Source organism: Mycobacterium sp. NPDC050551, assembly GCF_040674075.1.
Lineage (GTDB): Bacteria > Actinomycetota > Actinomycetes > Mycobacteriales > Mycobacteriaceae > Mycobacterium.
The window spans coordinates 113,741-169,666 of sequence record NZ_JBFARC010000007.1 but is presented as its reverse complement, the minus strand read 5'-3'; the positions used below and the strand labels follow the sequence as shown (position 1 = coordinate 169,666).

Genomic DNA, 55,926 nt, shown 5'->3' with positions numbered 1-55,926 from the left:
CGGTGACGGCCGCCGGCACAGCGTGATCGCGGTGGCCAACGACCTGGCCGACCCCGACGACATCGTCGTCGGCCAGGAGTTGTCGATTCCCTACGTCACGTACCGCTACCAGGTCCGCGCCGGTGACAGGAAGGCCGATCTCGCGCGGCGCTTCTACCACGACGTCGCGATGACCGGCGTGTACGAGATCGCCAGCGGCGCCGCGCAGCGTCCGCTGGAGGTCGGCGAGTGGCTGGTGGTGCCCGACCTCGCCGACGTAGGCCATCACACGATGGTCGAGGGCGAAACCCTGGAGACCCTCGCGGACGGCTGGTACGGCGTGCCGTCCTTCTGGACGATCATCGCCATCGCGAACCGGCTGGACGGACCCGTCCACCCGCCGGGCACCCTGCTCACCCGGCCACGGATGAACCGGCGCCGCACCGTGGTCCGCGGTGACACGCTCTGGCGGCTGGCCACCGACGAGTACGGCGACTACAGCGAGGACCGCACGCTGACCGCCGTGAAACTGACCGCCGCGGCGAATCTCATCACCGATCCCGACCACATCGAGGTCGGCCAGGTGGTGCACTTCCCGTCGATGTGGCCCTGACTCAGGCGAACGCCTCCACCGGAGGGCACGAGCACACCAGGTTGCGGTCACCGTATGCGCCGTCGATGCGGCGCACCGGCGGCCACACCTTCGGCCGGTGGCCCTTGCCGAGCGGGTAGGCCGCCTCCTCGCGGGTGTACGGATGGTCCCAGTCGGCCACCAGCAGGCACTCCGCGGTGTGCGGCGCGCCGCGCAGCGGGTTGTCCTCGACGGACCACTCCCCCGACCCGACGCGGTCGATCTCGGCGCGGATGGCGATCATCGCCGCGATGAAGGCGTCCACCTCGGCCAGACTCTCGCTCTCGGTGGGCTCCACCATCAGGGTGCCCGCCACCGGGAAGCTCATCGTCGGAGCGTGGAAGCCGTAGTCCGCCAACCGTTTCGCGACGTCGTCGACGGTGACGCCGGTCTGCTTGGTGATGGGCCGCAGATCCAGGATGCACTCGTGGGCGACCATGCCGTTCTCGCCGGTGTAGAGCACCGGGTAGTACTCGTCGAGCCGGCGGGCGATGTAATTGGCCGAGGCGATGGCCGTCAGCGACGCCGCTCGCAGGCCCGCCGCTCCCATCATCCGGATGTAGGCCCACGTGATCGGCAGGATCGACGCCGACCCGTAAGGCGCGGCCGACACGGTGTAGTCGTCGCCGAGTTCGTCGGCGAGCGGGTGGCCGGGCAGGTAGGGCGCCAGATGCGAGCGCACCGCCACCGGACCGACGCCGGGGCCGCCGCCGCCGTGCGGGATGCAGAACGTCTTGTGCAGGTTCAGGTGGCTGACGTCGCCACCGAACCGGCCCGGACGCGCCAGGCCCACCAGCGCGTTGAGGTTGGCGCCGTCGACGTACACCTGGCCGCCCGCGTCGTGCACGGCCGCACAGATGTCGGCGACGTCGTGCTCGTACACGCCGTGGGTGGACGGATAGGTGATCATCAGCGCCGCAAGGCGTTCGGCGTGCTCGGCCACCTTGGCCCGCAGGTCGTCGAGGTCGACGTCACCGTTGGGGCGGCAGGCCACCACGGCGACCTTCATCCCCGCCAGCGCCGCCGACGCGGCGTTCGTGCCGTGCGCACTCGACGGGATCAGGCAGATGTTGCGTTCGGCCTCGCCGCGGCTCAGGTGGTAGGCCTGGATCGCGAGCAGTCCGGCGTACTCGCCCTGCGAGCCGGCATTGGGCTGCAGCGAGATCTCGTCGTATCCGGTGATACCGGTGAGCCACTCCTGCAGGTCGGCGATCAGCCTGCGCAGGCCGGGGGTGTCCGAGGCGGGGCCGAACGGATGCTGACGGGAGAACTCCGCCCAGGTGATGGGTTCCATCTCCGCGGCCGCGTTGAGCTTCATGGTGCACGAACCGAGCGGGATCATGCTGCGGTCCAGGGCGATGTCCTTGTCGGCGAGCGACCGCAGATACCGCATCATCTCCGTTTCGGTGCGGTACCGCGAGAATGCCGGGTGGGTCATGAACTCCGATGTGCGCGTGGCGATCTCGGGTCCGGTGAACGGCGCGCCGCCACGGTCGGCACCGAAGGCCGCCAGCACCGTCGCGACGTGGTCGGCGGTGGTGGCCTCGTCGCAGGAGATCGAGACGTGGTCGGCGTCGACCTGCCAGATGTTGACACCGCGCGCCTTGGCCTCGTCGCGGACCTGCGCACCACGACCCGGCACGCGGGCCAGCACGGTGTCGAAGAACGCGTCGTGCACCACGTCCACCCCGGCGTCGGCCAGTCCGGTGGCGACGGCGCGGGCGTGTCCGTGCACCCGTCGCGCGATGGAGGTCAGCCCCTCCGCGCCGTGGTAGCTCGCATACATCGCGGCCATCACCGCCAGCAGCACCTGCGCGGTGCAGATGTTGCTGGTGGCCTTGTCGCGACGGATGTGCTGTTCGCGGGTCTGCAGCGCCAGCCGGTAGGCCGGCGACCCGTCCGCGTCCACCGACACCCCGACCAGCCGGCCGGGAAGCTGCCTGGCGTGCTTGGTGTGCACCGCGAGGTAACCGGCGTGCGGCCCGCCGAAGCCCATCGGCACCCCGAACCGCTGGGTGGTGCCGAACGCCACGTCGGCGCCGAACTCGCCGGGCGGCGTGATCAGCGTCAGCGCGAGCAGGTCCGCGCCGAACGCCACCAGTGCCCCGCGGTCGTGCGCCTCGGTGACCAGCGCCGACCAGTCCACCACCGCGCCGCTCGCACCGGGCAGTTGCGCGACGACGCCGAAGAAGTCGCCGTCGGGCAGGCCCGAGCGCAGATCGGCGGTGACGATCTCGATTCCCAGCGGGGCGGCCCTGGTGGCGAGCACCGCCGCGGTCTGCGGATAGACGTCGACGTCGACGGCCAGCCGGTGCGACTTGCTCCGGCCCGCCCGCTGCATCAGCGTCATCGCCTCGGCGGCGGCCGTGCCCTCGTCGAGCATCGACGCGTTGGACACTTCGAGGCCGGTCAGGTCGCAGACCATGGTCTGGAAGTTGAGCAGGGCCTCCAGCCGGCCCTGGCTGATCTCCGGCTGGTAGGGGGTGTACGCCGTGTACCACGCCGGGTTCTCGAGGACGTTGCGGCGCAGCACCGGCGGTGTCAGCGTGTCGAAATAGCCCTGCCCGATCATCGACACGGCGACGGTGTTGGAGTCGGCTAGTGCGCGTAGTTCAGCGAGGGCATCGTGCTCGGAGGCGGGCGGCGGCAGCTGCTCCAGCCCGGGCGCGACACCGTCGGCGGACAGCGCGTCCAGGATGCGCACGGGCAGCGCCTTCTCGGCGAGCTCCTCGAGGGACGCCACACCGATGGTGTCGAGCATCGTGGCGATGGCATCGGCATCCGGGCCGATGTGCCGGTCGGCGAAACGGGTTGGGTGGGTGTCGACCACTGGTCAGTGCTCCTGACGCGTGAGGGCGGAATCCGCTGCGTACCGCTCGGGTTCCTCTCCCTCTGTCGTCGGTGCCTGAGAGATTCGGCGCGGACGCCTTTCCCCATGGGCGGGTGGACTGCCGCCACGTTCGACGGCTCCACCTCTTTCCAGAGGCATCGGGGTCACTCGCGGTCCTGGGTGCCTGAGAGGTTGACGGAGAGGTGTTGCTCCTTCGGCGCCCGTGGCGTTGCGGCCACGGAACTCTCCCGCGTGTGGGCGATGCGTCGACCAGTCTAGCGCGAGGCGCGTCAGCCGATCTTGCGGTCGCGATGCTTGCGCCGCGACGCGAGCTCGTCCTCGGGAGCGGCGATCGACTCGCCGCCGTCGGCCCGTTCGCCGGGGAAGTCGGCGATCGCCCCGGTCAGTTCCCGCATCGCGCCGGACACCGCGATGCCGAACACGCCCTGGCCGCCCTGCAGCAGGTCGACGACCTCCTCGGCGGAGGTGCACTCGTAGACGGTGGTGCCGTCGGAGAACAGGGTGATGTTGGCCAGGTCGCTGACCCCGCGCTGACGCAGATGCTCGACGGCGACCCGGATGTTGTGCAGCGAGATGCCGGTGTCCAGCAGGCGTTTGACGATCTTGAGGACCAGGATGTCCTTGAACGAGTACAGCCGCTGACTGCCGGATCCGGCGGCGCCGCGGATGGAGGGCACCACCAGAGACGTGCGGGCCCAGTAGTCCAGCTGCCGGTAGGTGATGCCGGCGATCTGGCAGGCGCTCGGCCCGCGGTAGCCGACGAGTTCGTCGGGCACCGAGTCGTCGGGGAAGAGGCCCCCCTGGACGGGCTCGCCCACCGGTGCGGCGGCCGGATCGGCCGCCTTCTCGCCGGAGGACAGATCCAGCTGCTCCTGACGTGGCGTCTCGCCCACTATGGAATCCTCTCGCCGATCGATCCCGCCAGCGGTGAAACTGCGTTGACCTGCACTGCAGTCCACCTGCCACGAGTTCGAATGTGTCCGAGCATACGCTTTCCGACGGCATGTGACTGCTCGTCGCCCCCAAAGTATGGCGGCCTGCCACGCCGCAACCGGGCAGCTGCGCCGCGTGTCGACGCCGGAGTCGCCAGTTGAGACGCATCCGTGACCATCCGCAGTGCGACGGCAGAAATCAGGTGGCCTTGAAGTCGTCGGGCGACACGCTGTCCAGGAATTCCTTGAACTTCTCCACCTCGTCCTCACGGACGGTGCCGGCGGCCTCCTCGTCGTTCTCGTCGGGGATCAGCAGGCCGGCCTCGGCCAGCACCGCCTCCTCGACGTAGATCGGCACGCCGACGCGCAACGCGATCGCCACCGAATCCGACGGCCGGGCCGACACCTTGATGTCGCGGTCGAAGATCAGGTCGGCGTAGAAGGTGCCCTCCTGCAGATCGACGATGCGGACCTCGCGCAGCGAATGGCCCAGCGCGGCGATCAGGTCGCGGATCAGATCGTGGGTGAGCGGCCGGGCCGGTTCGACCCCCTGCTGCTCGAGTGCGATCGCGGCGGCCTCCGACTGGCCGATCCAGATCGGCAGGTACCGGTCACCGTTGGACTCGCGCAGCAGCAACACCGGCTGGTTCTGAGGCTGCTCCACGCGAATGCCGACCACCCGTACCTCAGCCATCAGTGTCTGCCCTCCGCACCCGGTGTGCCGCTATACGTCCGGGGCCCCGCGGGCCCCGGACGCGACGAACAAGCCGTCACGACGAGTCTAATCCTCACCGATCCAGAACGTCGCGTACGGCCGACTTGATCAACGACGTGTGCAAGGTGATCGCCAGGGCCGCCACCTCGCGGGCGAGATCGTCGGCCCGGTCACGGGCGCCGGCCTGACTTCCCTTGCCGACCGGACCCGCGATCTGCGCGATCAGGTCGGACTGGCGGTCCGCCGCCGACCGGAACGCGCGCAGGTGCCGCGGCTCGACGCCGTAGTCGGCGAGCGCCCGGGCACACTGCGCGATCACCACGGAATGCTCGTCGAAGAATCCGCCGGGCCCGGTGGTGATGACGCCGCTCTTGACCAGCGCGGTCAACAGCTCCTCGGGCACACCGGACCGGGTGAGCAGATCCTCGCGGCTGAGCCGCACCTGTGGACTCGCCACACCCGACGCCGCCGCACCGTCGACGTCACCGTCCGCCGGCACCAGCCGCGGCACACCGTAGGGCGACTTGGCTTGTGGGAGCTCGCCGTCCGGCTGCGCGTCCAGCTGAGCCTTGATCACCTTCAGCGGCAGGTACTGGTCCCGCTGGGCGGTCAGCACGAACCGCAGCCGTGCGCAGTCGTATGCCGTGAACCGCCGGTAGCCCGACGCGGTGCGCTCCGGAGTGACCAGACCTTCGGCCTCGAGGAACCGGATCTTGGAGATGGTCACGTCCGGGAAGTCCGGTCGCAGCAGATCGAGGACCGCTCCGATCGACATCCCGGAGAACGCGGGGGTGTCGGGGGCGGTCACGGTCAGCTGCCCGGGCCGCTGTCGTCGTCGGTCTTGGGGCCGGTCAGGAAGACCAGGCGGAATTTGCCGATCTGCACCTCGTCGCCGTTGGCCAGCACCGCGGAGTCGACGGGCTCACGGTTGACGTAGGTGCCGTTGAGGCTGCCGACGTCGACGACCTGGAACTCGCCGGACTCCAGCCGGAACTCGGCGTGGCGGCGGCTGACCGTGACGTCGTCGAGGAAGATGTCGCTGTCGGGGTGACGGCCGGCCGACGTGGTCGGCTGGTCGAGCAGGAAGCGCGATCCGGCGTTGGGGCCGCGCTTGACGACCAGCAACGCCGAGCCGACGGGCAGCCCCTCGACCCCGGAGACGGATCCTTCGGCACTCGCGCTGGCGGGTGCATCGAGTTCGTTGAGGAAGTCGGCGCGGAACACCGAAGTCGTCTCGACAGTGACTTCGTCAGACGTCTGATCTGCTCCGGAACTGCTGTCCTTCTCCGTCACCCGCTGCTCCTTACTGGCTGCTGTGGCGTCACCCGGCCGGTGCTCCGGCCGTCGTCCGTGCTTGGTCGACCGTACCGCGCAGTGCGCCTCGTTGTACCCACCACCGCCGGATCGGCCAGTCGTGGGCCGTCACCGCGTCAGGTCGGTCGAACTTGTCCGCACGACCCTAACAACTGCTACTCGGTCACGGCGGCGCGGTAGCCGTCCGCGTCGAGCAGGCCGTCCAGGCCGCCGTCGTCGGGTCCGGCCTGCACCTGCAGGTCGACCAGCCAGCCCTCGCCGTACGGGTCGGAGTTGACCAGCTGCGGCGTGCCCTCCAGATCACCGTTGACGGCAACCACTTTCGCCGTGACCGGGGCGTACAGGTCGGAGACGGACTTGGTGGACTCCACCTCGCCGAAGGACTCCCCCGCGGCCACCTCCGTGCCGACGTCGGGCAGCTGCACGAACACCACGTCGCCGAGCGCGGCCTGCGCGTAGTCGGTGATGCCCACCCGCACGGTGTCGTCACCGGTGCGCTGAACCCACTCGTGTTCCTCGGTGTACAGCAGGTCGGACGGGATCTCGCTCACGGTGCTCCTCGAGGGCTCGTGCTCGGCTGGCTCACTTGACCGGCTGAGCGTATTGGCGGGGTTTCGGTTGCCGCAAGGCGGTGACGTCGACCCGCTCGGCCTGTTGTACCACCATCGTGCCGCCGACCCGTTCGACGCTGTCCATCGCTCCGCCCGGAATGTTCATCGCCGCGGCGAGAGTCGGTGGATCGCCAATGGCCAGAACAGAATACGGCGGATTGAGGGTGGCGCCGTCGACGTCGATGGCGCCGGGTGTGCCCACCATCCAGGTGTCGACTCCCACCCGCACCGGGACCGGTTGGCCGTCGCGGGTGCCCCGGATCTCCATGGCTTCCGCGCCGGCGTTGCGCAGCTCGTTGATGACGTCGAGCAGTGTCTCGGCGGGCACGCCCGGTGTGGTGTCGGTGATGGTGAGCACCACGCCCGGGCCCGTCGCGGCCACCGTGCCGATCAGAATCGACAGCGCGGCGAGACGCGCCTGGGCGTTCTCGATGGCGGCCGCATCGCTGCTGCCCGATGCCTGGAGTTGCTCCAGCGTCCGCCGCAGATCGTTCACCTCGGTGTTGAGGGCCGCCTCGCGCTGCTGCAGCGAGTCCAGCAGTACCAACAGGTCGGCGGGCCGCGCAGTCTCCAGCGAGTCGCCGGACTCGTTCTGCCGGACCTGGGTCACGATCGCCGCACCGAGCACCACGCACAGCAGGATCGCGAGAGCGCCGAACACGATCTGGCTGCGCCCGCGCCGCAGCACGCCTATCGGGCCGCCGGGCTGCAGATCGCCGATCGGCTGGGGCGCCGCTCCGCGGGGCAGCTCGTGGCGGCCGTGGTGCTCCGCCGGTTCCTCGTGGCGACCGGGCGTGTCGTCCGTGGACTCGGTGCTCATGTTCAGGCGCCGAACAGCCTGCGCCGCAAGGCGGCGGCGTTGCCGAAGATGCGGATGCCGAGCACCACGATGATGGCCGTCGACAGCTGGGTGCCGACGCCCAGCTGGTCGCCGACGTAGACGATGAGCGCGGCGACGAGCACGTTGAACACGAACGACACCACGAACACCTTCGCGTCGAAGATCCGCTCGAGGTAGGCCCGCAGCCCGCCGAACACCGCGTCGAGCGCGGCCACCACGGCGATCGGCAGGTACGGCTCGACGAACTCCGGCACGTCCGGCCGGAACACCAGGCCCAGCACGATGCCGATGACGAGTGCGGCGATCCCGATCATGTGTGTCCGATCATCGGAGTGTGCTCACTGCTGGCCGATCTGCTTGGCGAAGCGGACATCTCGCACCGCGCCGGCAGGCAGCGACAGGTCCTCGCCCGTGCCGACCCCGACGCCGACGCCGTAGGCGGCCTCGAGCAGCCGCAGCCGCTGCAGCCCCGGGGTGCGGTCGAAGATCTCCGCCATGCTCGGCGGCCCGACCGCCAGGATCGCGTACGGGCCGGCGATCGGCTGGTTGTCCACCAGGATGCCACCGCCGGCCTGACGCACCGTGACGTTGGGCCCGATGCGCACCCCACCCACCGAGACCGCCTCGGCGCCGCTCACCCACAGCGAGTTGACGACCAGTTGCAGGTCGCGGTCGAGGATCACCTGCCTGCTGCCCGCCACGCGTTGCTTCGACACGTCGCTGAGGTCCTCGCCGGCGCCGGGATCGGTGATGGTCACCGTCAGTCCCGGACCGGTGACGGCGGTGGCGGCGGCGGCGAAGGTGGCCTCGTCCAGATTGCCCAGCAGCCGCCGGCCCAGTTCGTCGCCCTCGAGGCGGCTGCGCCGGTCGGCGTCCACCTGCTCGGCGAGAGCGTCGCGTTCGGCCGCCAGGCCGTCGTCGGTGGCCTGGGCCGACCGGACGCTGCCCGCCAGCACCTGCTGGGTCTCCCGGGCGGCCGGCGCCGCTGTCTGGGCCTGCGCCGCGGCGATGGCGAACACCGTGGCGACGGCGGTGGCCGCGAGGACCTGCCACGTCCACTCCGGCAGTCGGCCGCGCGGCCCCGCGTCGGCCCGGCGCGCGGCGGCCGCGGCATAACCGGGGTCGAGGTGGTCCGACAGCAGGGACCGCAGCAGCGAAGGCACCGGGATCAGGGTCGGCCGCGCGGTGTCCGGGCCGGCCTCGTGCACGTTGCGGCCGGCCTCGGGGTCGTACCCGCCCAGGGCGCGGCTGCGGTCGGCAGGCTGGTCAGTCACCGGAGTGCACCTTCGGCATCTGGCGCAGCACCATCGTGAATTGGATCAGGTAGAGCACGGCCGACCACAGGTACAGGGCGAGACCCCAGATCAGGAAGGCCCAGCCGATCGCCAGGATCACCCTGCTCCACAACTCATCCCACTGCCCGAGCAGCACGAGTGGGAAGCCCGACATCAACGCGAATGTCGCCGCCTTGCCGAGGTAGGTCACCGGCAGCGCCGTGAGCCCGCGTGGGCGCAGCAGCGGCAGCGTCGCCGCGAGCACGACGTCGCGTCCGATCAGGGTCAGCACCACCCACCACGGCACACAGCCGTCCACCGCCAGTGCGATCGGCACGATGATCATGTAGATGCGGTCGACCAGCGGATCGAGCAGTTCGCCAAGCCGCGACGACTGGTTCGCGACCAGTCGGGCGATCTTGCCGTCCGCCCAGTCGGAGAAACCGCTGAACATCAGCACGCCGACCGCCCACGCGTAGGCATGCACCACCAGCAGCAGCCACAGGAACACCGGAACGAGCAGCAACCGCAACGCCGACAGTGCGTTGGGGATCGTCAGCACCCGGTCACGCGGCGCCGGCTTCGCTGCGCCTCTGCCCGCGTCACCCCCCGATGCCTGGGACATGGGCTAAACCTAGCGGAAAACCCCCGGCAGACTCAGCGCTGCCATCGTGTCGTCGTTCAGCGGGTTGTCATGCACCATGTACGTCCACGTCGACGTCGGCCGCGCCAGCTTGGACAGGTCCACCCCCGGCTCGTCCTCGATGGACTGGGCGGTCTCGAAGGTCTGCTGAGCGGCCTCGATCGCGTCGGCGGCCAGTGAGGCGAAGGCGTCCACCGCCATCCGGTGGAACTCGTCGAGCGGATTCTGCCTGCCGAGCGCGCGCAGGTGGATGCTCTCCCGGATGTCGGCCAGGTAGGCCAGGTGCTCACACCAGCCGCGGTCCAGGTGGTACAGCATGATGAGCCGGCAGATCTCCTCGAGGCGCTCCTCAGAGAGTTGCTCGAGCAGATCCTCATAGCGTTTCGGCGCCAGCTCGGCGAGCTCTTCGCGGGCGGCGGCGGTGCGCAGCAACGTGTCCCGGCGGTCGACGATGATCGCCCGCTGCTGCGCGATCAGCTGGTTGTAGCGCCACGTGTTGGCGTGCACGTCGAGCAGCCTGCCCTCGGCGACGCGCTGGGCGTGGTCGAGCAGACCGGCGGCCCTTGGCGACACGATGCGGCCGTCGTCGTCGGTCTCGGTCGGCAGCTTGCTCTTTTCCAGGTGCGAGAGCACCAGGTCGTCCTCCCAGGAGGAGAAGAACACCGACGTGCCGGGATCGCCCTGGCGGCCTGCGCGGCCGCGGAGCTGATTGTCCAGCCGCTCGGTGTGGTGGCGACCGGTGCCGACGACATGCAGGCCACCGAGTTCGGCCACCTCATCGTGTCCGGCTTCGTCTGAGCCGCCCAGCCGGATGTCGGTGCCGCGACCGGCCATCTGCGTGGACACCGTCACCGCACGCAGCCGGCCCGCCTCGGCGATGACGCGGGCCTCCTCCTCGTCGTTCTTGGCGTTCAGCACCACCGCGGGCACACCGTGCTTGACGAGCTTCTCGTGCAACTCCTCGGACTCGGCGACGTCGTGGGTGCCGACGAGCACCGGCTGCCCCGTGGCGTGCACCTCGGCGATGTGCTCGACGATCGCGTCGGTCTTGGCCGCCGCGGTGATGTACACCCGGTCGGTCTCGTCCTCGCGCACGTTCGGGGTGTTCGGCGGGATCGGCGAGACGCCCAGCTTGTAGAACTGGCGCAACTGCTCACCGGCGGCCAGCGCCGTGCCGGTCATCCCGCACACCGTGGGATAGCGGTTGACCAGCGCCTGCACCGTGATGGTGTCGAGCACCTCACCGGTCTCGGTGGTCTCGATGCCCTCCTTGGCCTCCACTGCGGCCTGCAGGCCGTCGGGCCAGCGCTGCAGCGAGGCGATGCGGCCGCGCGACGCGTTGATCAGGTGCACCGCGTCGTCGCGGACGATGTAGTGCACGTCGCGCTGCAGCAGCACGTGCGCGTGCAGCGCCACGTTCACCTCGGTGAGTGTGGTGCCGACGTGCTCCTCGGAGTACAGGTCGATGCCGCCGAGGCGGGCCTCCAGCCTGCGGGCGCCCTCGTCGGTGAGGTGCACGTTGCGGCTGTCGTCGTCGGTGGAGAAGTACCGCTCGGCGTTGCGGTCGGAGATCAGCTCGCCGACCAGGCGGATGACCTCGACGCGGGGTGTCTCGCGGTGGCTGGTGCCTGCGAGCACCAGCGGCACCAGCGCCTCGTCGACGAGCACCGAGTCGGCCTCGTCGATCAGCGCGACGTCGGGGCGCGGCGAGACGAGGTCGTCGACGGTGGTCACCAGCTGGTCGCGCAGCACGTCGAAGCCGACCTCGTTGATCGAGGCGTAGGTGACGTCGCACTCGTAGGCCGCGCGCCGTTCGGCGGCGGTGGAATCGGCGGTGATCCAGCCGACGGTCAGGCCGAGCGCCTCCAGCAGCGGGCCCATCCACTCGGCGTCACGGCGGGCCAGGTAGTCGTTGATGGTGATGACGTGCACGTTGCGACCGCCGATGGCGTAGCCGGCCGCGGCGATCGCACCCGAGAGCGTCTTGCCCTCACCGGTGGCCATCTCGACGACGTCGCCCGCCAGCATCCGCAGCGCACCGAGGAGCTGGACGTCGAAGGGCCGCAGCCCGGTCGCGCGTTCGGCCGCCTCACGGGCGACGGCGAGGAACTGCGGGATGTCGGCGGACTCGGACAGGTTCTCGAGTTCGAGCAGTTGTGCGGCCTTGCGCAGCTGGTCGTCGTCGAGGTCTGCGGCCTTCTCGTCGAAGTCCGCCGACGTCTTGACCTGGGTCAGGGACCGGCTCTGGTCCTTCTCGGTGGTGGCGCCGAGCAGCTTCCAGAACCTGCCGCTCAGGCGGCCTTGACTGCGGGTGGTCGTCTTGGGCACGTCTTCACGGTACGCGTTCGCTTCCCCCGCGAGTGTGCGTGTCCGCACGTCGACACGCCGCCCGCAGTGGCACTTCACGCACGCTCGCGGCAGGGACTCAGCCCAGGTTGGAGCGGCGGGGATAGGCGACGGCCGGATCGGTGAGCGCATTGACCACCGCGGGCAGGCCGGCCGAGAACGCCCGCTCCAATGCCGGGCGCAGTTGTTCGGGCGCGCTCACCAGTTCCCCGTGCCCACCGAGTACCCGCACCACCTCGTCGTAGCGGGTGCCCGGCCGCAGTTCGGCGACCACCGAGTAGCCGTAGAGCGCCTCCATCGGATGCTTCTCGAGCGCCCACACGCCGTTGTTGCCGATCACCGACACCACGTTCACCCCGTGGCGCACCAGGGTGTCCCATTCCATCCCGGAGAAGCCGAACGCACCGTCGCCCTGCAGCAGCACCACCTGCCGGTCGGGCCGGGCCAGCTTGGCGGCGAGCGCATACCCGGGCCCGGAGCCCAGGCAGCCGAACGGTCCGCTGTCCAGCCACGCCCCCGGCACGTAGCTCTCGATCATCCGGCCCGCGTAGGAGCCGAAGTCGCCCGCGTCGATCACCACGATCGCGTCGCGGTCGAGCAGCGGCGCCAGCTCGGCGTACACCCGCATGGGGTGCAGCGGCGTGCGCATGTCGTCGAGGTCGGCCCGCTCCTGCGCCCGCACCGAGGTCTCGACCTCGCGCAGATCCGCCACCCACGCCTCGTGCTCGCCGCCGCCCGCGCCGGCCAGAGCGGTCAACGTGGCGGTGAGGTCGCCGTAGAGCGCCGCGGCCACGGCACGCGGGTGCGGGCGCGCCGGTTCAGCGCGATCGGCCACGATCACCGCGGTGTCCTCACCGAACACCGCTCCGAAGCCGAGCCGGAAGTCCATCGGCACCCCGATCACCAGCGCGACGTCGGCCTCCCGCAACGCCTTCGACCGCGCCCTGGAGAAGGCGAGCGGATGATCGGCGGGCACCACCCCGCGTGCCATCCCGTTCATCAGCACCGGGATCCGCAGCGCCTCGGCGAGATGCAGCAGTGCCTCTTCGCCGTGTCCCCACCACACGTTGGTGCCCGCCATGACGACCGGCCGCGCCGCACCGGCGAGCACCGCCACCGCCGTGTCGAGCGCGGCACCGTCGGGCGGGACCGGCGCCGGGGCCTGCGTCAGCGCGCCGGCCGCAGCGGTGTCCTCGGCCGTGCCGAAGACATGGTCCATCGGGAAGTCGACGAACGACACCCCCGACGGGGCGCCGACCGCCGCCCGCAGCGCATCGTCGACCAGACCGGCTGCCGCGCCCGCCGACTGCGCGGTCGCCGCGAAACGGCACAGCGGTGCGACGAACGGGACATGGTCGATCTCCTGCAGCGAGCCCTGACCCCATCGCATCGCAGGCGCCCGCCCGCCGAGGATCACCAACGGCGACTGGTTCTGCTGCGCGGCGGCCATCGCGCTCATGCCGTTGGTGATCCCGGGCCCCGCCGTCAGCGCCGCGACGCCCGGCACCCGGGTCACCTTCGACCAGCCCTCGGCCGCGAACGCCGCGGTCTGCTCGTGCCGGGTGTCGATCAGCCGGATTCCTTCGGCGCGGCAGCCGTCGTAGATCGGGAACAGGTGTCCGCCCGACAGCGTGAACATCGTGTCGATGCCGCTGGCGCGCAACCGCCGTGCGATGAGATGCCCGGCGTTCACGCCCTGTTCGGTCGGAGCTTCATTGCCCATGGCCGCAGCATATCGGCGGCATAGTCTCTGTCTGTGCACACAGTGAAAGACACCGAGGTACTGATCGCAGGCGCCGGACCGGTGGGGCTCACCGCGGCCATCGAACTCGCCCGCCGCGGCGTGGCCTGCCGCGTCGTCGACCCGCTTACCGAGCCACCGCAGTACGCGAAAGCCGTTGGCGTGCAACCTCGAACACTCGAGATCTTCGAGACCATGGGGATCCTGCGCGAAGTCCTGAACGCGGGCACCGAGATGCGCGGCCAGATCGTCCACGTCAACGGCGAGAAGGTGACGCAGCTCGATCTGACGCTTCCGGGCGACATCCCGTTCGCCTTCCTGTGCATCCCGCAGTACGCCACCGAGCGCATCCTGGCCGAGGAGGCGCGCAGGCGCGGCGTCGAGGTGCATCGTGGCGTGCGCCTGAGCGCCTTCACCCAGGACGCCGACGGCGTGAGCGCCACGCTCGCGGGGCCGGACGGCGAGATCACGCTCCGCGCCGCTTATCTCGTCGGCGCCGACGGCGCGCACAGCGTGGTGCGCAAAGCACTGGGGCTGACGTTCGAGGGCGCCGCGTTCGACGAGCAGTACATGCTCGGCGACGTCGAGGTCGACTGGTCGCAGCCGCCCGGTTACGCGATCCGGGCGATGCACCAGACCGACGGCACGACCGACGACCTGCTGGTGTGCATTCCGCTGCCGGGCCGCAACCGCTACCGCATCTCGATGCTGGTGCCCGACGAGCTGGCCGCAGCGCCCGCCGACGGAGTGGCACACGGCTTCGAAGGTGGCCGCAGGCCTGAGCTCGGGCACCTGCAGGCAGTCCTCGACCGGTTGGCGCCCGAGCCGACCACGGCCCGCAATCTGCGGTGGTCGTCGGTGTTCCGGATCAGTCACCGCATCGTCGACGCCTACGGCCGCGGGCGGGTGTTCGTCGCGGGCGATGCCGCCCACATCCATCCGCCGACCGGCGCCCAGGGAATGAACACCGGCATCCAGGACGCCCACAATCTGGCGTGGAAGCTGGCGCTGGCCGTCGGCGGGCACGCCGCCGCCGGACTGCTGGACAGTTACGACGCCGAACGCAGGCCCGTCGGCGAGGAGGTCGTCGGCCGCACGGTGCGCAGCGCCCGCGAGGGCATCGGCGCCGACGCGCACGACCCGAACCACGTGGTGCTGCGCGAGGCCCAGTTGCTCATCGACTACGCCGACAGCCCGATCGTCGCCGCCGCGGGCGGGGTGACGTCCTCGGCCGTCGGCGCGGGCCGCCGGGGCCCGGACGCGGCCCGACTGCGCCGCGCGGTGGTGGCGGGCCCGGTGCGGCTGTTCAGCCTCTTCGGCGCCGATCACACCCTGCTCTGCTACGCCGACGGCGACGCGGGCGGCGCCGAAGTGGCCGCATTCGAGGCGGCCGCCGACGCCGCGGTGCGAGCCGCGCACGGCCGGCTGGATGTGTACCTCGTGGCGGCGCCGACCGCCGACGTCGAGACCACCGTGCTGCCGCTGCTGTGGGACGACGACGGCGATTTCGCGCGCAGCTACTCCACGGCGGGCACCTCGATGTTCGTGGTGCGGCCGGACGGCTACCTGGGCTACGCGTGCCACGGCATCGACGCCGCGGCACTCCTGTCACACCTGGGCAACACCTTCGCCTGACGGTGCGTCACCTCCCCGGTACCGGTGCCGGTCTGCGGTAGCTTCGCGCTGACCGGCCTGCGGCCGAGGGAGGTACCGCCGGATGGACACCGCGACGTTCAGCCCGTCGATCGACTGGAGCGTCGAACCCGTCCATTCGGCCCTGTGGGTGCTGGCGGTGTTCGTCATCACCGCGGCGGTGCTGGTCGTGGTGGCCGCGGTGATCGGACGCGCCACCGTGTGGGGCCGCCAGTTCGTCCGCATCACCGGTGACTACTTCACCGGCAGGAAGAGCGTCCCGGCGTGGGCGATGCTGGCCGTGCTGCTCCTGCTGACCATCGTCTCCGTCCGCATCAGCATCCTGCTCACCTACTACGCCAGGGACCTGTTCACCGCACTGCAGGTGGCCTTCCAGACCGGTTCGGCCGCGGGTGCGGGCGCCGCGGGCGTGCAGGGTTTCTGGTCGACCATGGTGGTGTTCGCGGTGCTCGCGGTCTGTTTCGTCATCCGATTGCTCGCGGACCTCTACGTGACGCAGCGGTTCATCATGCGGTGGCGAATCTGGTTGAGCCGTCGGTTCATTCATCGCTGGCTCGACGGATTCGCCTATTTCCGCATGCAGTTCGGGCGCCAGCCGATCGACAATCCGGACCAGCGCATCCAGGCCGACATCGACATCTTCACCACCGGCACCGGCGCCGAACCGAACAATCCCGCCTACACGTCGAGTTACGTGCTGGTGTTCGGCGCGGTGGAGGCGGTGCTGTCGGCGGTGTTCTTCGGCATCATCCTGTGGGAGCTGTCCGGACCGCTGAGCTGGCTGGGCGTCACCGTGCCGAGGGCGCTGTTCTGGATCGTGCTGGCCTACGTGCTGGCGGCGACGGTGATCGCGTTCGTCATCGGCAGGCCGATGATCCGGTACAGCTACGTCAACGAGTTGCGCAACGCCAGCTTCCGGTACGCGCTGGTGCGGTTGCGCGACGCCGGCGCGGCCGTCGGGATGTACCGCGGGGAGCAGGTGGAGCGGCGACTGCTCGACGGCCGGCTGTCGGCGGTGATGGACAACTACCGGCACTGGCTCAACCGGATGATGCTGTTCATCGGGTGGAACACCTCGGCGAGCCAGGCGATCAACCCGCTGCCCTACATCGTGCAGGCGCAGCGGCTGTTCGCCCAGCAGATCACCTTCGGTGAGGTGATCCAGTCGGCGCAGGCGTTCGGCGCCATCCACGACTCGCTGTCGTTCTTCCGCAACGCCTATGACAACTTCGCCAGTTACCGCGCGGCCACCATTCGGCTCGACGGACTGGCCCGGGAGAACCGCAACGCCGCGGCGGGCGGGCGGGTGGAGGTGTGCGACGCCCGCGACGGCTCGTTGGCCGTCGACGACGTCGAGGTGCGCACCCCGGAGGGTGGGGCGCTGATCCGCGACCTGTCGCTGCAGTTGGAACCGGGTGACTCGCTGGTGGTCAGCGGCCCGTCGGGCATCGGCAAGACGGTGCTGCTGCAGAGCCTGGCCGGGATGTGGCCGTTCGCGTCAGGGACCGTCGACCTGCCGGGCGGCAGGGACGGGGCGATGTTCCTGCCCCAGCTGCCCTACCTGCCCCTCGGCGACCTGCGGGCGGTCGCGTCCTACCCGAACGACGCCGACGACCGCGACATCCAATCCGTGCTTGCGCGAGTTGCGCTGTCCCACCTCGTCATTCGGCTCAACGAGGTACGCGACTGGTCGAAAGTGCTCTCTCCGGGAGAACAGCAGCGCGTCGCTTTCGCCCGGGTGCTGCTGACCCGGCCCGGCGTCGTGTTCCTCGACGAGTCGACCGCGGCGATGGACGAGGGTCTGGAACTGATGCTCTACGAGTTGTTGCGCACCGAACTCCCCGACGCGATCCTGGTCAGCGTCAGTCACCGCAGCACGGTGGCGCGGCTGCACCGCCGGAGGCTGGAACTGGTCGGCGACGGCCGCTGGCGCCTCAGCGCCGCCACGCCCGGTTGACGCGTCTAGGACCACTCCCCACAGCCGCTCGCGGTACCTTGCCCGGATGGACGGAATGTTCGTGCCCAGCCTCGACTGGGGCAACGAGTTGTGGGCGTCGCTGGAGTGGGTCGCCAAGGGGTGGCTGTACGCCGCGCTGAGCACCATGGTGATCCTGGTGCTGATCGCCAGACTCACCACGTGGGGCAGGCAGTTCTGGCGCGTCACCAGCGGCTATTTCACCGGTCCGGACAGCGTGGTCGTATGGGCCTGGCTGGCGGGACTGTTGCTCCTGGTCATCGCGAGCGTGCGGCTGTCGGTGCTGTTCTCGTTCCAGGGCAACGACATGATGACGAGCTTCCAGGTGATCGCGGCGGGCGTCGGTGCGGGTGACGACGCGGTCAAGGAGTCCGGTGCGGACGGCTTCTGGATGTCGCTGACCATCTTCGCGATCCTCGCCGTGCTGAACATCGCGTTCATCGTGCTCGACCTGTTCGCCGCGCAGCGGTTCATGCTGCGCTGGCGCACCTGGCTGACCGACCAGCTCACCGGCGACTGGCTGGAGGGCAAGGCGTACTACCGCTCCCGGTTCATCGACGACACCATCGACAACCCGGATCAGCGCATCCAGGCCGACATCGACATCTTCACCACGGGGGTGAACTCCCAGCCGAACACGCCGGGCAACACCTCGACCTCCACCCTGCTGTTCGGCGCCATCTCCGCGATCGCGTCGATGTTCGCGTTCACCAAGATCCTGTGGGATCTCTCCGGGCCCATCACCCTGCCGGTGGTCCAGTACGAGCTGCCGCGGGCGATCTTCTGGATCGGCATCGTCTACATCGTGGTCGCCACCGTCGTCGCCTTCGCGATCGGCAGGCCGATCATCCGGCTTTCGTTCAACAACGAGAAGTTCAACGCCATTTTCCGTTATGCGCTGGTGCGCCTGCGTGATGCGTCGGAGGCGGTGGCGTTCTACCGCGGTGAGCTCGCGGAGCGCAGCGGACTGCGGCGGCGGTTCACGCCGATCGTGGAGAACTACAAGAAGTACGTGAACCGGATGGCCGGCTTCCTCGGCTTCAACTTCGCGATCACCCAGAGCCAGGAGGTCATCCCCTACCTGGTCCAGTTCTCCCGGTTCTACGACGGTGAGCTCACCCTGGGCCAGCTCACCCAGACGGCGGGCGCGTTCCGCGAACTGCTGACCGGGTTGTCCTTCTTCCGCAACGCCTACGACAACTTCGCCGGCTACCGCGCCGCCATCATCCGTCTGCACGGACTGGTGGTCGCGAACGAAGAAGGTCGGGCGCTGCCCGAACTCGACCGGGCGGACAGCGGCGACGGCACCGTGCAACTCGACGACGTGGAGGTCCGCACTCCGGACGGCCGGCAGCTCGTCAACCCGCTGGATCTGCATCTGGAACCCGGCGACACGCTGGTGGTCACCGGCGAGTCCGGCAGCGGTAAGACCACACTGCTGCGCAGCCTCGCCCAGCTGTGGCCGTTCGCGTCGGGATCGATCTCGTGCCCCGACGAGGCGAACGAGACGATGTTCCTCTCGCAGCTGCCCTACGTGCCGCTCGGTGACCTGCGGACCGTCGTCTCCTACCCCGGCGAGGCGGGATCGCTCGACGACGCGCGCCTGGAAGAGGTGCTGGCGCAGGTCGCGCTGCCGCACCTGGCCGAGCGCCTCGACGAGGTGCAGGACTGGGCCAAGGTGCTCTCGCCGGGTGAGCAGCAGCGCATCGCGTTCGCCCGGATCCTGCTGACAGCGCCGAAGGCGGTGTTCCTCGACGAGTCGACGTCAGCACTCGACGAGGGGCTCGAACTGATGCTCTACCAGTTGGTGCGCCGTGAGCTGCCGGACACGATCGTGGTGAGCGTCAGTCATCGCAGCACGGTCGAACAGCACCATGCGAAGCAACTGCAGCTGCTCGGCGAGGGTGAGTGGCGTCTCGGCGACACCGAGAAGGATCCCGCGCCGGTCTAGCGGCGGGCGGCGTGCTCCCCGGCACGACGGCCGAAGAACGAGCCCTCGCCCAGCTGCGTGCCGCTGGAGTAGCCCTTGCCGTCCTGGGCGATGTTCGACGCGCACGCCCCTGCGGCGTAGAGGCCCGCGACCGGCGAGCCGTCCTCGCGCAGCACTTCGCCGTCGAGGGACACCGCGAGCCCGCCCATGGTGAACCCGGAGTACATCGCCCGGCCCAGCGACAGGTCGAACGCCGCCCACGGTCCACTGGTCTGCGGCGCGACATAGTCCGGGTGCTTGTGGAAGTCGGGATCCTCACCGCGCGCAGCGTTCTCGTTGTAGCGCTGCAGCGTCGCGGCGAGGTGGCCGGCCGGGATCTCGAGCGCCTGCTCCATCTCCTCGATGGTCTCCCAGCCGTCGATGAACTTGATAAGCGGCATCGCGGGCATCTCCATGTGGGCCTCGTCGACGACGAGGTAGGCGATCTGCTCGGGCTGCTCGAGGACGTACGCCGACGTGCGGGAGTGATAGGAGTCCTCGGCGACGAACCGCTGGCCGTCCTTGTTGACGATGACGCCGGTGAGCAGGATCTCCGGCGGATAGGCCGCGGCGGTGATGAACAACTGGTCGAGGTTCTCGGCGACTCCCCCGGCGGACACGCCGAGCCGGATGCCGAGGCCGTCGTCATTGGGGTTGCCCAGGATGTAGGGCTCCACCAGTCCGTGGTGCTTGGTCTTGCGCTTGTGGCCCAGCGCCGGAGTGTGCTCGGCGACCATGTCGGGATTCATCGCGAAGCCGCCCGCGGCGATCACCACGGACTTGGCCCTGCTCGCCCCGGTCTCGGTGAAGTGCTTCCACGTTGCGCCGACCACGGCGCCGTCGGCCATGACGAGGTTGGTGGCCCCGGTCTCGTAGCGGATCTCGACGCCGAGTTCGTCCGCCCGCTTGAGCAGCAGGTCGATCACCATCGCGGCGCCGCCGAGCTCACCGGGCACGGGCACCGAGTGGCCCCGCGGGGACGGCACGGCCTTCTCGGTGAACGGCCACACCTTCTCGTTGCCGGTGTAGGACAGGCCCTCGGTGCCGGGCGGGACGACGACCTTGCCGGGGTAGAAGCTGCGTTCGAACTGGAAGCCGAGGTCCTCGAGCCAGGTGAAGTGCTCGACGCTGCCCTCGCAGTAGGCGCGGATCTTGTCGTGATCGGGCTCTCGCGACACCGCGACGAGGTACTTGTACATCTCCTCGGCACTGTCGTCGTGGCCGGTGGCCTGCTGCACCGCGGTGCCGCCGCCGAGGTAGAAGTGACCGCCCGCCATCGACGTGGTGCCGCCGGCCGCGGCGGCGCGCTCGAGCACCAGCACCCTGGCGCCGGCGGCGGCGGCGCTGACCGCCGCGCATCCGCCCGCGATGCCGAAGCCGATCACCAGGACGTCGACGTCGTCGGACCAGTCCGGCATGTCCGCGGCGTCGAGGGTCTCGGGAATCTCGGTTGTCACTGCTGCTCCTGTTTCACTGCTGTTGTTGTCTGACGTAGTCGAAGAACTGGCGGATCTCGTCGGGGATGTGGGCGATCTCGACGTAGGGCACCCCGGCCCGTTCGTCGAAGACGTAGGCGAAGCGCATGCCGCCGGGCATGACGCCCTGCGCGGCGACGGTCGCGCCGCCGTCCGCGGCGGCCGCCACCGCGGCGTCGAACGCGGCGTCATCGGCGACCTCGACGCAGACGTGGTGCAGGCCGGGTCCGGATCGGTCGAGGAATTCGGAGTACACGCTGTCGCCGGTACCGGGGGCGATCAGCTCGAGTTGCAGGTCGCCCGCATAGCTCAGGGCGATGTCCGCGGTGTAGTCCGCCGGCCGCCCGCGGTGCGTGCAGGTGTCCGGACCGAAGTGCACGCCGGGCATCCGCACCCATTTCCGGGCGCCGAGCAATGCCGACAGGCTGCGCTCGGTCGCGTCGAGGTCGCCGGTGACCCATGCGAGCTGGACAGGTGTCTGATTGAGCATCGAGTCGAGAATATCGCCGGTGGCGCCCGGTGGCTAGAACGTGTTCTAGTTTTGTCCGGTCATCTCGTCGACCAGCAGTCCGAACTGCGCGTCGAACAGCAGGGCGGGCCGGGTGAAGGTGTCGGATCCGTACTGACCGAACACCTCGAGGTTGATCGCCCCGACCAGTCCGGCCCACAGGGCGATGCACCGGACCACCAGCGCGTCGGTGCCCTCGAACCCGAACTCCGCGCGGAGTCCGTCGAAGTCGGACGACAGGGATTGTGGGACAACATCTTCCGGCATGCCGATCTCCCCCGCGGCGACACCTTCGGCGACGGTGTCGAACAGCGCCTGCACCACCCTGGTGCCGGGGAGGACGGTGCGTTCGGCCGGGGCGTGGTAGCCGGGCACCGGACTGCCGTAGAGCAGCGCCCACCGCGACGGCTGGTCGACCGCCCACTGCCGCGCTGCGCCACCCATGGCGATCAGGCGGTCGCGGGAGGACGCGACCGGAACGGCGCGTGCCCGATCGACGGCGTCGGCGAGTTCGGAGTAGGCGTCGACCAGGAGAAGGGTCAGCAACTCGTCGCGGCTCGCGACATAGCGGTAGACGGCGGACGACACCATGCCGAGGTCTCGGGCGATCGCGCGCAGCGACAGCCCGCCCGGGCCGTCCGTCTCCAGGTGCTTGCGCCCGAGTGCGACGATCTGCGCCTCGATCCGATCGCGTGACTCCTGGCGTTTGCCCACGCCGTCAGTTTGACACAACCGAGAACAGTGCTCTTGCTTTACGGTGGTTTCGGTGGCATCGTGAGAAAGAGAGCAATGCTCTCGCATCTGACACGAAGGGGTTCCCCACCATGACCGCACGCTATGACCCACCGGACCGCGTCGCCAGGATGGTCAACCAGATCTTCCGCTGGCTGGCCGAGGGCGGTGTCAGCATCGCCGGCACCCGTGCCCTGCGCGTGCGCGGCCGCAAGTCCGGGCAGCTGCGCACCGTGGTGATCAACCTGCTGACCGTCGGTGACCGTGACTACGTCGTGTCACCTCGCGGCAACACCCAGTGGGCCCGCAATGCCCGCGCCGCCGGCGAGGTGGAGACCGGCCCGCGCTGGCGGCGGCGGCGCCTGCGCGTCGTCGAGGTGGCCGACGCCGACAAGGCGGCCCTGCTCGAGCGCTATCTCGAGCGGTGGTACTGGGAGGTCAAGGGTCACGTCGCGGGCCTGACCCCGGACTCGACCGCCGAGCAGGTGCGAGCGGCGGCTCCGTCGATCCCGGTGTTCGAACTCGTCGGTTAGGCCGGCGGGGGCAGCGGCGGCGGCGCGGTGCCGCCGGTGACCGTGAGCACGTCCTCGCGGGCCTGCTGGCTGGCGACCTGCCACGACACCGCGGCCGGGAACTTCCCCCAAGTGCTGTTGAACATCCCGATGATCACCGCCCGGCCGTCGGGGGTCACCGAGTAGACCGGTCCGCCCGAGTCGCCCTTCTGGCTGACCACGCCGTTGGCCATGGTGAACCAACCGTTGTAGACCGCCTCGACGGTGCCGCAGCTCTCACCGGTGATCACCCCGAAGTGGCACACCGGCATACCGGCCTGCGGCACCACGGCGGGATCGGTGACCAGTTGCCGCCCACCGGGCAGGACGTTGTTGACCGGGACGTTGACGGCCAGGCCGATCGCCTCCCAGTCGGAGATCTGGTGGTTGGTGTCGATGGTCGCGCCGTCAGGGGTGTTGTCCCGGTACAGGGCCTGGGTGCCGACGAAGTTGCCCGCGCGGTCGAACACCGGCCCGCTGCCTCGGCAGTGCCCCGCGGTGAACGCGACCCGCAGTTGGGGATCGACGAAGCCCAGGGTGCACACGTTCGCGTCCTGACGGATCTCCATGCCGGGATAGACGAGCACACCGGGCTGGGCGAGGGCGGGCGGGACGGCCGTGGCGACGCCGGCGAGGCCGAGGGCCACCGCGGCAACCACGCGAAACCAGCGTCGGCGCACGGAGGCCTCCGATCGGTCGGGTGTGCTGGCGGTCAAGCGTAACCGGCACAGTGGCCGGTGCGCCGAGAGAGCGAGCAACCTCCCCCGAGGGCGCCCGTGGAGCGGTCAGGGAATGGTCAGCACCTGCCCGGGATGGATGAGATCCGGGTTGGCGATGCCGCTGGCATCGGCGATGCGCTGGTACTTGCTGCCGTCGCCGTAGAACCGCTCCGCGATCGCCCACAGTGTGTCGCCGGGCGCCACAGTGTGGGTCCGCGGTGCAGGCGGCGGAGGTGGAGGTGGCGGTGGCGGGGGTGGCGCCGCGGGCTCCGGCACCGGCGGCGGCGGCGGGGATTCGGGTTCCTGGACCGCGGCGGGCGCGGCTTCGGGCGTGACCGCGGGCTCCGCGGGTGGTGCGGGGACGGGTGGCGCCTCATCGGTCTGGGTGTTCGACGCCCACGCCGGGCCGTCGAAGCCGTAGAGCACCAGGTTGCGGTCGTCCTGCAGCAGCAACCGGACATCCTTGGCGCCCTTGGTGTCGGTGTGCCACACGGGTTTGTCCGGCGTGCACAGGACGAAGTTGCCGTCGGTCTGGACCTCCGCCCGCACGACGTCCTGCCCGTCGGTCGCGGTGGCCCACACCGCGTGCCCGCCCGCCTGCAGCACCAGGTTCCCGTCCTGCTGCAGTGTCAGGGTGTACGCCCCGTTTCGGGACGTCAGCGATTGGCCTACTTCGAGTTTCTCGCCGTTGTGCAGTCTGTCTGACACGTGCCGGTCCCTTCCGCGGTGGACGGCCAGAGCTTATCGATCTTGACAGTCGCCGTGGCCGGTTCGGGCTCAGGAGTCGAATCCCAGTCCCACCCTGTCGAGTCCGCGTAGCAACAGGTTGCGGCGGCCCGCCGCATGGTCGGCCCGGTCCAGAGACCAGCGGGTCGCATGAATTCCGATGGCGGCCAGCGGTTCTGGCGGAAACGGAACGGGACGCCGCGCCACCATCTCGAGTTCCGTGCGCTCGGTGGGGCGACCGTCGAGCAGGTCCAGGCAGGTGTCGGCGGCGAACCGGGCCGCGCCGACGCCCAGTCCGGTGAATCCGTTGACGTAGGCGACACGGCCGTGTCGCGCCAGCCCCCAGTGCGCGCAGAACCGGGTGTTGGTGTCGATGGCGCCGGCCCAGCGGTGACTGAACCGGACGTCGTCGAGTTGCGGGAACGTGATGAAGAAGTGCGCCGCAAGGCGCCGGTAGCTGCCCGGCCGGTCCTCGTACGCGGGATCGACCCGGCGCCCGAAGTGGTAGACCGCGTCGTAGCCGCCCCACACGATGCGGCGGTCTTCGGTGAGCCGGTAGTAGTGGAACTGGTTGGCGGAGTCGCCGATGGCCTGCCGGTTGCGCCAGCCGATCCGGCCCAGCTGCTCGTCGGTGAGCGGCTCGGTGGCCAGCACGTAGTCGTAGACCGGAACGGTGTGAAACCGGTTGCGCCGCAACAGACTCGGGAACACATTGGTGGCGAGTACTGCCTGAGCGGAGGTGACCGTGCCCGCGCCGGCGGACACCCGAAGGCGAGGGCCGCTCGAATCGACCGACGTGGCCGCGGATTCCTCGAAGATCTCGACACCGGCGGCCGTGCAGGCACGAGCCAGCTCGAACGCCAATTTCGCCGGGTGGACGACGGCGCAGTCATCGGCGCTGAACAAGCCGGCGCGGAACGTCGGCGAGTTCACCTCCGCCGTCACCTCGCGACGGCTCAGAAGCCGGCCCGCGCCCTCGGCCGACGCTCGCTCCAGCCAGGCGTCCTGATGCGGCTCGGTGGCCACCAGCAGCATCCCGGTCCGCTCCCACTCGACGTCGAGACCGAGCCGCTCGACGTCGGCCTGCATCCCGTCGAGGTTCTCCATCCCGAGCCGCTCGAGCCGGTCGAACTCCTGCGGCCAGCGCGACTTCCCGTTCTGCGCACCGTGAGTGAGGCTGGCGTCGACGAATCCGCCGTTACGCCCCGAGGCCGCCCAGCCCACCCGGTCGGACTCGACGACCACGACCCGCCGGCCGGGCCTGCGTTCCGCGGCGTGCAGTGCCGCCCACAGCCCGGTGTAACCGGCGCCGACCACCAGCAGGTCGCAGTCCACCGTCCCGGTCAGCCGGGGGTAGCGGGGCCGGGGAATGTCGAGCCACATCGGCGCGAAGGCGCTCGACGCCAGCGCACGGTCGAGCAGAGCCGGGTCGACGTGGCCGTCGAACACTGTCCGCATCCTGCGCAGGCTACGGCTGCTTCGCCCGGTCAGATGGGTACTTCGGCGGATGGGCCGACCGGCACGCGCCGGTGGGCCGGCTGCCAGCCCGGCGGCCCGAAGACGTACCCGAGCCGGTCGCGCCACCGGGTCGCCGACCGCACGTCGGCGGCGATCGCGACGTACTCGCGGGTCTGCAGCTTCCAGATGTTGAAGGTGTCGACCGGCTTGGTGAGGCCGTAGTGCGGGCGGAACAGCTCGGCCTGGAACGTGCCGAACATCCGGTCCCACAGGATGAAGATGCCGCCGTAGTTCTTGTCGAGGTACTCGGCGTCCATCCCGTGGTGCACCCGATGATGCGACGGCGTGTTGAACACGAATTCGAAGGGCCGCCAGAGCTTTCCGATGCGCTCGGTGTGCACCCAGAACTGGTAGATCAGATTCAGCGAGAAACTCGCGAACACCATCCACGGCGGAACGCCCAACAGCGGCAACGGAACCCAGATGAGGATCTCGCCGCTGTTGTTCCACTTCTGCCGCAGTGCGGTGGCGAAGTTGAAGTACTCGCTGGAGTGGTGGGCCTGGTGGGTGGCCCAGATCAGCCGCACCCGGTGTGCGATCCGGTGATAGGCGTAGAACAGCACGTCGACACCGACGATCGCGACGACCCACGTGTACCACTGGGTGGACGGTAGGTGCCATGGCGCGACGTAGGTGTACAGCGCCGCATATCCGAGCAGCGCGGCGAACTTCCACGCGCCGGTGGTGGCGATCGACACCAGGCCCATCGAGATGCTCGCCCAGGCGTCGCGGGAGTGGAACGCCCCGGCGGGGGCGCGCCCGTCGCGGGCATCCTCCAGCTTGCGGGCAGCCGTCCACTCGACGATCAACAGCAGCAGGAAGAACGGGATGGCGAACAACACGGGGTCGCGCATCTGCGGCGGCAGCACGTCCAGCGCCGACCGCACCGCGTCCCAGCTGGCGTTCATCGTCGCACCTCCCGGCCCAGTTTAAGTCACCGGAAGTTGAGCACCTGGTCGCCCCAGGCGGACCTCAGATGCTGGTCGAGGTCGGTGACCAGCTGGTCTTCCTTGTCGATGACGAGGGTGCTGTGGTCACCCTGCCGGTACGGCCGCCACACCGGGCCGCCCGCTGACGGGTCGCCGTGCACCGCGAAATCCAGCCAGCGCCGCCGCACGCGCCGCGACACCTCACGGCCGGCCTTGAGGCCGCCGAGCTTGAAGGTCGGGTCCTTCGAGCCGGCCACCAGATTGCCCCAGACGTAGGGCAATTCGGTGGCGTGCGCGGCGCCCAGCCGCAGCAGCCGCAGCATCGGGGTGGACCAGTCGAAGCGGTACACGAACACCGGCGCCACCGCGCTGTGCCCGTCGGCGAACCACAGCGACGGCATCCGGAATCCGATGTCGCGCGCAACGCCCAGGCCGCGTGCCTTGCCGCGGGCGCGCGGGTACGCGCTGCCGATCTGGGCGTCCGACGGGATCTGCAGACCGGGCTGCTCGGACTCGATCTCGGCGAACATCGCCTTGATGGCCTGCGGGGTGATCGGCATCAGCGGTGAGCGCATCCAGCGGAACAGCGCCGCCTCGTCCCTGTTGGTACCGATGATCAGCGGCACCGGGTGTGCCCGCCCGTCGCGCGCCACGTCGATCGGATGCTCCGGCACCAGGTCACCGTCGACGATCGGGGCGAACGCCAGCGTGCCGGGAGTGCTCACCGGCACTTCGTCGAACAAGCGTTTCGATGCGGCCAGGACGACGTCCAGCGGAAGGTCGGGCAACCGGCCGACCTCACCGGCCTGCAGGCCGAGGTGCCCGAGGAACCGCTCGGCGACGCGGCGGCCGCGGCCGGCGTCATAGACGGAGGTCACCGGCGAACTCTGGGCGATGGCCCGGGCGAACAATCCCTCGGCGGCCGGACTCGTCATCAGGGTGGTGACGATCCCGCCACCGGCCGACTCGCCGAACAGTGTGACCCGGTCGGGGTCGCCGCCGAACGCGGCGATGTTGTCCCGCACCCAATGCAGGGCGAACACCACGTCGCGCAGCCCGCAGTTCGACTCGAAACGGCTGTCCCCGAACGAGGACAGGTCGAGGAAGCCGAAAGCCCCGAGCCGGTAGTTGATCGTCACGACCACGACGTCGCCGTCGGCCGCCAGCGCCCGGCCGTGGTACAGCGGCTGGTTGGCCGAACCCAGCACGTACGCGCCTCCATGCACCCACACCATCACCGGCTTGCCGTCTCCGGCAGCGGTGTCGGACGAGGCCCACACGTTGAGGCGCAGGCTGTCCTCGGCCTGCGGCCCACCGAGGTCGATCGGGATGCGGGCGTCGGTGGCCTGCGGACACACCGGCCCCACCCGGGTGGCGTCGGCGACCTCGCTCCAGCGCTCCGGCGGCCGCGGCGCCTGCCAGCGCAGTTCGCCGGTGGGGGCGGCGGCGTACCGGATTCCCTTCCACACCTTGACTGTTCCGTCGTCCGTGCCGCGCACCGGTCCGTATCCGGTTTCGACGACCGGTCCGGCTTCCGCCGCAGCGGCGACGGGGGTGCGCCGGGGGTTCGGCATGGTGGCTCCTTCGACAGACAACTTCTCCAGGGTACTCAGCAACCCCGGCATGCCCGGGCGGCTCGGTCACGGCCACTAGGTTGGGTGCGTGCGCCCGTTCCCACTGCTGGCCGCGGCCATCGTCAGCGAGGTGGCCGCCACGCTGGCTCTGCGCGCCTCGCAGGATCATTCGGCGTGGCTCACCGTGGTGACCGTGGGCTATCTCGGTGCATTCGTGCTGCTCACGCTGGTGCTGCGAACCGGGATGGCGGTCGGCGTCGCTTACGGCATCTGGGGCGCCTGCGGCACGGCGGCGACGGCGGTGCTCGCGGCGGCGATCTTCGGCGACCCGCTGACGTGGCCCATCGCCGCGGGCATCGGTCTCATCATCGCCGGCGTGCTGCTGGTCGAGTTCGGCTCCCATGAACGCGCGGACGGGCCCGCATCGTGATGTGGCTGACACTGGCGGTCGCGATCGTCACCGAGGTGGTGGCGACCCTGTCGCTGCGCGCGTCGGACGGGTTCCGCAGGCGGGTCTGGATCGTGCCCGTCGTGCTGGGCTACGCGGTGTCGTTCACGCTGTTGTGGGTCACGCTGTCGCTGGGCATGCCCGTCGGCATCGCGTACGGGATCTGGACGGCGTGCGGGGTCGCCGCCGTCGCCGTGATCGCGCGGTTCCTGTTCGGAGAGCCGCTGACCGCCACGATGGCGCTCGGCATCGCGCTGATCGTCGGGGGCGTCCTCATGATCGAGACGGTCGGACTCGCCCACTGAGCGCGCCGGCCAGCACCACGGTCACCACGCCCGCAAGCGGCACGACGAGCAGGCCCACCCGCAGCCCGGCCGCGTCGGCGAGCAGTCCCACCACCGGCGGCGAGGCCAGGAATCCGATCCGCAGCAGCCACGTGACCAGCGCAAGGCCGGTGCCGGGCCGCAGGCCCGGCAGCCGGTCGGCGGCGTGCATGGCCGCCGGGATCAGGGTGGCGATCCCCAGCCCCGCGGCGGCGAAGCCCGCGATGGTCGACGGCACGCTGGGAAACGCCAGCGCAGCGCCCATCCCGGCGGCGACGACGGCTCCGCCGGCGCGTGCGACGGCCGCTTCGCCGAACCGGTCCACCAGCCGGTCGCCGAACAGCCGGCCGACGAACATGCAGGCCACCAGCGCGATGTAGCCGAACGGGGCGACGGCCGCCGCCGCGTCCAGGCTGTCGTGCAGATAGAGCGTCGCCCACGTGCTGCCCGCGTCCTCGACCGCGGCGCCGGCGATGGCAATCGTGGCGAGGGCGCCGATGACGGCGTACACCCGCAGTCCCGCGCGCTGCCCGCCGGCCCACGCCGCCGCCGGGTGGTCGTCGTGGTCGGAGCCGGTCAACATGAAGCGGTAGGCGATCAGCACGGTGGCGCCGAACACCACGGCGGAGCAACTCAGCTGCGCGGCGCGGGGCACCGCGAGGGCGATCGCCGCGGCGCCGAGGAGGCCGCCGGTGATGGCGCCGGACGCCCACACCGCGTGGAACGAATTGATGATCGAGCGGCCGTAGTTGCGCTGTACCCGCAGCGCGTGTGCGTTCTGCGCCACGTCGGTCACCGCGTCTGAGGCGCCTGCGACGAACAGCGCTGCGGCGAACAGCACGCCCGACGGCGCGAGTCCGGCGAGGAGCACGAACGCGGCGATGCCCAGCGTTCCAGCGACGCCGACGCGGGCCGAGGTGAACCGGCGGATCAGCGCGCCGGCCGCGACGCCTGCGACGAACGCGCCGCCAGAGAACGCCGCCACCGCCACACCGAACATCGTGTTGGACAGCGCGAGGTCGGCCTTGATCTCCGGGAAGCGCGGCACCACCGAGGCGAACAGTGCGCCGTTGGTGAAGAAGAGGGCCGCCGTGGCGATCCTGGCCCGCCGGTCGCGTACCGCGGCCGTGTCGAGCCGTGCGGACACCATGGCCGCCCACCCTACCGTGCGCTAAATGGCAAGGGTGAGAAGGCGTTCGCTGGTCTCCCAGAGGTCCCGGGCGCGCTCGGTGTCGTAACTGTCGGCTGACGAGCGGATCGGGCGCCGCCCGGCGAAGTACCGGCCGGTGACGTCGTCGAAGCGGGGGTCGGCGGCGAGCGCCGCCAGGTGACGGCCGGAGGTTCGGGTGCTGTTCACTCCCGGAAGCACGCGAAGGGCGGGAAACACGTAGCGCCACAGCAGTTGCTGCGCCGGCGAGTGGTCGCGCGCCAGTCCGGAGCCGGGCATCAGGCCGGGGTCGAAGGCCGTGACGGTGATGCCGCGGCGACCGCGGTCGAGCCGCCGATCGAGTTCGTAGGCGTGCAGCACGTTGCACAGCTTCGATGTGGTGTAGCGCCGCCGGCCGTCCGCGGCGCTCGACGCCTCGCCGGAGGGATGGGCGAGGTCCTCGGCCGAGGTGTACTGCGGGTCCGGCATGCCGGAGAACTTGGCCGGGTCATGGGTTCCGCTGCTGACGATCACGATGCGAGCGGGTGGCGCGAGTTGGCCGAGCAGTCCGTCGACCAGCGCGAAATGACCGAGGTGGTTGACGCCGAAGGTCAGCTCGACCCCGTCGACGGTGCGTTCCAGACCCGAGACCACCTGCAGCCCGGCGTTGCACACCAGCGCCCGCAACGGCGGTAGCCCGCGCGCTGCAAGGCGGGCGGGGAATTCCCGCACCGAGCGCAGCGAGGCGAGGTCGAGGGGCAGCACCGTGCACCGCGGCGCGCTGCCGAGCCGGTGCACCGCCTCGGCCCCGCGGCGGGTGTCGCGCACCGCCAGCACGATGTGCCAGGACGGGTCGGTCTCCAGCAGCGCCTGCGCGCATTCGAAGCCCAGCCCGCTGTTGGCGCCGGTGATCACGGCGGTCCGGTCGGCGGTCATTGTTCCTCCAGAAGGACGGGGATGAGTGCGCTGATGGCCTGGTGGAGGCGGCGGTACATGCGCTCGACGTCGGTGCGGCCGGCTTCGAGGTGGTCGGCGAGGAAGACGCCGTCGGACTGGGCGACCGCGAATGTGGTCAGCTCGTCGGCGACCCGGGCGGCCACGTCGGGCTCGGTGTCCGGCGGCAGCATCGCACCGATGGCCGTCCGGAAACCCGCGATCGCGGTGTCACGCACCCGGCGTACCACCGCGGCCACGGCGGCATCGTCGTGGCGTTCCAGCGACAGCAGGTAGAACAGCCGCAGGAAGTCCGGATGCTGGGCGAGCAACCGGGCAGTGGCGGCGAGTCGCTGCGGCGGGGTGGCGGCGCCCTCGTCGGGAATCGCGGCGAAGAAGCGCTCGGCGCCGCGTTCCATGACCGCGGCCAGCACTCCCTCCTTGGATCCGAAGTGCCAGTAGATCGAACTCGGCGGGAGCCCGCACGCCCGTTGGATGTCGCTGATCGACGTCGCTGTGTAGCCGCGGGTGGCCATCAGGCGCTCGGTGACGTCCAGGATGTGCGCCCGCGAGTTCTGTCCCTGCTGTTGCTTCTTCGTCAGCACCATCGGGTACCCTTCTGTAGGGATCGCTACAGTCACAACGTACCAGGAGTTGCGCCCGCCGTCCCGGCCCGCGGATTAGGTTCGTGCAGAACGGGAATGCCCGGCCCGTCAGATGCAGCAGGTCCTGAGAGGAGTCTTCGATCCGCGATGCCGACCGACTACGGGCAAGATTGGCTGCCATGACCGAACTGCCCGCGTCGCTCGTCGAACTCGCCGGGCGCTACGGCGTCGCGACCCACTTCGAGGACTGGACCGGCAGGCGGGTGACGGTCGCCGAGTCCACCCTGACCGCCGTGCTCGCCGCGCTGGGGGTGGCCGCGGACACCGAAGACGAGCGCGCCGCCGCCATGGCCGGCCACGAGCGCGAGTACTGGCAGCGTCCCCTTCCGCCGATCGTGCTCGCCCGGTCCGGCGCGCCCTCCTCGTTCTGGGTGCACGTCACGCACGGCGACCCCGTCGAGGTGTCGCTGCGGTTGGAGGACGGCACCGAGCGCACAGGGCTGCGGCAGCTGGAGAACAACCGCGACCCCTACGACGTCGACGGCCGACGGATCGGCGAGGCCAGCTTCGAAGTGCCCGACGACCTGCCGCTGGGCTATCACCGGGTGCTGATGCAGTCGGGCGCCACACACGCCGACGCTCCGCTGGTGGTCTCCCCCTCCACGCTGACACTGCCCGCCCGGCTCGGCGCCCGGCGCAGCTGGGGCCTGGCCACCCAGCTCTACAGCGTCCGGTCGCGGAACTCCTGGGGCATCGGTGACCTCACCGACCTGACCGACCTCGCCGTCTGGGCGGCGGCGCGGCACCAGGCCGGGTTCATCCTGGTCAATCCGCTGCACGCGGCCGCCCCCGCGCCGCCGATGGAGGCGTCGCCGTACCTGCCCACCTCGCGCCGCTACGTCAACCCGGTCTACCTGCGGGTGGAGGCCATTCCCGAGTACGCCTACGTCCGCGGTCGCAACCGGATCCGCAAGGCCCGCGAAGGCGTGCAGGCCAAGGCAGACCGAGCCGACCTGGTCGACCGGGACGCGGTGTGGCGGGCCAAGCGAGCCGCGCTCGCGAAGGTCTACGAGGTGCCGTGGTCGGCCGGCCGCCAATTGGCCTATGCCGCCTACTGCGCCCGCGAAGGCGCCAGCCTCGACGCATTCGCCACCTGGTGCGCGCTGGCGGAGCGGCACGGCAACGACTGGCACGAGTGGCCGGAGGAGTTCCGGCATCCCGAGAGCGCCGCGGTCGCGCAGTTCGCCCGCGACAACGCCGCCACGGTCGACTTCCACCGCTGGCTGCAGTTCGCGCTCGACGAGCAGCTCACCCTGGCCCAGTCGACCGCCCTGCAGGCCGGCATGGACCTCGGCATCATGACCGACCTCGCCGTCGGGGTCGATCCCAACGGCGCCGATGCCTGGGCCCTGCAGGACGTCCTGGCGCTCGGGGTGACCGCGGGCGCACCGCCGGACGAGTTCAACCAGCTCGGCCAGGACTGGTCGCAACCGCCGTGGCGGCCCGACGAACTGGTCGCACAGGCTTACGAGCCGTTCCGTGCGCTGGTCAACGCGGTGCTGCGGCACGCCGGTGGCGTCCGGATCGACCACATCATCGGCCTGTTCCGGCTGTGGTGGATCCCCCGCGGCGCGTCCCCGACCGAGGGCACCTACGTCCGGTACGACCACGAGGCGATGATCGGCATCGTCGCGCTCGAGGCGCACCGCGCCGGGGCCGTCGTCGTCGGTGAGGACCTCGGCACGGTCGAGCCATGGGTCCGCGACTACCTGCGCGAACGGGGCGTGTTCGGCACGTCGATCCTGTGGTTCGAGCTGGACCGCGACGGCACCGGCGGGCAGGAGCGCAGCGACTCGGGGAGTGACAGCGGCGGAGACCGGCCGGGACCGCTGCCGGCCGAACGGTGGCGGGAGTACTGCCTGTCGTCCGTGACCACGCACGACCTGCCGCCGACCGCCGGCTATCTGGCCGGCGAACACGTCCGGCTGCGGGAAGAGCTCGGGTTGCTGACCCGGCCCGCCGAGGAGGAACTGGCCGACGACCGGGCCCAGCAGGCGGCGTGGCGGGCCGAACTGCGCCGCGTCGGGCTCCTCGACGAGGACGCCGACGTCGAGGAGACGGTGCTCGCCCTGCACCGCTACCTCGGACGCACACCGTCGAAGCTGCTGGCGCTGTCACTGGTCGACGCCGTCGGCGACGTCCGCACCCAGAACCAGCCCGGGACTTCCGACGAATACCCGAACTGGCGGATCCCGCTGAGCGGCCCGGACGGTCGTCCGGTGCTGCTCGAGGACGTGTTCACCGACTCGCGGGCCGCCCGGCTGGCCGAGGCGATGGCGCAGCAGGTCAACCCGCCGCTGTAACGCCGGAGGCTTCTGCTCCGGTTTCACAATCGTCACACCTGCGATATGTTCGCACCGCACTCGATCCGACGGAGGCCACGTGAACAAGCTCGTCCTGCTCGGCGCCGGAGTCGCCGCAACCGGCGCGGCCGCCCTGATCACGGCGGGCGCCGCCCTGTCGCAGCCCGCCGACGCCAGCTCGATCAACGTCGTCGGCGAGCCCTACCTGAAGGCGCAACAGATCCTGAAGAGCCAGGGCATCACGGCCACCTTCAGCGGTTCGGTCGGCAGCGCGCTGCCGCAGTCGCAGTGCCTGGTCGGCTCACAGAAGGTCAACTCGGTGGGCAAGATGCTGCTCACGCTGGACTGCTCGGCCAAGGCCGAGGAGCAGCTCAAGGCAATGGGCCCCGCGGGCGGACCGAGGGTCGGCAAGAACGGCGTCACCACGGTGACCCCGACCCCGATGGTGCCGATCGCGGGCGCGCCCGGCGCCGGTGCCGGACCCATCCCGGCGCGCTGAGCCCATCTCTGCTCAGGAGACCTAGGTCTCTGCCATCGCCCTGAGGTTGTCGAGCGTCTGATTCATGGTTCTGCCGACCTGCCGCGCGGCGACCCGGTCGGCGATCAGTCCGAGCAGGCCGCCGGGAGCCTCGTAGGCCAGCCGGAAGTTCACCTTCGTCTTGCCGTCGCCGCAGTCCCGCAGCCGGAACCTGCCACGCATCGTGATCCCGGTGATGCCGATCCAGGCCAGATCCCGCCTGTCGTCGAACTCGACCACCTCGATCACCCCGCCGATCGGCACCGACCCGATCTTCCAGTGCACCGTGTACCGCGAGCCCACCCCTGTCGGACCCTCGGTGACGGTCTCCCACCGCTCCAGGTTCGCCATGAACTCCGGGTAGCAGTCCGAATCGCTCACGTGTTTCCACACCGCGTCGCGATCGGCGTCGACGATGATGCTCCGTTGCAGCCTCATCAGGTCCCTCGTTTCTTCGCGCAAGCGCTCATCAGGTCCCTCGTTTCTTCGCGCAAGCGCTCATCAGGCCCCTCGGTTCTTCGCGCAAGCGCTCATCAGCCGAGCACCGGGAACCGTCGCCGCGCCGCCAGTCGATCCACGCCGTCCTGAAGACTGCTCAGCACCCTGTCGTTGATCGCGTCGTCGTCGCCGACCGCGATGTCGTCGGCGCTGATCGGGTCCTGCACCTCGATGGCGATTTTCGTCGGCAGCGGCAGCCGCGGCACCATGTCGGTGACCACCAGTCCCCACGGCGGGGCCAGGGCGATCGGCACGCTCTTCAGCCGCAGCGTCTTGTCGACCCGCAACAACCGGGCCAGCCACTGACCGCGATCGAGGAACAACGCCGCCTCCTGACCACCGACGCTTGCCACCGGGACTATCGGCACACCGGCCTCACGGGCGAGTTTCACGTAGCCCTTGCGGCCGCCGAAGTCGACGTCGTGGCGTTTCCAGGACGGCCGGAACACCTCGTAGTCGCCGCCCGGGTAGACGAGCAGTGCCGCGCCGGACTCCAGGGCCAGCGTGGCGTTGTCGTGGTTGGCCGCGACGGTCCCGAACTTGCGCAGCGATCCCAGGCCGGGCATCGACACCACGAGGTTGTGCGCCAGTTGGTAGAACGGCCGCTCGACACCGAAGTAGGAGCAGAACGCCAGCGTGAAGACGAAGGTGTCGGGCGGGAGGTTGCCGCCGCTGTGGTTGCCGACCAGCAGCACCGGGCCCTCGGAGGGGATGCGGTCCAGCCCGCTGACGTCGGCGCGGAAGTAGAGCGAGGCCAGCAGCCACAGGCCCGGTAGCTGCTCGCGGATGTAGTCGGCGTCGCGCTGGTCGAGGTCGGCTTTGGGCACGCGATCCGACACCTGATGTTTTGCCCACGCAAACGCGTCGCCGATTCCTGCCATGCCAGATGTTATTGACCTCACACAACTACCTGAAACCTGCGGTCCCCCCTACCGGTCGTAGACTGCGGGTCATCGGCAGAGCGCCCCGGGAGGTCAGCCATGTTGCGTCCGCGCCGTTTCGAACGCGAGATCGACCCCGGGCCGGTGCAGATCCAGGCCCGCAAGGTGCACTTCGACGTCGCCGGCGTCCCGCTGCACTGGATCCCGGGCCACCCCGTCGCCTCCCACATGGTCAGCCTGCTCAACATCGTCCTGCCCGCGGCCGAGCGGTGGTTCGTCGCCACCTACGACGAGGCGCTGCCGCTGGTGACCGACGCGCGGCTGGCCGAGGACATGCGGGGCTTCATCGGCCAGGAGGCCACCCACGCCGACACCCACGACCGCGTGCTGCACGACTTCCTGATCGATCACGGCGTCGACCCCGCGCCGATCCTCGACCAGATCGAGTACGTCTTCGGAAAGGTGTTGGCTCCCAAGCAATTCAGCGGGCCCGACGCGGAGCGGCGGCGGCTCAATCACCTGTGCGACCGGCTGTGGCTGATCGCCGCCATCGAGCACTACACCGCGGTGCTCGGCGACTTCTCGCTGAACTGCTCGTGGGACGACCACGGTGCCGACCCCACCATGGTCGACCTGTTCCGCTGGCACGGCAGCGAGGAGGTCGAGCACCGCAGCGTCGCCCACGACGTCGCGGTGCACTTCCACGACAGCTACCCCGACCGGATCCGCGCGATGATGATCGCCGCCCCGATGATGCTGGCCTTCTTCCAGCGCGGCGTCCGTCACTTGACCACGGTGGATCCCCGGACCGAGTTCGGCTGGTGGCGGCTGCAGCGGCTGCGGATGCGCGACTCCAAGGCGGGTCTGCTGCCGAGGTACCGCAGACTCTTCGGTTCCAACACACTGATGTACTTCCGGCCCGGCTTCACCCCCGAACACATGGGGTCGACCGCGCAGGCGGTGGCCTACCTGGCCAGTTCGCCCGCTGCGCGCAGCGCCCACCCGTGATGGCGGTGTTCAGCAGGTTCCGCGCCGCCCCGCCGAGCGCCTCCGATCCGCAGCGCCCCGACCTGCTGATCGGCCTCGCGGACGCGGCGATCACCGGGCTGTTCGGGTTGTCCGGCGCCATCCGCAGGATCTCGGCCCCCACGGCGCGCGACCGCAGCATCGCGCTGGCCGTCGCTGCCCGCGACGTAGTGGCCCGCGACCAGGACGTGCTCGCCGTGACGTTGACCGCCGCGGACGGCGGCCCGCTGCCGCGCTGGTTCCCCGGCGCGCACCTGGACCTGCACCTGCCCAGCGGACGGGTCCGCCAGTATTCGCTGTGCGGCGACCCGGGCGCCGCCGACCACTACCGGATCGCGGTACGGCGGATCCCCGGCGGTGGCGGCGGCTCCGTCGAGGTGCACGAGGCGCTGCGGGTCGGCGCCACCGTCCGCACGCTGGGGCCGCGCAACGCCTTCCCGCTGACCGTGCCGGGCTACGGGTCACCGGCGCACCGCTTCCGGTTCATCGCGGGCGGCATCGGGATCACCCCGATCCTGCCGATGCTCGAGCAGGCACACCGCCTCGGAGTCGACTGGTCGATGGTCTACACCGGTCGCAGCCGCGACAGCCTGCCGTTCCTCGACGAACTGGTCCACTTCGGCGACCGCATCGCGGTGCGCACCGACGACGTGGACGGACTGCCGAGCGCACGCGACCTGCTCGGCGACGGCCCCGCAGGCGCGTCGGTCTACGCCTGCGGTCCCGCGCCGATGCTCGACGTGATCCGGACCGCCCTGGTGGGGCGCGGCGACGTCGAACTGCACTACGAGCGGTTCGCCGCGCCGCCGGTGGTCGACGGCGCCGAGTTCACCGCCACCGCGGCGGCGTCCGGGGTGACCGTCCGGGTGGCCGCCGACGAGAGCCTGCTCGCCGCGCTGACGCGGGCCGGCGTGCAGGCGCCCTACTCCTGCCGTCAGGGCTTCTGCGGAACCTGCCGCACCCGCGTGCTCGACGGCGCCGTCGACCATCGCGACACGCTGCTCACCGGTCCGGAGCGGGCCGCGGGCATGATGCTCACCTGTGTGTCGCGGGCGCCCGATGGGCACCCGCTCACCCTCGACCTGTAGCGCTCAGAGGTGTTCGGCGAACGGCCACCAGACGCCGTCGCTGCCGCGCACCCCGTTCGGCTGGTCCATCGCTGCGGTGAGCGCGTCGATCTCCTTGCGGTCGAGCGCCACCGGCGCCACCTTGGCGCCGTCGTCGCCGCTGACGTCGTAGCCGAACGTCAGCGGCATGGCCGGGTGCAGCCAGTGACTGGTGGTGACCTCGGCGCCGCCCTCACCCTGTCCCGTCGTGGTCAGGAAGAAGCCCTTCCCGCTGGCGAACCGGGCAGCCACCGCGGCCTGCAGATGAGCCACGAAGTGGTTGGTGAACGTGCCGGGTATCGGCTGTCCGCCAGAATGAACCGTTGCCACTGAGGTCGTCCCTTCGATCGTCGACACTGAACTGTCACCGTCTACTTTCTCTGACTCCGGACGTCGCTGCCGTACTATTCGCCCATGCCGTTGGCCGACGGGGCGACCTTCGCGGGTTACACCATCGTCCGGTTGCTCGGGTGGGGCGGCATGGGTGAGGTGTATCTGGCCCAGCACCCGCGACTGCCGCGCCAGGATGCGCTCAAGGTGTTGCCCGCTACGGTGTCGGCCGACGAGGAGTACCGGGAGCGGTTCCACCGCGAGGCCGACATCGCCGCCACCCTGTGGCATCCCCACATCGTCGGGGTGCACGACCGCGGCGAGTACGACGGCCAGATCTGGATCTCGATGGACTACGTCGAGGGCACCGACGCCGGTCGGTTGATGCGCGACCAACATCCCGACGGCCTGCCCCAGCGCGAGGTGCTCGACATCGTCTCCGCGGTGGCCGACGCGCTCGATTACGCCCATGCGCGCAATCTGCTGCACCGCGACGTGAAACCGGCCAACATCCTGCTCGGCCATCCGGAGTCCGGCGAGCAGCGAATTCTGCTGGCCGACTTCGGCATCGCCAGGTGGACCGATGACATCAGCGGGCTGACGGCCACCAACATGACCGTCGGCACGGTGTCCTACGCCGCTCCCGAGCAGCTGATGGGCGAGCGACTCGACGGACGCGCCGACCAGTATGCGTTGGCCGCCACCGCTTTTCACCTGCTGACCGGCACACCGCCGTTCCAGCACAGCAATCCGGCGGTGGTGATCAGTCAGCACCTGACCTCGACGCCGCCTGCGCTGAGCACCCAGCGACCCGAACTCGCGTCGCTGGATCCTGTGCTGGCCAAGGCGTTGGCCAAGAAACCGGCCGACCGCTACGAGCGGTGCGCCGACTTCGCCCGTGCGCTGGCCCACCAGTTGGGGGTCGGCGCCACCGGCGAGACCCGGCTCTCGACGGCGGTGACACCCGCGCCGGCGCGCAGGCGGGCGCTGCGGCCGGCAGTGGTGGTGCCCGCGGTGCTGGCCGTACTGCTGATCGTCGCGATCGCCGTTGCCGCACTGGAATTCCGCAGGGCCGACGATCGCCCGTCGGATCCGGCGGCGGCGCCCACGTCTTCGACGAGTTCGGTGCCGTCCGTGAGCGCGGCACCCGCCGTCCCGCCGCCCAGTCCCCCGAACACCGTGACCGACACCGTGACCGAGTCGTCCACCCCGTCGGCCACCCCATCGGCGGCACCCGCGGCTGCGGTGGTCGGCGCGGACTGCTCACCGACAGGCAGCACCGCCACCACGGCCGACGGATCCACCGCGTACTGCGAGACGCTGCAGGGCACCGACTCGACGATCTGGTCGCTGACCCAGGGCGACATCCCGAGCCCGACCGTCACCACCGCGCCGACCGACGAGCCGCTGCCCGCGGAGGAGGAGCCGCCGGTGCGGGTGTGCATGCAGCAGACCGACATGACCCGCCGGGAATGCCGCCGGTCCATCCGCGAGAGCAACGGTCTTCCGCCGCTGTGAAATTCGCCGTCGTCGCACCGGTAGCCGCCGGGGTCACCGCCGACCCGCGGTGGATGGCGGCGTTCGCCCGCCACGTGGAGGACTGCGGGTTCGAGTCCGTCGTCGTCGTCGAGCACACCGTGCTGATGACCGAGTACGACAGCGTCTACCCCTACGACGACTCAGGCCGAGTCGAGCTCGCCCCGGACTGCCCGGTGCCCGACCCTCTGGACCTGCTGGCGTTCCTGGCCGGACAGACCGAACGGCTGGTGCTGGCCACCGGTGTGCTGGTGCTGCCCAATCATCACCCCGTCGTGTTGGCCAAACGCGCCGCGACGGTGGACGTCCTCTCGGGTGGGCGGCTGCGGCTCGCGGTGGGCACCGGGTGGTTGAAGGAGGAGGTGGAGGCCTGCGGTGCGCCGTTCCACGCACGTGGCAGGCGCGCCGACGAACAACTCCAGGTGCTGCGCACACTGTGGGACGACCGCCCCGGAGGTGCGGACTTCGCCGGGGAGTTCTTCGCCTTCGCCAATGCGATGAGCTATCCGAAGCCGTTGTCGCGCATCCCCGTTCACATCGGCGGTCACAGCCGCGCGGCGGCCCGGCGGGCCGGCCGGTTCGGCGACGGCTTCCAGCCTCTCGGCGTGGCGGGCGCTCAGCTTGCCGGGCTGCTCACCGAGATGCGGGACAGCGCGCGCGCCGAGGGCCGCGATCCCGCTGCGCTGGAGGTGTCACTGGGACATCTGGTCGACCGGGTGGACGCGGGCCGTGCGGAGAAGCTCGCGGCGCTCGGCGCGGACCGGCTGGTGCTGGCGATGCCCGCCGTGCGCGACATCGACCAGGCACGCGAGCTGCTCTCCGACTGTGCCCGCAGACTGGGGTTGCGGCCGTGACGCTGGACGTGCCCGACCGGCTCGCCGTCGCGGATCTGGTGCACCTGTACGCCGCGGCCGTCGACGATCGCCGGTTCGACGACGTGGTCGCCCTGTTCACCGACGCCGCCGAGCTGTGGCTTCCCGATCCGCCGCGTGCGCTGGAGCCGGTGCGCCGCCATCACGGCCATGACGGTGTGCGGGCCGCAATGGCGGTGGTGGCCGGGCTCGAACGCACCGAGCACGCGGTCGTCGGCGAGGTCTATGCCGAAGGGCCGCACCATGATTACGCCCTCGGCCGGATCGCCTGCGTGGCGCACCACTGGACCGTCGAGGACGGCCGCGTCACCGACGTGGTGTGGCATCTGCGCTACGACGACGAGTATCAGCGCACCGCATCCGGGTGGCGGATCCACGGCCGCGCACTGACCATCAACGCCATCGAGACCCGTCCGGCCCGGGTGGTGCGTCCGCACCCTCCGCGCAGCCGGCCAGATCGGGCTGACGCATCAGGCGGTCCAGCAGCGGCAGCTGGCCCTTCAGCAGCTTCTCCCGGGCCGCCGCCACGGGAAACCAGGCCACCCGGTCGATCTCCGGGAACTCCCTGAGTGTGCCCGACCCCTTCGGCCACTCGATCGTGAACGAGTTGCTCACGCAGCCGTCGAGGTCGAGGTCGCCGCGCACCGCGAAGACGGTCACCACCTTGCCGCCGGGCTGCTTGACCGGGTCGAAGCGGGTCGGCACACCGGCGGGCGGCTCCTTGCCGAGCTCCTCGCCGAACTCCCGCCGGGCGGCGGTCCACGGATCCTCGCCGTCTACGTACTCACCCTTGGGCACCGACCAGGCGCCGTCGTCCCTGCGCGCCCAGAACGGTCCGCCGGGGTGACCGAGCAGCACCTCGACGACCCCGCCGGTGACACGGTAGAGCAGCAGGCCCGCACTGAGTTTCGGCACCGCGCCACCCTACTCACGACACGCGCGCCGCGGTCAGTAGGAGCGGTCGCCCTCGCTGTCGTCGATGAAGTCCCACCGGCCGTCGTCCACCTGGACCTCCATCCGCCAGCCCAGCTCGTTCCCCTCGACCTGGTCGACGAACCAGGCGTGCGCATCGTCGGCACTCTCGATGTCCTTGGTCTCGACGACATCGCCCTTGGGATTCAGCACGCGGTAGGTAGCCATGGTGGTTCTGTTCCCCGTCGGCGGGTTTTGAATCAGTCCGCCTTCGGCATCGGGATGCCCTCGCTGGCCGAGAACTGCGCGTCGTCGGCCGACGACAGCCCGATGGACACCACCGACCGGGCGAAGAACACGTCGGTGAGGTAGGCCAGCGACACCGCCCAGCGGTTCACCAACCGCGGGATCGCGTACAGGTGATAGGCGCGGGTGACCACCTTCGCCGGGAAGCCGGACAGCCGCACGTTGAGCGGGTTGGCCACCGCGTAACGCGGCCCGAGGTCGACGACGAGGCCCATGTTGCGGTGCTTGTACTGCTTGGCGGTGCCGACGCCGAGGCTGGCGGCCACGTTGCGGCCCAGCACCTTGCCCTGCCGGGTGGCGTGCTGCGCGGTGGGCGGGGTGATCTTGCCGGGCTGTGTCAGATCGGGCACCGCCGCGGCGTCGCCGCCGGCGAACACGTCGGGGTGGCCCGGCACCTGCAGGTCGGCCTGCACCTTCAGCCTGCCCTTCTCGGTCGGCAGGCCGAGGTGCTCGATCAGAGGCGCCCCGGTCACACCGGTGACCCACGCGACAGTGTGCGTGTCGATGCGCGAATCATCGGTCAGCACAACGTGATCGGCGTGCACCTCCTTGAGTGAGATGCCCAGCCGCACGTCGATGCCCCGTCCCCGCAGCACCCGCATCGCGGCGGCGCCGAGCTTCTCCCCCACCTCGGGCATCACCTGCTCGGCGAGGTCGAGCAGCACGAATCGGACCGACCGGGGATCGAAACCCATCGAGTCGGCGGCGGCGTCGGCGAGCGCCCGCAGCTGGACCGCGAGCTCGGTGCCCGAGTACGAGGCGCCGACCACGACGACGGTGCGTCGCGCTGCGGCCTTGGCCGGGTCGTCGTCGTTGCCTGCCAGCTCGAGTTGTTCGAGCACGTGGTCGCGCAGGTAGAGCGCCTCGGCGGTGGACTTGAGCCCGCGGGCGTGCTCGGCGAGGCCGGGCACGTCGAACAGCTTGGTCACCGAACCCGGGGTCAGCACCAGGCGGTCGTAGGACATGCTGCGCGAACGCTGCTCGGGATCGGTGAAGGTGACCGTGCGGCCGTCGAAGTCGACGCTGTCGACGCGCCCGCGCACCGCCTTCACCCCGCGCAGGGCGTTGGCGAGGGGAATCGTGACGAAGCGGGCGTCGACCAGTCCGCCGGCGACATCCGGCAGCAGCGGGGTGTAGAGCATGTAGTCGACCGGGGAGATGATCGTGATGTCGACCGACGTTGCGCCCGGTTCATCGCTCGAGGCGTGATGCTTGCGCAGGATCTTGGTCAGCTGGCGGGCGCATTCGAATCCGGTGAATCCGCTGCCCACGATTACGACGGACGTCATCGCGACCATTTTACGGTGCGGCCCCGTGCCGGGCGGTGCCATGCTGGAGCCGTGACGGGTCCACGGTCGGAACAGCGCGCGAGAACGCTGGATCGGTTGGGCTGGCTCTTGTCGACGGCCGCGGTCGCACCGGTCGCCGGCGGCGCGGCGGCGGCGTACCGGACGCTGTTCATGACGCTGCGGCGGATGGTCGTCGGCAGGCGGATGGCGGTGCGGCTGGATGCCGGTGATCTGACGCTGACCGTGACCGAGTTCGACTCCCGCCTCGACATGCGGGCGCTGTCGGTCGGCCAGATCGGCAAGGTGCGCCTGGCCGCCCGCGACATCACTTGGGAGGGAAGCCGATTCAGTGCCGCCGCCGCGGTGTTCCACAACGTCGCGCTGCGGCCGTCGGCGCCGCCGGTGCTGACGGCCGAGCCGGTCGAGCTCACGCTCGACGTGCCCGAGGCAGCACTCGACGACCTGCTGCGCTGGGCCGCGCCGAGGCTGTCGGGCACTGTCGGGGCCGACAGCGTGGCCCGGCTGCAGTTGATCCGCAGACCAGGACTGGGCTGTGTGGAGGTCGACGCCCAGCTCGAGGGCTCCACGCTGTCGCTGCGACCGCGCGGTGTGACCCTGCGGCGCAGGCGGTGGGCGCTGCCCGGTAGGACGCCGGGGTACCGGGTGCAGCTTCCGGAGCTGCCCCACGGGCTGCAGCTCACGGGTGTGAGCTTCGCGCCGGGGGTGGTGCGGCTGTCGGGCACCGTGCCCGAATGGCGGATGGCGATGCCGCGCACCCGTCTGGAGTATCTCCTCGGCCAGCTGAGCGCCGTCGGACGGCCGCTCAACCTGACCCGCATCGTCAAGCTGCGGTAGCGGCTCACGTGTGGGCGGGCGTGTTGGCGAACCGGTCGACGATGGCCTGGCAGAAAGCGGGGAGATCGTCGGGTGAGCGGCTGGTGATGATGTTGCCGTCGATGCACACCTGCTGGTCGACGACGGTGGCGCCGGCGTTGCGCAGGTCGGTGCGGATGCTCGGGTAGGACGTGAGCGTGCGTCCGGCGACGACGCCCGCCTCAACCAGCGTCCACGGTCCATGGCAGATCGCGGCGACGGGTTTCCCCGAATTGACGAACTCGCGAACGAAGTTCACCGCAGCCTCGTCCTTGCGCAGCTTGTCCGGGTTGACGGTGCCGCCGGGCAGTACCAGGCCGTCGAACTCCTCGACGCGCGCATCGGCGACCGCCCGCTGCGCGGTGAGCGTGCCCGCCGGCTCCAGGTCGTGGTTGCGGGCGTCGACGTCGCCGGCCTGCAGGGAGAGCAGTTCGGTCTGCCCGCCCGCGTCGTGCACGGCGTCACGGGGTCGCTCGAACTCGACCATCTCGACGCCGTCGGCGGCCAGGATCGCGATCTTCCTGCCCTCGAGTTCGTTCGGCATGGTGTTCCTCCTCTGCTGTCGCGGCTGTTCCCGCCCGGGCTACCCGGGCATCCGGCGCCTCAACCCGCCGGGGGCACACCGTCGCTAGAGTCTCGGTTCGTGTCCGGATACACCCGCTATGTCGCGCTCGGCGACAGTCAGACAGAAGGACTGTGGGACGGCGACGACGCCGGCGGTCTGACCGGTTTCGCGGATCGACTGGCGATCATGCTCGACTCGCAGCGACCCGGACTCGAGTACGCCAACCTGGCCGTCCGGGGCAGGCGGATCGCCGACGTGAAGGACCACCAGCTGCCGCGGGCGCTCGCGATGCGACCCGACCTCGTCACCCTCTGTATCGGCATGAACGACGTGATCAGGCCCGGCACCGCGTTCGACCGCGCGCTCGGCGACCTCGAGGACGTGTACCTCGCGCTGGCCCGTTCCGGTGCCACGGTGGTCACCACCACCTTTCCCGACATCGCACAGATCCTGCCGGTCGGCCGTGTGCTGGCCGGACGCGTCCGCCGGATCAACTCCGTCATCCGCGAGTCGAGCACACGGCACGGCTTCCGCCTCGTCGACCTGTTCGGCGCGCCGTCGATGCGCGAACCTGACACGTGGAGCATCGACCGGGTGCACGGTTCCACGAAGGGGCACCGGTTGTTCGCGGCCGCGGCGGCCGAGGCGCTCGGCCTGCCGGGCAGCAGCCACGACTGGGCGCACAACGGTGCGGGCGGGACGTGGCCGTCGTGGCGCACCCGGCTGACCTCGCAGGCCCTGTGGACCCGCAACATGCTGATGCCCTATCTGTGGTGGCATCTGCGTGGGCGGGCGGTCGGCGACGACCGCGACGCCCGGCGGCCGGAACTCCGGCGGGTGCAGCCCGCCCCGGCGTGAGGCCCGGCCTAGAAGCCCAGGAGTCCGAGCGGCAGCTGAGGGATCTCGCCGTTGCCGAGGCGGCTCACCATCGCCGGGCAGAACATCGAGATCGCCAGGCCGGTGAACATGGTGGCCGCGCCGAGCGGCATGCCGGCGGTGTCGGCCACCTTGGCGGTGGCATCGGCGGCGCCCTGGCCGGGATCGGCCAGCATCGGACACACCTGCTGGCCGAGTGCCACCGTGTCCGCCGGGTTTCCGGTCGCCAGGCCGGCGTCGGCCAGCGAGCGAAGGAAGGCGTCGTCAGCGGGTTCCGCCTGCGCGGGCGCGGCGAGGACGGTCGACGTCACAACCACCGCGGCGGCCAGGCTCAGGGTCCGAAGGCCCGGTCGTTGTCTGCGCTGCACCGGAGGAATCGTACGCTGTCGGGATGCCGGACATCACCTCATTGCCACCTCAGGATCGCGACGCCGTGACAGACGGCCTGACCCCGCACTTCGAGGATGTCCAGGCGCACTACGACCTGTCCGACGACTTCTTCCGGCTGTTCCTCGATCCGACCCGGACCTACAGCTGCGCCTACTTCGAGCGTGACGACATGACGCTCGAGGAGGGGCAGTACGCGAAGATCGATCTCGCGCTCGGCAAGCTCGGCCTGGAGCCCGGCATGACGCTGCTCGACGTCGGCTGCGGGTGGGGCTCGACGATGCTGCGTGCGATCGAGAAGTACGACGTCAACGTGATCGGCCTGACGCTCTCGGAGAATCAGAAGGCGCACGTCGAGACGCTGTTCGCAGCGTTGGACAGCCCGCGTCGCCGGGAGGTCCGCCTGCAGGGCTGGGAGGAGTTCGACCAGCCGGTCGACCGCATCGTGTCGATCGGCGCGTTCGAGCACTTCGGCTTCGACCGTTACGACGACTACTTCGCGATGGCGTACGACGCGCTGCCCGACGACGGCGTGATGCTCCTGCACACCATCACCGGGTTGCACCCCAAGGAGATGGCCGAGCGCGGCATGCCGCTGTCGTTCCAGTTCGCCCGGTTCGTCAAGTTCATCGTCACCGAGATCTTCCCCGGCGGGCGGCTGCCGTCGATCTCGATGGTAGAGGAGCACGGGACGCGGGCGGGGTTCACGGTGTCGAGGGTGCAGTCGCTGCAACCGCACTACGCCCGCACCCTGGACCTGTGGGCCGCCGCATTGCAGGCCCGCCGCGACGACGCGATCGCGATCCAGTCCGAAGAGGTCTACGACCGCTACATGAAGTACCTGACCGGTTGTGCGGACATGTTCCGCGTCGGCTACATCGACGTCAACCAGTTCACGATGGAGAAGTGACGCCGGGTCAGATGCCCGTCCAGCTCTCGTCGATCATCTCGGCGACGTTGATCACCTGGGCCTGCTGAGACGCCGGACTGTCGATCTCCCCGGCCACGTGGGCCGCGATGAACCGTTTGACCTCCTCGTCGATCCCGCCGACGATGCGGACCACCTCTGCGCGCAGCGTCTTCGAGGTGACGTGGATGGTGATGTCCGACGGCCGAGGCTTCTTGACGTCGAGGATGAGCAGCAGCGGTTCGGCTGCCAGCGCCGAGGCGCGCAACGCGATCTCGCCGTAGACCACGAACCGCGGCTTGTCGATGCGCAGGTCGACCACCATGTCGATCTCCAGCGGGATCTTGATGGCGAACGTGATCATCTCGCCGACGTGCCGTGTCACCTTCGGTTCCTGAACCTGCACCTTTGCGGTGACCTTGGCGATCTTGCCAGGCCCCTGCGCGATCGGACCGATCTCGAAGGCGTCGCCGGCGATCTGGCCGATCGCGCCGCCGACTCGCTCGTCGGTGACCGCGAACTCGTAGAACTTCCGGCCGAATTCCTCGTAGGTCATGTACTCGTGGGCAGCCATGATGTTGCTACGTTCTCACGTCCGCTGCCCCGAGTGAACGCGGCGTGGCCGAACCGCAACCTGAGGGCTCAGCTGTCGCCCTGTTGGCTGCGGGCTTCGGCGCCGCTCACCTCGTCGTCGAGCGCATCGTCGTTGAAGGTCCGGCCCACGTAGGAGCCGTCGCCCTCGTCGCCCTCTTTGCCGGCGCGGGATCCCGCGACCTTGTTGTCGTCGTCGACGTCGGTCTCGCTCTTGTCTTCGTCCTTGGGGCTGGTCACCTAGACGGTCTACCCAGTGCGCCGCCGGCTAACCGCCGGCCTCGTCGTCGGCGAAGTACTGCAGCCCGGTCACCGTGTACCGGGGCGCGGCGAGGCTCGCGATCAGCACGCCGTGCCTGCCGTCGCGCCCGATCGAGGCGACCGCGTGGCGGCCCGCGACGACGAGCTTGTCGGACGCGGCGCCCGCCAGCAGGCTCGACAGTGCGGCCCGCGGGATCGACCCTCGTGCGCCGTCGCGGATCGGCGCCGAACCCGGCAACCGGCGGCGCACGGCGATCTCGTCGCCGGCGTGCGCGTCGGCGAGGAACCGGGCGAAGCTGCGCTTCCCCCGCGCGCCCACGCCGCGGAAACCGGTCAGGAAGCCGACGGTTCCCCGCGCGCCCTGGTTGCGCACCAGGGCACTCGACAGCCGCAGCCCGGCCGGTACGGCGCCCGGGCCCGCGCGCAGGAACTGACCGACCATCGCCGGCAGCTCCCAGTACGCCTGCAGCCGGGTGATCCGCAGGTCCACCGCGTCGAGGTCGTACCGCAGGTAGGCGGGGATCAGCATGGTCACCGACGGGCTCATCACGACCTCGAGGGTGACGTCGCGGATGACGGTGGTGCCCGCGACGATGTCGCGGCGCGGGTGCGCGGTGATTTGCCGTGGCGCGATGAAGGTCTTGTAGAAGCGATCCAACTGGTCGCGGCCGCGATGCGGGCGGGAGCCCACGGGATCCTCGACCAGGGCGGTCGCGGCGAACAGGTCGAGCCAGCCGGCGCGGTCGTGGGCGGCCGCTTTGTGCAGGGACAGTCGCGCCGCAGCGAGCGTGTCGGCATGCGAGAAGGGCATAGGGCGGTTTACCACCCGCCCGGTCCGGAGCGGCGGGCAGACTGGGTGGGTACCGTGGATGTCCAGGCAGCTGCCAGGAGGAGGACGGCGATGAGCAATAACGGTCCCTTCGGATTCGACCCCGACGATCTCGACCGCGTCGCTCGGGAGGCGCTCGAGGGCGTCAGCAGGTTCTTCACCACCTCGGGCGAACGCGCCGGATGGGGTGCCCTGGTCGACGAGCTCGGCCGGTTCTCCCGGCCGCGCACCGAACCGGAGACCACCGGTGAGGCAGGCGACGGGGTCTGGGCCATCTTCACCGTCGATGACGGCGGCGGCGCCCGCATCGAGCAGGTGTACCCGACCGAACTCGACGCGTTGCGGGCCAACAAGAACAACACCGACCCGGCCCGGCGGGTGCGGTTCCTGCCCTACGGCATCGCGGTCAGCGTCCTGGACGCCAATGCCGAAGAGCGCCCCGAGGAGCGAGCCCCGGAGTAACGGGGAAATGTGTCGGCGGCGCCGCGGCAGCCGTTAGGCTTTGCGGCGCGGGGGCGATGGACGAGCGCTGGTCAGAGTGAGGGTGGACATGTTTCGCAGACTTCTCGTGAGCGCGGCGGCGGCCGGCGCGGTGATCGCTCTGGCGCCGGGTGCCGCGGCCGACCCCGGTACGGACTATCCCGACGACCCGGGTCGCTACTCGACCGACGTGCCCGGCATGAGTTACGACGCCCGCCTCAGCGCGCCGTGCTTCAACTGGGAGCGCAACGTGTTCGGGCGTGGTCGCGGCGGTGAGCCGCTGCAGTGCAAGTACATCCCGAATCAGACCCAGCCTCCGGGCAGCGGCGGGTACTGGACCAGTTCGTATGCGCTGTACGGCGTTCAGCAGGTCGGCGCGCCGTGCCCCAGCCCGCAGTCCGCGGCGCAGTCGCCCGACGGCAAGCCGATGCTGTGCCTCGGCGCGCGGGGCTGGCAGCCCGGAGTGAAGACGGGCGCGGGTTTCTTCCCGATGTGATCGCCCGACCATACAGATGATGTCGCGATGTATGGTCCTCCCATGACCAGCGGCGCCGTCGCCTTCGACCTGTCCACCGTCTTCGCGACCGTCGCGCGGGCGATCCCGGAGCAGACCCTCCTGGTCTGGCGCGACCGGCGGCTCAGTTACGGCGAGGTCGAGTCCCGGGCGACCGGGGTGGCGAATCATCTCGCCGGCCGCGGCCTCGGCTGCCATGTCGAACGCCCCGACCTCCGCGGGCACGAGTCCGGACAGGACCATCTCGGCATCTACCTGCGCAACGGCAACGAGTACATCGAGACCATGGTCGGGGCCTACCGCGCGCGGGTCGCGCCGTTCAACGTCAACTACCGCTACGTCGGCGAAGAACTGGTCTACCTGCTGACCGATGCCCGCGCCACGGCGCTCGTCTACGCCGCCGAGTTCGCCCCGCAGGTCGCGGCGATTCGCGACCAGCTGCCGCATCTCGAGGTGCTCATCCAGGTGGCCGACGGTTCCGGCAACGACCTGTTGCCCGGTGCCGTCGACTACGAATCGGTCACGGCGACGCCCGCTCCCGCGGGCGGACTGCCCACACCCTCGGGTGACGACCTCTACGTGCTGTACACCGGCGGCACCACCGGCATGCCGAAGGGCGTGCTGTGGCGCCAGCACGACATCTTCATGTCGTCGATGGGCGGCCGCCCCTTCGGCAGCGACACCTTCCTCGCCTCCTACGCCGAACTCGCCGACCGCGCCACCGCATCGGCCGGGGTGATGTCGATGCTGATGATCCCGCCGTTCATGCACGGCGCCGCGCAGTGGGCCACCTTCACCGGCGTGACGATGGGCGGAAAGATCGTCATCCCCGACCACGTCGACCGACTGCGGCCCGAGGACGCGTTGCGGGTGGCCGAACGTGAACGTGTGCTGAGCATCCCGATGGTCGGCGACGCCGTCGCCCGCCCCCTCGTGGAGGAGATCGAGCGGGGCGACTACGACCTCTCGGGCCTGGTCACCATGACCAACGGTGGTGCGCCCCTGTCCCCCACGGTGCGCGATCGCATCCTGGCCGCCGTGCCGCACGTCATGGTGATGGACGCGGTGGGGTCATCGGAGTCCGGCGCACAGATGAGCGCCTACACCGCATCGGGCGCCGCGGCTGCACCGCAGGCGAAGGCCGCTGTGTTCGACCCGCAGGCCGACACCGCCGTGGTGTCCGCCGACCTGACCCGGGTGCTCGGCCCGGGTGAGGGCCAGGGCTGGCTCGCCCGGCGGGACCTCATCCCGCTGGGCTACCTGGGCGACGAAGCCAAGACCGCCAAGACGTTCCCCACGATCGACGGCGTGCGTTGGTCGGTGCCCGGTGACCGGGCCAACGTCCTCGACGACGGCCGGATCGAGCTCCTCGGCCGCGACTCGGTCACCATCAACTCCGGCGGCGAGAAGATCTTCGTCGAGGAGGTCGAGCGGGCCATCGCCGCGCACCCCGCCGTGTATGACGTCGTGGTGGTGGGGCGGCCCTCAGAACGCTGGGGCAGCGAGGTCGTCGCCGTCGTCCAGTTCGCCGACGGCAACTCGGCCACCGACGACGAACTCGCCGATGTGTGCGCGAAAGCCATTGCCCGGTACAAGATCCCGAAGTCGTTCATCAGGACGGAGAAGGTCGTGCGGTCCCCTGCAGGCAAGGCCGACTACCGGTGGGCCAAGGCGCTGGCGACAGACTCGGTGGCGGGCGGCACCTCCTGAGGCAGCCGCGTCTCACGTCGCCGGCGCGGCGCCCAGCACCCGCTGCAGATCGGGTTTCATCATCTGCAGCTGCTGGCCCCAGTAGGCCCAGCTGTGGGTGCCGTCGGGAAAATCGAACACACCGTTGCGGCCGCCCGCCGCGACGTAGCGGTCGCGGAAAGCGAGGTTCGACTTGATCGCGAAGCCTTCGAGGAACCCCAGCCCTGCGACCGGCGCCGTCGACCCGGCGGCGTCCACGCCCGTCGGTGTGCCGTTGCCGCAGTAGATCCACACGCGGGTGTTGTTGGCGACGAGCCGGTCGGCGCTGACCGTGGGATCGTTGCGGGCCCACGCCGGGTCGCCCGGCGGTCCCCACATCGCGTCGGGGTTGAATCCGCCGTTCCACATCATCGCGATGCGGACCTGGCCCGCCCATTCGGGCGCGGACAGGTTGAGGAAACCCGACAGCGAACCGGCGTAGACGAACACCTCCGGGTGGTAGGCGGCGAGTACGAGCGCCGCCGACCCGCCCATCGACAGCCCGACCGCCGCGTTGCCGCTCGGCGCGACATCGCGGTTGGCCGCCAGCCACGCCGGCAGCTCCCGGGTCAGGAACGTCTCCCACTTGTAGGTGTGGGTGCCGCTGTTGCCGACAGCGGGCTGATACCAGTCGCTGTAGAAGCTGGACTTCCCGCCGACCGGCAGCACCATCGACAGCCCCGAGCCGTGGTACCAGTCGAACACCGCCGTGTTGATGTCCCACCCGTTGCGGTCGTCTCCGGCCTCCATGCTGTCGAGGAGGTAGACGGCGTGCGAACCCGAACCGCCGCTGAGGAATTCGACGCGGACCGACCTGCCCATCGCCGCGGACGGCACGTCGAGTTGCTCGACGGGCAGGTCCGGGCTGGAGTAGGCCTCGGCGGTGACCGTTCCCGCGGTGCCCGCGATCAGCACGGGAAGGACCGCGGCGGCGGTCAGCCGTCGTAACCATCGCATGTCAATGAACGTCATCGCTGACCCCCACCTTCGTCCGGTCCTGGCTGGGGCGGACGATACGCGCGAGGCCGGATGAGCGGCCGGTTTTCGACATTCCGCGCGCGGCCAGTGACAGCGCCCGGACGACGCTGTGGCGCGCCAGGTCCACCTGAATGCATTCTCCCCCAGCGGTTGTGCACTGTCTGTCCTGAATTCCGCTGCGGCGGGATACTTTTCGATCGTCCGGACCGTACCTACCCTCCGGATGCTCCCGTCGACGATGTCTTGTCCAGCGGCGAACGGCACCGGAGGTGAGCCGCCGCTCCGGGGGCGAACTACCATCAGCCGGTGGCCGCACAGACAGGGCGATGGCAATCGCTGCACACCCGGCTGCTGCGGCTGGTGGTGCGCCCGACGGCGCCGCCGCTGTGGGTCGGGGTGCTGGTGGCGGTGGGTCTCATCGTCGCCGAGGCGCTGCTGGTGCTGCAGCTCAAGCGGGTGGCCCCGGAGAACGCGTTCGGCGCGGTCTTCCTGCTCGGCGTGCTCGTGGTGTCGGCCGCCTGGGGACTCGGCCTCGCGGTGGCCACCTCGGTGGTGAGCGCGGCGGTCTACATGTACTTCCACCTGGAGGGCACCGACAGTGTGGCTCCGGCGCTGTTCGTCTTCCTGCCGTTGGCGCTGCTGGCGAATCTGCTCGCCGGGCAGGCGAGACTGCGGGCCGCCGAGGCCGAGCAGCGCCGCGTCGAGGCCGACCTCTCCGCCGAACTGGCCCGTTCGACGCTGCGGGCGAGCGACCTGCGCGACGCGCTCGACCGCGCGGGCCGGCGGGTGGCCGAGGTGCTGGGCCTGCCCGGAGCGCACCTCGACCTCGACACCCTGGCCGGCGGCGACGACCAGATCGCGATCGCGCTGGAGGACGACGGCGAGCCGGTCGGCACGCTGCTCGTCCCGGCCGGCCTGCCCAAGGCGGCGCAGCAGCGGGTGCTCCGGATGATCCCCGCGCTGGAGGGCCTGCTGGCCGCCACCCGCGACCGCTGGGCGATCAACGAGGCGCTGGCGGCCAGCCACGCCGAAGTGAGCGCGCTGGCCGCTCAGCAGGCGGCGCTGCGCCGGGTGGCGACGCTGGTGGCGCGTGGCGCCGATCCGGCCGATGTCTATCCGGCAGCGGTGGCCGAACTCGCGGCGGGTCTGCAGGTCCAGCACGTCACGCTGGTGCGGTACGAGGCCGACGACCACTGCGTGGTGCTGGCCACCCAGGACAGCAGGCACACCGCGAAACTGACTGCCGGTGAACGCTTCTCACTGGACGGTGACAGCTTGAGCAGCCAGATCCGCCGGACCGCCGAACCCGACCGCATCGACGACTACGCCCAGACGCACGGCCCGATCGCCGAGCGGATGCGTGCCCTGGGGCTGCGTTCCGGAGTCGGCGCTCCCGTCATCGTCGACGGGCAGGTCCGCGGCGCGCTGCTGGTCGGCTCGAGCCGGCCGCAGCCGATGCCGGCCGAGTGCGAGGCGCGGGTCAGCGATTTCGCCGACCTGGTGGCCACCGCGATCCACAACGCCGAGAACAGGGCGGAGCTCAGGGCGTCCCGGGCGCGCATCATCACCGCCGCCGATCAGGCCCGCCGTGGGATCGAACGCGACCTCCACGACGGCGCCCAGCAGCGGATCGTGGCCCTCGGAATGGACCTGCGCGCAGTGGAGGCCGCGGTGCCCGCCGACCGGCCCGACATCCGTGATCAGCTCAGCCGGGCGGTCACCGGGCTCACCGATCTGCACCGGGACCTCCAGGAGCTCTCCCGGGGCATCCACCCGGCGATCCTGTCGCGGGGCGGTCTCGGCCCGGCGGTGAAGTCCCTGGCGCGGCGCTCGCCGGTGCCGGTCGCCCTGGACGTGGACCTCGATCCGGCGGCAGACCGTGCACTCCCGGAGCAGGTGAAGGTCGCCGCCTACTACGTCGTCGCGGAGTCGCTGACCAACGCCGCCAAACACGCGCACGCCGAGGAGGTCAGCGTCCGGCTGCGTGCCGGGGAGGACGGGCTGAGCCTTTCGGTCACCGACGACGGGGTCGGCGGCGCCAGCACCGGCGGCGGATCGGGGCTGATCGGGCTCAGCGACCGGGTGGCGGCCGTGTCCGGACGGTTGCAGATCAGCAGCCCGCCGGGCGCGGGCACGACCCTGGTCGCGACGATCCCGCTGGACGCCGGCTGAGTGGCAACGGCCGGGTTCCGCCGTGAACGCAGCACCGCGGATGCAAAAATGACGTCGATGGATGTGCGCGCGAGGAACAACGTGCGGGTCGTCGGGAATGCCGACGGACCACCGGTGGTGCTGGCGCACGGGTTCGGCTGCGACCAGAACATGTGGTGGCGGGTCACCGACCTGCTGTCGGCGGAGTTCCAGGTGGTGCTGTTCGACCACGTCGGCTGCGGCGCCTCGGACGCCTCGGCGTGGGATCGGCAACGCTACGGTTCGCTGCAGGCCTACGCCGAGGACATCCTCGAGGTCCTCGACGCACTGGATCTGCGTGACGCGGTCTTCGTCGGCCATTCGGTCGCCGCGATGATGGGGGTACTGGCGGTGGGCGCCGATCCGGGCCGGGTCGCCAAGCTGGTGCTGCTCACCCCCTCACCGCGTTACATCGACGACGACGGCTACCGGGGTGGCTTCGCCCGCAGCGACATCGATGAACTGCTCGAGTCGCTGGAGGACAACTACCTCGGCTGGTCGTACGCGATCGCGCCGACGATCGTCGGCCGGCCGGACCGCCCCGACCTGTCCGACGAGCTGGCCGACAGCTTCTGCCGCACCGATCCGTCGGTCGCGCAGGTGTTCGCCCGCACCACCTTTCTGTCCGACAACCGCTCCGACCTGTCGCGGGTGAGCGTGCCGACGCTGGTGATCGAGTGCGCACAGGACGCGCTCGCACCGCGCGAGGTCGGCGCGTACGTGACGGCCCACATCGCGGGCAGCGAGTTGGTGACCCTCGACACCACCGGCCACTGCCCACAACTGAGCGCGCCGGACATCACCGCCGAGGCGATCGCCGCTTTCGCCCGGGCGACGTGACGTCCCCCGAACCCGCTGCGGCGCAGCCGGACTGGAGCATCAAGGACCTGTACGACAACGCTCCCTGCGGAATCCTGCTCGCCCGGGCGGACCGGCGGATCATCGCGGTCAACGCCACCCTGGCCCACTGGCTCGGCCACTCGCCCGACGGCCTGGTCGGTGTCCCGTTCACCGACCTGTTCACCGCGGGCGGACGGATCCACTTCGAGACGCACTTCGCTCCCCTGCTGCATGCGGCCGGTCATCTCGCCGGGGTCACCCTCGACCTGGTGGCCGCCGACGGCACCCGGCTGCCCATGCTCGTCACCGCCAACGCCGAGATCGGCGCCGACGGCGGTCTTGGCCTGTTGCGCATCGCCGTTCAGGACGCCCACGACCGGCGGAGTTACGAACGCGAACTGCTGGCCGAACGCAGGCGTGCCGAGCAGGAGCGTGTGCGGGCACAGCAGCTGGCGCGGACGCTGCAGCGCTCGTTGCTGCCGCCTGCGTTGATGCCACCGCCGGGATTGGCCGCCGCCGCGTACTACCATCCGGCGTCCGAGGAGGTGAGCGGAGACTTCTATGACCTGTTCCCGCTCAGTCGGGACCGGTGGGCCTTCTTCCTCGGC

57 protein-coding genes, 1 pseudogene and 1 riboswitch (2 of these 59 only partly in view) are annotated in these 55,926 nt (G+C 70.3%); of the genes and pseudogenes, 23 read left to right on the top strand and 35 right to left on the bottom strand.

Going from position 1 to position 55,926, the window contains the following annotated elements:
* Positions 1-592, top strand: the 3' portion of a protein-coding gene (locus AB0K11_RS25210) for a LysM peptidoglycan-binding domain-containing protein (RefSeq protein WP_364983628.1). The gene continues 62 nt to the left of window position 1, outside the view; 592 of the gene's 654 nt are visible here — the last part of the coding sequence; the start codon falls outside the window, past its left edge; the stop codon is at positions 590-592.
* Between the two features lies 1 nt (position 593).
* Here the strand turns inward: AB0K11_RS25210 and gcvP are convergent, their stop codons facing one another.
* The 12 genes from gcvP to AB0K11_RS25150 form a co-directional block, all read right to left on the bottom strand.
* Positions 594-3,440: an aminomethyl-transferring glycine dehydrogenase gene (gene gcvP, locus AB0K11_RS25205; protein ID WP_364983625.1), complete on the bottom strand. Its 2,847-nt coding sequence runs from the start codon at positions 3,438-3,440 to the stop codon at positions 594-596.
* Positions 3,441-3,601: 161 nt separating this feature from the next.
* Positions 3,602-3,701, bottom strand: a riboswitch (glycine riboswitch).
* A 29-nt stretch (positions 3,702-3,730) separates the two neighbouring features.
* Entirely contained in the window at positions 3,731-4,354 is a 624-nt protein-coding gene (locus AB0K11_RS25200) for a MerR family transcriptional regulator (protein WP_364983622.1), read from the bottom strand.
* Between the two features lie 238 nt (positions 4,355-4,592).
* Complete coding sequence (locus AB0K11_RS25195; protein WP_364983619.1) at positions 4,593-5,087, bottom strand: bifunctional nuclease family protein; 495 nt, start codon at positions 5,085-5,087, stop codon at positions 4,593-4,595.
* A gap of 94 nt (positions 5,088-5,181) precedes the next feature.
* The gene (locus tag AB0K11_RS25190; protein ID WP_364983616.1) at positions 5,182-5,916 is read right to left on the bottom strand and encodes a MerR family transcriptional regulator; all 735 of its coding nucleotides are present in this window, start codon (positions 5,914-5,916) and stop codon (positions 5,182-5,184) included.
* A 2-nt stretch (positions 5,917-5,918) separates the two neighbouring features.
* The gene (gene garA / locus AB0K11_RS25185; protein ID WP_264010837.1) at positions 5,919-6,401 is read right to left on the bottom strand and encodes a glycogen accumulation regulator GarA; all 483 of its coding nucleotides are present in this window, start codon (positions 6,399-6,401) and stop codon (positions 5,919-5,921) included.
* 176 nt (positions 6,402-6,577) lie between these two features.
* Positions 6,578-6,973 (bottom strand): glycine cleavage system protein GcvH, encoded by a 396-nt coding sequence (gene gcvH / locus AB0K11_RS25180; protein ID WP_364983611.1) that lies wholly within the window; start codon positions 6,971-6,973, stop codon positions 6,578-6,580.
* A gap of 31 nt (positions 6,974-7,004) precedes the next feature.
* Positions 7,005-7,853, bottom strand: a complete 849-nt coding sequence (locus tag AB0K11_RS25175; RefSeq protein ID WP_364983608.1) for a DUF881 domain-containing protein — start codon at positions 7,851-7,853, stop codon at positions 7,005-7,007.
* A 2-nt stretch (positions 7,854-7,855) separates the two neighbouring features.
* A complete protein-coding gene (locus tag AB0K11_RS25170) occupies positions 7,856-8,188 on the bottom strand; it encodes a DUF1290 domain-containing protein (RefSeq protein ID WP_364983605.1) in 333 nt (110 codons plus the stop codon).
* Positions 8,189-8,212: 24 nt separating this feature from the next.
* A complete protein-coding gene (locus AB0K11_RS25165) occupies positions 8,213-9,148 on the bottom strand; it encodes a DUF881 domain-containing protein (protein WP_364983602.1) in 936 nt (311 codons plus the stop codon).
* Entirely contained in the window at positions 9,141-9,773 is a 633-nt protein-coding gene (locus AB0K11_RS25160; protein WP_364983599.1) for a CDP-alcohol phosphatidyltransferase family protein, read from the bottom strand. The genes AB0K11_RS25165 and AB0K11_RS25160 overlap by 8 nt, the downstream gene beginning before the upstream one ends.
* A 9-nt stretch (positions 9,774-9,782) precedes the next feature.
* Positions 9,783-12,119, bottom strand: coding sequence for an accessory Sec system translocase SecA2 (gene secA2 / locus AB0K11_RS25155; RefSeq protein ID WP_364983596.1), 2,337 nt, complete (start codon positions 12,117-12,119; stop codon positions 9,783-9,785).
* A gap of 97 nt (positions 12,120-12,216) precedes the next feature.
* A complete protein-coding gene (locus AB0K11_RS25150) occupies positions 12,217-13,860 on the bottom strand; it encodes an acetolactate synthase (RefSeq protein ID WP_364983593.1) in 1,644 nt (547 codons plus the stop codon).
* A gap of 42 nt (positions 13,861-13,902) precedes the next feature.
* Between AB0K11_RS25150 and AB0K11_RS25145 the strand changes: the two genes are divergently transcribed.
* The 3 genes from AB0K11_RS25145 (at position 13,903) to AB0K11_RS25135 (ending at position 19,457) form a co-directional block, all read left to right on the top strand.
* Positions 13,903-15,513, top strand: a complete 1,611-nt coding sequence (locus AB0K11_RS25145) for an FAD-dependent monooxygenase (RefSeq protein ID WP_364984154.1) — start codon at positions 13,903-13,905, stop codon at positions 15,511-15,513.
* Between the two features lie 82 nt (positions 15,514-15,595).
* Positions 15,596-17,488 (top strand): ABC transporter ATP-binding protein/permease, encoded by a 1,893-nt coding sequence (locus tag AB0K11_RS25140; RefSeq protein ID WP_364983589.1) that lies wholly within the window; start codon positions 15,596-15,598, stop codon positions 17,486-17,488.
* Between the two features lie 46 nt (positions 17,489-17,534).
* Entirely contained in the window at positions 17,535-19,457 is a 1,923-nt protein-coding gene (locus AB0K11_RS25135) for an ABC transporter ATP-binding protein/permease (RefSeq protein WP_364983586.1), read from the top strand.
* Here the strand turns inward: AB0K11_RS25135 and AB0K11_RS25130 are convergent.
* The 3 genes from AB0K11_RS25130 to AB0K11_RS25120 are packed head-to-tail and all read right to left on the bottom strand — an operon-like array spanning position 19,454 to position 22,172.
* Positions 19,454-20,932 (bottom strand): FAD-binding protein, encoded by a 1,479-nt coding sequence (locus AB0K11_RS25130; protein ID WP_364983583.1) that lies wholly within the window; start codon positions 20,930-20,932, stop codon positions 19,454-19,456. The two genes, AB0K11_RS25135 and AB0K11_RS25130, sit on opposite strands and share 4 nt — an antisense overlap.
* A 13-nt stretch (positions 20,933-20,945) precedes the next feature.
* The gene (locus tag AB0K11_RS25125) at positions 20,946-21,440 is read right to left on the bottom strand and encodes a VOC family protein (RefSeq protein WP_364983580.1); all 495 of its coding nucleotides are present in this window, start codon (positions 21,438-21,440) and stop codon (positions 20,946-20,948) included.
* Between the two features lie 45 nt (positions 21,441-21,485).
* Positions 21,486-22,172: a WHG domain-containing protein gene (locus tag AB0K11_RS25120; RefSeq protein WP_364983577.1), complete on the bottom strand. Its 687-nt coding sequence runs from the start codon at positions 22,170-22,172 to the stop codon at positions 21,486-21,488.
* Between the two features lie 110 nt (positions 22,173-22,282).
* On the opposite strand from AB0K11_RS25120, the gene AB0K11_RS25115 reads away from it, so the two are divergent.
* Entirely contained in the window at positions 22,283-22,723 is a 441-nt protein-coding gene (locus tag AB0K11_RS25115; protein ID WP_364983574.1) for a nitroreductase/quinone reductase family protein, read from the top strand.
* Here the strand turns inward: AB0K11_RS25115 and AB0K11_RS25110 are convergent.
* The 5 genes from AB0K11_RS25110 to AB0K11_RS25090 all read right to left on the bottom strand — a co-directional run bounded on the left by AB0K11_RS25110 (position 22,720) and on the right by AB0K11_RS25090 (position 28,207).
* Positions 22,720-23,400, bottom strand: coding sequence for a hypothetical protein (locus AB0K11_RS25110; RefSeq protein WP_364983571.1), 681 nt, complete (start codon positions 23,398-23,400; stop codon positions 22,720-22,722). The two genes, AB0K11_RS25115 and AB0K11_RS25110, sit on opposite strands and share 4 nt — an antisense overlap.
* 126 nt (positions 23,401-23,526) lie before the next feature.
* Positions 23,527-24,168, bottom strand: coding sequence for a LysM peptidoglycan-binding domain-containing protein (locus tag AB0K11_RS25105; protein ID WP_364983569.1), 642 nt, complete (start codon positions 24,166-24,168; stop codon positions 23,527-23,529).
* Between the two features lie 69 nt (positions 24,169-24,237).
* The gene (locus AB0K11_RS25100; protein ID WP_364983566.1) at positions 24,238-25,644 is read right to left on the bottom strand and encodes an FAD-dependent oxidoreductase; all 1,407 of its coding nucleotides are present in this window, start codon (positions 25,642-25,644) and stop codon (positions 24,238-24,240) included.
* 29 nt (positions 25,645-25,673) lie between these two features.
* Complete coding sequence (locus AB0K11_RS25095) at positions 25,674-26,612, bottom strand: sterol desaturase family protein (RefSeq protein ID WP_364983564.1); 939 nt, start codon at positions 26,610-26,612, stop codon at positions 25,674-25,676.
* 26 nt (positions 26,613-26,638) lie between these two features.
* Positions 26,639-28,207: a carboxylesterase/lipase family protein gene (locus AB0K11_RS25090; RefSeq protein WP_364983561.1), complete on the bottom strand. Its 1,569-nt coding sequence runs from the start codon at positions 28,205-28,207 to the stop codon at positions 26,639-26,641.
* A gap of 88 nt (positions 28,208-28,295) precedes the next feature.
* On the opposite strand from AB0K11_RS25090, the gene AB0K11_RS25085 reads away from it, so the two are divergent.
* Complete coding sequence (locus AB0K11_RS25085; RefSeq protein ID WP_364983558.1) at positions 28,296-28,637, top strand: SMR family transporter; 342 nt, start codon at positions 28,296-28,298, stop codon at positions 28,635-28,637.
* Entirely contained in the window at positions 28,637-28,960 is a 324-nt protein-coding gene (locus AB0K11_RS25080) for a multidrug efflux SMR transporter (RefSeq protein WP_264010858.1), read from the top strand. Before AB0K11_RS25085 ends, AB0K11_RS25080 begins: the two co-directional genes overlap by 1 nt.
* Here the strand turns inward: AB0K11_RS25080 and AB0K11_RS25075 are convergent.
* From AB0K11_RS25075 to AB0K11_RS25065, 3 genes are read right to left on the bottom strand one after another with little or no spacing between them, the layout of a single operon-like run.
* Positions 28,929-30,128, bottom strand: coding sequence for an MFS transporter (locus tag AB0K11_RS25075; RefSeq protein WP_364983555.1), 1,200 nt, complete (start codon positions 30,126-30,128; stop codon positions 28,929-28,931). The two genes, AB0K11_RS25080 and AB0K11_RS25075, sit on opposite strands and share 32 nt — an antisense overlap.
* Positions 30,129-30,149: 21 nt before the next feature.
* Positions 30,150-31,061: an SDR family NAD(P)-dependent oxidoreductase gene (locus AB0K11_RS25070; RefSeq protein ID WP_364983552.1), complete on the bottom strand. Its 912-nt coding sequence runs from the start codon at positions 31,059-31,061 to the stop codon at positions 30,150-30,152.
* Positions 31,058-31,666 (bottom strand): TetR/AcrR family transcriptional regulator, encoded by a 609-nt coding sequence (locus AB0K11_RS25065; protein WP_364983549.1) that lies wholly within the window; start codon positions 31,664-31,666, stop codon positions 31,058-31,060. Before AB0K11_RS25065 ends, AB0K11_RS25070 begins: the two co-directional genes overlap by 4 nt.
* 176 nt (positions 31,667-31,842) lie before the next feature.
* Here AB0K11_RS25065 and malQ point away from each other — a divergent pair, with 176 nt between their 5' ends.
* Both malQ and AB0K11_RS25055 read left to right on the top strand, forming a co-directional pair.
* Entirely contained in the window at positions 31,843-34,026 is a 2,184-nt protein-coding gene (gene malQ / locus AB0K11_RS25060; RefSeq protein WP_364983546.1) for a 4-alpha-glucanotransferase, read from the top strand.
* A gap of 79 nt (positions 34,027-34,105) precedes the next feature.
* The gene (locus AB0K11_RS25055) at positions 34,106-34,525 is read left to right on the top strand and encodes a hypothetical protein (RefSeq protein ID WP_364983543.1); all 420 of its coding nucleotides are present in this window, start codon (positions 34,106-34,108) and stop codon (positions 34,523-34,525) included.
* 21 nt (positions 34,526-34,546) lie between these two features.
* Here the strand turns inward: AB0K11_RS25055 and AB0K11_RS25050 are convergent, their stop codons facing one another.
* Together AB0K11_RS25050 and AB0K11_RS25045 are read right to left on the bottom strand one after the other, a co-directional pair.
* Positions 34,547-34,981: an SRPBCC family protein gene (locus tag AB0K11_RS25050; RefSeq protein WP_364983540.1), complete on the bottom strand. Its 435-nt coding sequence runs from the start codon at positions 34,979-34,981 to the stop codon at positions 34,547-34,549.
* 95 nt (positions 34,982-35,076) lie between these two features.
* On the bottom strand, positions 35,077-35,922 hold the full coding sequence (locus tag AB0K11_RS25045) for a lysophospholipid acyltransferase family protein (RefSeq protein ID WP_364983537.1): 846 nt from the start codon (positions 35,920-35,922) through the stop codon (positions 35,077-35,079).
* Between the two features lie 99 nt (positions 35,923-36,021).
* On the opposite strand from AB0K11_RS25045, the gene AB0K11_RS25040 reads away from it, so the two are divergent.
* Complete coding sequence (locus AB0K11_RS25040) at positions 36,022-36,930, top strand: metal-dependent hydrolase (protein ID WP_364983534.1); 909 nt, start codon at positions 36,022-36,024, stop codon at positions 36,928-36,930.
* Positions 36,930-38,036: a PDR/VanB family oxidoreductase gene (locus AB0K11_RS25035; RefSeq protein WP_364983531.1), complete on the top strand. Its 1,107-nt coding sequence runs from the start codon at positions 36,930-36,932 to the stop codon at positions 38,034-38,036. The genes AB0K11_RS25040 and AB0K11_RS25035 overlap by 1 nt, the downstream gene beginning before the upstream one ends.
* Before the next feature lie 3 nt (positions 38,037-38,039).
* On the opposite strand, the gene AB0K11_RS25030 is transcribed toward AB0K11_RS25035, so the two are convergent.
* Positions 38,040-38,384: a hypothetical protein gene (locus AB0K11_RS25030; protein ID WP_364983528.1), complete on the bottom strand. Its 345-nt coding sequence runs from the start codon at positions 38,382-38,384 to the stop codon at positions 38,040-38,042.
* A gap of 84 nt (positions 38,385-38,468) precedes the next feature.
* On the opposite strand from AB0K11_RS25030, the gene AB0K11_RS25025 reads away from it, so the two are divergent.
* From AB0K11_RS25025 to AB0K11_RS25015, 3 genes and pseudogenes are all read left to right on the top strand, one after another.
* Positions 38,469-39,902: a serine/threonine-protein kinase gene (locus AB0K11_RS25025; protein ID WP_364983526.1), complete on the top strand. Its 1,434-nt coding sequence runs from the start codon at positions 38,469-38,471 to the stop codon at positions 39,900-39,902.
* The gene (locus AB0K11_RS25020) at positions 39,899-40,774 is read left to right on the top strand and encodes an LLM class F420-dependent oxidoreductase (protein WP_364983523.1); all 876 of its coding nucleotides are present in this window, start codon (positions 39,899-39,901) and stop codon (positions 40,772-40,774) included. The genes AB0K11_RS25025 and AB0K11_RS25020 overlap by 4 nt, the downstream gene beginning before the upstream one ends.
* A pseudogene (locus AB0K11_RS25015) lies at positions 40,771-41,163 on the top strand (nuclear transport factor 2 family protein); the annotation flags it as partial. The gene AB0K11_RS25020 and the pseudogene AB0K11_RS25015, both read left to right, overlap by 4 nt.
* Positions 41,164-41,185: 22 nt before the next feature.
* Here the strand turns inward: AB0K11_RS25015 and AB0K11_RS25010 are convergent.
* From AB0K11_RS25010 to AB0K11_RS25000, 3 genes are read right to left on the bottom strand one after another with little or no spacing between them, the layout of a single operon-like run.
* Entirely contained in the window at positions 41,186-41,707 is a 522-nt protein-coding gene (locus tag AB0K11_RS25010; protein ID WP_364983520.1) for an NUDIX domain-containing protein, read from the bottom strand.
* Between the two features lie 33 nt (positions 41,708-41,740).
* Positions 41,741-41,932 carry a hypothetical protein gene (locus AB0K11_RS25005; RefSeq protein ID WP_264014502.1) on the bottom strand — a complete coding sequence of 64 codons (192 nt, stop codon included), beginning with the start codon at positions 41,930-41,932 and terminating at the stop codon, positions 41,741-41,743.
* Positions 41,933-41,964: 32 nt separating this feature from the next.
* Entirely contained in the window at positions 41,965-43,299 is a 1,335-nt protein-coding gene (locus AB0K11_RS25000) for an NAD(P)/FAD-dependent oxidoreductase (RefSeq protein WP_364983516.1), read from the bottom strand.
* Positions 43,300-43,350: 51 nt separating this feature from the next.
* Here AB0K11_RS25000 and AB0K11_RS24995 point away from each other — a divergent pair, with 51 nt between their 5' ends.
* The gene (locus AB0K11_RS24995; RefSeq protein WP_364983513.1) at positions 43,351-44,154 is read left to right on the top strand and encodes a hypothetical protein; all 804 of its coding nucleotides are present in this window, start codon (positions 43,351-43,353) and stop codon (positions 44,152-44,154) included.
* A 4-nt stretch (positions 44,155-44,158) separates the two neighbouring features.
* On the opposite strand, the gene AB0K11_RS24990 is transcribed toward AB0K11_RS24995, so the two are convergent.
* Positions 44,159-44,716, bottom strand: coding sequence for a type 1 glutamine amidotransferase domain-containing protein (locus AB0K11_RS24990; protein ID WP_364983510.1), 558 nt, complete (start codon positions 44,714-44,716; stop codon positions 44,159-44,161).
* A gap of 99 nt (positions 44,717-44,815) precedes the next feature.
* On the opposite strand from AB0K11_RS24990, the gene AB0K11_RS24985 reads away from it, so the two are divergent.
* A complete protein-coding gene (locus AB0K11_RS24985) occupies positions 44,816-45,595 on the top strand; it encodes an SGNH/GDSL hydrolase family protein (RefSeq protein WP_364983507.1) in 780 nt (259 codons plus the stop codon).
* Positions 45,596-45,603: 8 nt separating this feature from the next.
* On the opposite strand, the gene AB0K11_RS24980 is transcribed toward AB0K11_RS24985, so the two are convergent.
* Positions 45,604-45,981 carry a DUF732 domain-containing protein gene (locus tag AB0K11_RS24980; RefSeq protein ID WP_364983504.1) on the bottom strand — a complete coding sequence of 126 codons (378 nt, stop codon included), beginning with the start codon at positions 45,979-45,981 and terminating at the stop codon, positions 45,604-45,606.
* Between the two features lie 65 nt (positions 45,982-46,046).
* Here AB0K11_RS24980 and AB0K11_RS24975 point away from each other — a divergent pair, with 65 nt between their 5' ends.
* The gene (locus tag AB0K11_RS24975; RefSeq protein ID WP_364984150.1) at positions 46,047-46,910 is read left to right on the top strand and encodes a cyclopropane mycolic acid synthase family methyltransferase; all 864 of its coding nucleotides are present in this window, start codon (positions 46,047-46,049) and stop codon (positions 46,908-46,910) included.
* A 7-nt stretch (positions 46,911-46,917) separates the two neighbouring features.
* Here the strand turns inward: AB0K11_RS24975 and AB0K11_RS24970 are convergent, their stop codons facing one another.
* From AB0K11_RS24970 to AB0K11_RS24960, 3 genes are all read right to left on the bottom strand, one after another.
* Positions 46,918-47,481 carry a hypothetical protein gene (locus tag AB0K11_RS24970; RefSeq protein ID WP_364983501.1) on the bottom strand — a complete coding sequence of 188 codons (564 nt, stop codon included), beginning with the start codon at positions 47,479-47,481 and terminating at the stop codon, positions 46,918-46,920.
* Positions 47,482-47,549: 68 nt separating this feature from the next.
* Entirely contained in the window at positions 47,550-47,738 is a 189-nt protein-coding gene (locus tag AB0K11_RS24965) for a hypothetical protein (RefSeq protein WP_264014510.1), read from the bottom strand.
* A 28-nt stretch (positions 47,739-47,766) separates the two neighbouring features.
* Entirely contained in the window at positions 47,767-48,570 is an 804-nt protein-coding gene (locus AB0K11_RS24960) for a nuclear transport factor 2 family protein (RefSeq protein ID WP_364983498.1), read from the bottom strand.
* 90 nt (positions 48,571-48,660) lie between these two features.
* On the opposite strand from AB0K11_RS24960, the gene AB0K11_RS24955 reads away from it, so the two are divergent.
* The 3 genes from AB0K11_RS24955 to AB0K11_RS24945 all read left to right on the top strand — a co-directional run bounded on the left by AB0K11_RS24955 (position 48,661) and on the right by AB0K11_RS24945 (position 51,292).
* Positions 48,661-49,050, top strand: coding sequence for a hypothetical protein (locus AB0K11_RS24955; protein WP_364983495.1), 390 nt, complete (start codon positions 48,661-48,663; stop codon positions 49,048-49,050).
* Positions 49,051-49,138: 88 nt separating this feature from the next.
* Entirely contained in the window at positions 49,139-49,564 is a 426-nt protein-coding gene (locus AB0K11_RS24950) for a hypothetical protein (protein WP_364983492.1), read from the top strand.
* A 42-nt stretch (positions 49,565-49,606) separates the two neighbouring features.
* A complete protein-coding gene (locus tag AB0K11_RS24945; RefSeq protein ID WP_364983489.1) occupies positions 49,607-51,292 on the top strand; it encodes an acyl-CoA synthetase in 1,686 nt (561 codons plus the stop codon).
* Positions 51,293-51,304: 12 nt separating this feature from the next.
* Here AB0K11_RS24945 and AB0K11_RS24940 read toward each other — a convergent pair whose 3' ends face one another.
* On the bottom strand, positions 51,305-52,282 hold the full coding sequence (locus AB0K11_RS24940; RefSeq protein WP_364983486.1) for an alpha/beta hydrolase family protein: 978 nt from the start codon (positions 52,280-52,282) through the stop codon (positions 51,305-51,307).
* Between the two features lie 312 nt (positions 52,283-52,594).
* On the opposite strand from AB0K11_RS24940, the gene AB0K11_RS24935 reads away from it, so the two are divergent.
* The 3 genes in view from AB0K11_RS24935 to AB0K11_RS24925 are tightly spaced (at most 57 nt apart) and all read left to right on the top strand, a layout consistent with a single transcriptional unit that may run on beyond the window.
* On the top strand, positions 52,595-54,460 hold the full coding sequence (locus AB0K11_RS24935; RefSeq protein WP_364983483.1) for an ATP-binding protein: 1,866 nt from the start codon (positions 52,595-52,597) through the stop codon (positions 54,458-54,460).
* A gap of 57 nt (positions 54,461-54,517) precedes the next feature.
* Positions 54,518-55,318 (top strand): alpha/beta hydrolase, encoded by an 801-nt coding sequence (locus AB0K11_RS24930; RefSeq protein WP_364983480.1) that lies wholly within the window; start codon positions 54,518-54,520, stop codon positions 55,316-55,318.
* A protein-coding gene (locus AB0K11_RS24925; protein ID WP_364983477.1) for a SpoIIE family protein phosphatase crosses the window boundary here: on the top strand, positions 55,315-55,926 show its 5' portion. The gene runs 567 nt beyond the window's last position; only the first 612 of its 1,179 coding nucleotides appear in the window; it begins with the start codon at positions 55,315-55,317; its stop codon lies off the right edge, out of view. The genes AB0K11_RS24930 and AB0K11_RS24925 overlap by 4 nt, the downstream gene beginning before the upstream one ends.

What these genes read in the sequence shown, in the direction of transcription:
- AB0K11_RS25195 (WP_364983619.1), bottom strand. Translation starts at nt 5,087, where the DNA reads ATGGCTGAGGTACGGGTGGTCGGCATTCGCGTGGAGCAGCCTCAGAAC.
- AB0K11_RS25175 (WP_364983608.1), bottom strand. Translation starts at nt 7,853, where the DNA reads ATGAGCACCGAGTCCACGGACGACACGCCCGGTCGCCACGAGGAACCG.
- AB0K11_RS25170 (WP_364983605.1), bottom strand. Translation starts at nt 8,188, where the DNA reads ATGATCGGGATCGCCGCACTCGTCATCGGCATCGTGCTGGGCCTGGTG.
- AB0K11_RS25160 (WP_364983599.1), bottom strand. Translation starts at nt 9,773, where the DNA reads ATGTCCCAGGCATCGGGGGGTGACGCGGGCAGAGGCGCAGCGAAGCCG.
- AB0K11_RS25150 (WP_364983593.1), bottom strand. Translation starts at nt 13,860, where the DNA reads ATGGGCAATGAAGCTCCGACCGAACAGGGCGTGAACGCCGGGCATCTC.
- AB0K11_RS25140 (WP_364983589.1), top strand. Translation starts at nt 15,596, where the DNA reads ATGGACACCGCGACGTTCAGCCCGTCGATCGACTGGAGCGTCGAACCC.
- AB0K11_RS25135 (WP_364983586.1), top strand. Translation starts at nt 17,535, where the DNA reads ATGGACGGAATGTTCGTGCCCAGCCTCGACTGGGGCAACGAGTTGTGG.
- AB0K11_RS25125 (WP_364983580.1), bottom strand. Translation starts at nt 21,440, where the DNA reads ATGCTCAATCAGACACCTGTCCAGCTCGCATGGGTCACCGGCGACCTC.
- AB0K11_RS25115 (WP_364983574.1), top strand. Translation starts at nt 22,283, where the DNA reads ATGACCGCACGCTATGACCCACCGGACCGCGTCGCCAGGATGGTCAAC.
- AB0K11_RS25100 (WP_364983566.1), bottom strand. Translation starts at nt 25,644, where the DNA reads ATGCGGACAGTGTTCGACGGCCACGTCGACCCGGCTCTGCTCGACCGT.
- AB0K11_RS25095 (WP_364983564.1), bottom strand. Translation starts at nt 26,612, where the DNA reads ATGAACGCCAGCTGGGACGCGGTGCGGTCGGCGCTGGACGTGCTGCCG.
- AB0K11_RS25090 (WP_364983561.1), bottom strand. Translation starts at nt 28,207, where the DNA reads ATGCCGAACCCCCGGCGCACCCCCGTCGCCGCTGCGGCGGAAGCCGGA.
- AB0K11_RS25080 (WP_264010858.1), top strand. Translation starts at nt 28,637, where the DNA reads ATGTGGCTGACACTGGCGGTCGCGATCGTCACCGAGGTGGTGGCGACC.
- AB0K11_RS25075 (WP_364983555.1), bottom strand. Translation starts at nt 30,128, where the DNA reads ATGGTGTCCGCACGGCTCGACACGGCCGCGGTACGCGACCGGCGGGCC.
- AB0K11_RS25070 (WP_364983552.1), bottom strand. Translation starts at nt 31,061, where the DNA reads ATGACCGCCGACCGGACCGCCGTGATCACCGGCGCCAACAGCGGGCTG.
- AB0K11_RS25065 (WP_364983549.1), bottom strand. Translation starts at nt 31,666, where the DNA reads ATGGTGCTGACGAAGAAGCAACAGCAGGGACAGAACTCGCGGGCGCAC.
- malQ (WP_364983546.1), top strand. Translation starts at nt 31,843, where the DNA reads ATGACCGAACTGCCCGCGTCGCTCGTCGAACTCGCCGGGCGCTACGGC.
- AB0K11_RS25050 (WP_364983540.1), bottom strand. Translation starts at nt 34,981, where the DNA reads ATGAGGCTGCAACGGAGCATCATCGTCGACGCCGATCGCGACGCGGTG.
- AB0K11_RS25045 (WP_364983537.1), bottom strand. Translation starts at nt 35,922, where the DNA reads ATGGCAGGAATCGGCGACGCGTTTGCGTGGGCAAAACATCAGGTGTCG.
- AB0K11_RS25040 (WP_364983534.1), top strand. Translation starts at nt 36,022, where the DNA reads ATGTTGCGTCCGCGCCGTTTCGAACGCGAGATCGACCCCGGGCCGGTG.
- AB0K11_RS25035 (WP_364983531.1), top strand. Translation starts at nt 36,930, where the DNA reads ATGGCGGTGTTCAGCAGGTTCCGCGCCGCCCCGCCGAGCGCCTCCGAT.
- AB0K11_RS25025 (WP_364983526.1), top strand. Translation starts at nt 38,469, where the DNA reads ATGCCGTTGGCCGACGGGGCGACCTTCGCGGGTTACACCATCGTCCGG.
- AB0K11_RS25005 (WP_264014502.1), bottom strand. Translation starts at nt 41,932, where the DNA reads ATGGCTACCTACCGCGTGCTGAATCCCAAGGGCGATGTCGTCGAGACC.
- AB0K11_RS25000 (WP_364983516.1), bottom strand. Translation starts at nt 43,299, where the DNA reads ATGACGTCCGTCGTAATCGTGGGCAGCGGATTCACCGGATTCGAATGC.
- AB0K11_RS24990 (WP_364983510.1), bottom strand. Translation starts at nt 44,716, where the DNA reads ATGCCGAACGAACTCGAGGGCAGGAAGATCGCGATCCTGGCCGCCGAC.
- AB0K11_RS24970 (WP_364983501.1), bottom strand. Translation starts at nt 47,481, where the DNA reads ATGGCTGCCCACGAGTACATGACCTACGAGGAATTCGGCCGGAAGTTC.
- AB0K11_RS24960 (WP_364983498.1), bottom strand. Translation starts at nt 48,570, where the DNA reads ATGCCCTTCTCGCATGCCGACACGCTCGCTGCGGCGCGACTGTCCCTG.
- AB0K11_RS24955 (WP_364983495.1), top strand. Translation starts at nt 48,661, where the DNA reads ATGAGCAATAACGGTCCCTTCGGATTCGACCCCGACGATCTCGACCGC.
- AB0K11_RS24950 (WP_364983492.1), top strand. Translation starts at nt 49,139, where the DNA reads ATGTTTCGCAGACTTCTCGTGAGCGCGGCGGCGGCCGGCGCGGTGATC.
- AB0K11_RS24945 (WP_364983489.1), top strand. Translation starts at nt 49,607, where the DNA reads ATGACCAGCGGCGCCGTCGCCTTCGACCTGTCCACCGTCTTCGCGACC.
- AB0K11_RS24940 (WP_364983486.1), bottom strand. Translation starts at nt 52,282, where the DNA reads ATGACGTTCATTGACATGCGATGGTTACGACGGCTGACCGCCGCCGCG.
- AB0K11_RS24930 (WP_364983480.1), top strand. Translation starts at nt 54,518, where the DNA reads ATGGATGTGCGCGCGAGGAACAACGTGCGGGTCGTCGGGAATGCCGAC.